Origin of the sequence: Collinsella sp. SGI.178, assembly GCF_050313495.1 — a bacterium.
Taxonomy (GTDB): domain Bacteria; phylum Actinomycetota; class Coriobacteriia; order Coriobacteriales; family Coriobacteriaceae; genus Collinsella.
Genome location: NZ_JBNPLM010000016.1, coordinates 1 through 47,776, shown reverse-complemented (window position 1 = coordinate 47,776; position 47,776 = coordinate 1). Strand labels below are relative to the sequence as shown.

Sequence of the window (47,776 nt, the reverse complement as noted above, 5' to 3'; positions counted from 1 at the left end):
CCGCCGAACAAAAAACGGGCGAGGATCATGGGACCCTCGCCCGTTTTTGTTTTGGGCAATGTTTCGGCTGCGCCGTTACTTGCTGGCGGCCGCCTTCTTTGTGGTCGTCTTTTTCGCGGCAGCCTTCTTGGCAGTCGTCTTTTTCGCCGTGGTCTTCTTCGCCGTACTCGCCTTGGTCGTCGTCTTGCGGCCGCGGGCGGGCTTCTTCTCCTTGGTCGGGCAGTCCATGTTGACGCAGATGCGCCACGGACCGCGCGCCGTGCTGACCACCACGATGGGAGCGCCGCACTCGGGACAGGTCTCGCCCGTCGCCTCGAGTTTGCCACGCGCCGGCAGCGGATAGCTCACGCCGCAATCGTCATAGTTGGTGCAGCGGATAAAGCGCTTGCCGCTCTTCTCGCTCTTGTGCGCAATCAGATCGCCATGGCGTCCGGCCTCGGCGCACACCTTGCACTCGCCCACCTTAAGGTCGGGCTCGTAATTGGTGGGACACGTGGGGTTCACGCAGATCTCGAAAGCCTTCTGGCGGAACGGCTGGCACTTAATGCGCGGTGCGCCGCATTCGGGACACACGGCCGCCTCGCCCTCGAGCGGGCTCACCTTGACGCCGCTCGGCACCGGATAGGTCACGTCGCAGTCGGGCCAGCCCATGCAGCCGATAAAGCTGCCGCGGGTCTTGGCGCTCGTCTTCATGACCAGATCCTTGCCGCACTTGGGGCAGGCGCCCACGCGCGCATCGGCCGTGACGGCATCGCTGATGGCGTCGCCCAGCTCCTGCGTATGCTTGAGCAGCTCATCGAGCACGCCGGCCAGCAGCGCGCGCGAGTGCGTCACGACATGCTCTTCGGTATCTTCGCCGCGCTCCACGCGGGTCATGTCGCCGTCGAGCTCGCTGGTCATATCGGGGCTCGTGATGCGCGGGGCAAACTGCGACAGTGCATCGATGATGGCGATACCCAGCTGACTCGGCTCCACGGGATCGTTTTTGAGATAGCGCACGGCGTACAGGCGCTCGATGATGCTCGCGCGCGTGGACTTGGTGCCCAGGCCGCGCTTTTCCATCTCCTGCACGAGCTTGCCCTGGCTGTAGCGTGCGGGCGGCTCGGTCTGCTTGGCCTCGAGCTTAATGTCGAATACGTCGACCGTGTCGCCCTGCTCCAGCGGCGGCATCTGCTCGTCGCGCTTGAGTCCGTACGGGTATGCCTCGCGGAAACCCGGGGTCACGAGCACATCGCCCGAAGCCACGAACGGCTCGCCGTTCACGTCGAGCTCGAGCTTGGTGTTCTCGATGGTGGCGGGGCCCATAAGCGTCGCCAGGAAGCGGCGAGCGATGAGGTCGTAGAGCTTGCGCTGGCCACCGTCGAGCGTGGACGGATCGCCCTCGCCCGTGGGATAGATAGGCGGGTGGTCGGTGGTCTCGACCTTGCCGCGCGTGGGCTTCATAGGACCGGCAAGCACCTTTTTGCACACGGGCGCCAGCGCCGGGTTGATCTTTGCCAGGTCGCTCACCACGGCGCCCAGATCAAGCGTCGCAGGGTACACGGTATTGTCGACACGCGGGTAGCTGATGAGACCGGCCATGTAGAGGGACTCGGCGAGGCGCATCGTACGCGCAGGCGAGATGCCCTCGGCCGCAGCGGCAGCCTGCAGCGAGGTCGTCGCAAACGGCGTGGGCGGTTGCTGCTTACGCGAGCGCTTGGTCACCGCGGCAACGGTCGCCGTCGCAACGCCGTCGACATGGCCGTACGCCATCTCGGCAGCATCCTTGTCGGTAAAGCGCGCCGTCTTGTGCGCGATCTTAAAGCGGTCGTCCTCGGCAGCAGCCTGCGCGGCAGCCATGCCGCGAATCTGCCAATAGTCCTCGGGCACAAACGCCATGCGCTCGCGCTCGCGCTCGACCACCAAGGCGAGCGTCGGGGTCTGCACGCGGCCGGCAGAACGCACGTTGCCAAAGCCGCCAAACTTGGCGAGCGTCAGGTAGCGCGTGAGCACCGCACCCCAAATGAGGTCGATGTGCTGACGACTCTCGCCGGCATCGGCCAGGTTCTGGTCGAGCGAGACGAGGTTATCAAAGGCCTGCGTGATCTCGGCCTTGGTAAACGAAGAATACTGGGCGCGGGCAACCGGCAAGTCGGGCGCAACCTCGCGCACCTTGTTGAGGGCGTCCGAACCAATCAGCTCGCCCTCGCGATCGAAGTCCGTGGCGATGATGACGCTGTCGGACTTCTTGGCAAGGTTCTTGAGCGAGCGAATGAGTTCTTTCTCGGCCGGCAGTTTGATAACGGGCGCCCAGGTAAGGTAGGGCAGGCTCTCGAGCTTCCAGCCTTTGATGGAGATACCGTCGGCAAGGAACGGTTTGCGCTTGGTGTCATAGGGCGGACGCGCCAGGCCATCGGGTATGTCGGCCGGCAGCATCTCGCCGTCCTCGGTGACCGAATACCAACCCAGCTTTTTATCGAACAGCACGCTGTCGCAAAAATCGGGCGCAAGGATGTGACCGGCAAGGCCGATTGTCACGCACTCCTCGCCCTTCCACTCAAAACGGTAGATGGCGGTGTTATACACCTTGTCCTTTTTGGGCTTGCCCGTGGAAAGACGCTCGGCAATCTGACGCGCGGCGTCGTTTTTCTCGGCGATGATGAGCTTCAAAAGAGGCTCCTATCTCGTGTGTCTGCGGCTGCGCCCGCACGTACGACGGCCGACTTACGCCCTTGTTTGTTCGATCTGCCCGATGAGCCAATCGCACCAGGCATCCATGCCCTCGCCCTTGCGTGCGCTCACGGCAAACCGCGGCGCCTGCGGATTGAGGTCATCGAGTGTCTTAGTATACCTATCCATGTCAAAATCGAAAGCCGGGGCCACATCGACCTTGTTGAGCAGCTGTGCGCCAGCGTGCTGGAAGATGCCCGGGTACTTAATGGGCTTGTCGTCGCCCTCGGGCACCGAGAGAATCATGATGGACAGGTTCTCGCCCAGGTCAAAGTCGACCGGACAGACCAGATTGCCCACGTTTTCGATAAAGATAACATCGATGTTTTGAAGGCCCACTGCCTGGTCGAACGCGTCAACGGCCTTCATGATCATGTTGCCCTCGAGGTGGCACAGACCGCCCGTGTTGATCTGAATGGCGGGCATGCCGGCTTCCTTCATGGTGATGGCGTCGACATCCGAGGAGATATCGCCCTCGATGACGGCACAGCGCAGGCCGGCTTTGTCGCGCAGGCGCTCGTTGGTGCCCAGAATCGTGGTGGTCTTACCAGAGCCGGGACTCGACAGCACATTGATCACATAGGTGCCTGTCTCTTTGAATCGCTGACGCAGCTGATCTGCCAGGCGCTCATTGCGCGACAGAATCGGCGATGCGATATCAATAGTTTTCTCGGCCATACTCGGCACTCCTTACTTCTACCATTTATACCCCGTCCCCAAATGGCAGGCTGGTTAATTGTCGGGGGTTTCGATCTCGATGCTGGCGATGTCGAGCTCGCGGCCGTGCAGCAGGCGCACGTTGGTGCCGCCACACTGAGGACAGCGGCAATGGAAGCGGTCGTGCTCAAAGACCTCGCGGCAGTCCAGGCACTCGCTTTGTGGATGGACTTCCTCCACGGCAAGCTCGCAGCCGCGCGTGAGCATGTCCTCGTCGCGAAACGTCTCCCACGCAAAGTCGAGCGCCTCACGCACAACTTCGGTCATATCCCCAATGCGCAGCGTTACCAAAACAGCGCGCGAGGCCCCCGCCCCACGCGCCGCGCGAATCACTGTATCGAGTATGCCGTTGACAATGCCAACCTCGTGCATACGGATTTACTCCTCGTCGTCCTCGTCGTCGTTCGAGAACAGATCCAGACGGCTCACAAACAAGCCTTCCTTGCCATCGCGCGCGGTAATGACCACGCGGGCGATGGCGAGCGAAATCTCGTAGAGCGAGAGCAGGGCGCCATACATGAGACCCAGTGTAACGGGCGAGCCGTCGGGCGTAATCACAGCCGAGCCCGCAAGCAGGCCAACGTATACGTAACGCCAGGCACCGCGGAAGGCCGCATAGGACACGATATGGAAGACAGACAGGTAGAAGATGATGAGCGGCAGCTCAAACGCCACGCCAAAGCCGATCATAAAGAGCAGCTCCATGTTGACGTAGTTCTCCAGATCGGGCAGCGCCGTAGCGACGGCCGAGGTTTCGCCGATGAGCCACTCAAAGCCCGCAGGGATGATGATGAAGTAGCAAAAGATTGCGCCCAGGAAGAACAGCACCGTCGAGGCGAGCACCGTGGGCACAACCCACTTGCGCTCGTTGGGGCGAAGCGCCGGCAGGAAAAACGCCAGAATCTGCCAAATGATCATAGGCGTGCACATGACAACGGCCATCTTGAGGGCCAGCGAAAAGCGCAGACCAAAGCCGCCGAGCGTGGTGGTGATGTAGAACTTGCCGTCCGGCACAAAGGAGCGGATGGGGTCTTCCAGGATGTCGAGCACCACGGGCGTGGCGAAATACAGCACGATGGCGGCGGCAAAAACTGACACGACCACGATGGTCAGGCGGCGACGGAGCTCACCCAGATGATCGAAGAGCGGCATGCGCGCAGGTCCGATAGGCATTACTCATCGCCTCCCTTCGGGGCATGGGCGGCAGCGGCGTCGTCCTCGGCCTCGAGCTCGCGAGCGAGCTGGTCGACGACGGCCTTGCGCTTGCGGGGACGACGGGCGTAGAGGTCAGCCGTCGTGGGCTCTGCCGGCTCGGGCTCGGGCTCCGGCTCTGCAGCAGGCTCGGGCTCGACGGCGGCAGCGGCAGACTCGGCGCCCTCAGCCTCACCAGCAGCACCTTCGTCCTCGGCAGCACCCTCACTCGCGGCCTTCTCGGCGGCAAGGCGGGCACGGCGCTCGGCAAAGGTCTCCTTCTTTGCGGGCGCGGCCGTATCGACGGCATCCTCGTCCGCATCGGAATCGTCATCGACGGCAGCCTTCTTGGGCTTGACCGGAGCCGAAGCGGCCTCGCTTACCGGATCGATAATCTCGGACTGAACAACAGCCGTCATCTTTTCCTGCGTCTCGCGGAACTGACGGATGGCACGGCCGATCGTGCGGCCCATCTGCGGGAGCTTATCCGGGCCAAACAGCAAAAAGCCGAAGACCACGATGATCGCGAGCTCACCCTCTCCAATACCAAACACACATACCTCCAAGGCTCGATGTGAGTCGAGCCCGCACCGCGCCATTCGGCCGGAACTCGTCTATTCATTCGGTCAAGTATAGCGCCCGGACGTCAAAACATCCGAGCGCATCACAAACATATACCAAACGGCACGCCCTTTTTGGGGCAGGGCTTATGCCGCCGTAATTGAAATCTCCTGGTCGACACCCAGCAACTGAACCACGCGCATCACCGGGGGCTGCACGTTGACGCAGCCAAACCGCTTGTCGTGATCGGCTGCGTGGTGCGCGGCGCCCACAAGTACGCCAATACCTGTCGAGTCGATATAGCTCACCTGGGCAAAGTCGAGCTCAACGGCCTCGGTGGGCTGCTCGAGCGCCAAGTCGATGGCGTTACGCAAGCTGTCGGCGTTAGAGATATCAATCTCACCGGTCACCCTGATGGTGTAGAGCTCCGGCGTGGGGTTGGTGGAAATACCCAAATCCATGTATACGCTCCTTTGCGTATCGAGAGTGTGGATGGTACTGGACGCGGATTTGCGGGGCCCTACGCGTTAGGCGCGCTCGGCACGAGCAAGCTCGGCAGCGACGAGCTTGACGGCCAGCACCAGCACGTCGAGTGCGGCCTCCAGGTCCTCGACCGTGGGATAACTCGGCGCGATGCGGATGTTGGTGTCGCGCGGATCCTTGCCATAAGGCCAGGTGGCACCTGCCGGCGTGAGCTTGACACCCAGGTCGGCGCAAAGCGCGGCGACCTTTTGGGCCGAGCCCTCGGGGCCATCAAAGCTCACAAAGTAGCCGCCGCGGGGATGCGTCCAAGTAGCGCAACCCGTATCGCCCAGGCCCTCAGTGAGCTTGCGCTCGACGGCCTCAAAGCGCGGACGCAAGAACTCGGCATGCTTTTTCATGTGCTCCTTGACCGCCTCGATGGTGGGAAGGAAGCGCACGTGGCGTAGCTGGTTGAGCTTGTCGGCGCTGATAAGACCGGCCTTCAGGCGCTTGGAGAACTCCGCGATGACCGCGGGACTCGCACCGATAAAGCCGATGCCCGCGCCCGGGAAGGTGATCTTGGACGTCGAGGCGAATGCCACCACGCGGTCCTCGGTACCCGCCGCGCGGGCAAGATCGAAGATGTTGGCGAGCTCGTCGGTCTCGTCGTACAGGTCGTGCACGCAGTAGGCGTTGTCCCAAAAGATGCGAAAATCGGGCGCGGCCGTGGGCATCTCGACCAAGCGGCGCACGGTGTCCTCGCTAAAGGTGATGCCCGTGGGGTTGGAATACTTGGGCACGCACCAGATGCCCTTGATGGAGTCGTCGGTGGCAACCAGGCGCTCTACCTCGTCCATGTCGGGGCCGTTGCCGGTCATCGCGACGGGGACGTTCTCGATACCCAGGTCGGCGGTGATGCCAAAATGACGGTCGTAGCCGGGAACCGGGCACAGGAACTTGACCTTCTTACCGTCGTGCGCGGCCTCATAAGCCTCCCAAGACTCGCTGCCGCACGAGCCGCAGCGCCAGAACATACCGGCGATATCGTGCTCGATCAAAAGGCTCGACGAACCCAGTACGAGCGTCTGATCGGCGGGGCAACCCAGGAACTCCCCCGCCAGCTTGCGTGCCGAGGGAATGCCCTCAAAGCAGCCGTAGTTGGAGCAGTCGACGTTACCGTCGTGCAGATCGGCGTCGGCATTGAGGATATCGAGCATGGGGCGCGAGATGTCCACCTGGGAGGGCGACGGCTTGCCGCGCGCCATGTCGAGCGCCAGGCCCTTGGCCTTGACCTCGGCAACCTCGGCTTTGAGCGCCTCGATGGCGGCATCGAGTTCGGTGGTTTCCATCTTCTGGTAGATCGTCTGCATGGGTGCGACCTTTCGCAAAGCGGGACGTTGCAGTTTGTCTAAGTATAGACCGCTACCGCCGCAACGGTATGAAGCCGTGATAGATTAAGTCCATCGCAATGAATTACGATATCCACCGTATGACCCGTATAGCCGCATGGCACATCCAAGGAGGCAGTATGGAATACGGCTCTTTTCAAGCCGAGGAGTTCGGAGACCTGCAGCGTCTGGTCGACGGCTTGTTTTATGACCGTAAGGCCATTGACCGCCTGGATCTAATCGTTCAGGCGGAGATCTTGGACCTGGCGCCCGATCTCATGGAAATCGTGAATCTTTTGCCGCCCGGCCACTACGACCGCCAATCGCTTTGCGACCAGCTTAACTCGGCCCTTGCCGCCCACGGCTGGGGCGCCGTCTACGGCACCGTGGAATAAAAATGGCAAATAAATGAAATGCCGTTTGTGACAGTGCTCACAAACGGCATTTTTTCACACGAGGGCATCCGGGGCATGTCCGGCCCCGGTTTTCGCGCTCCTACTCGTCCTTGGGCGAAGGGTGCTTGCAGACCACGCTCATGTAGATCATGCCCAGCACGGCCGCGGTAACAGAACCGGCAAGAATGGCGGCCTTGGCGGCCAGAACCTCGAACTGGGCCGTCGGGAAGGCGAGGCCGCTGATGAGGATCGACATGGTAAAGCCGATGCCACCCAAAATGCCCACGCCGGCGATCATATGCCAGTTAACGTTATGAGGCAGCTCGCAAGCCTTAAGCTTGACCAGGGCAAACGTCACGCCAAAGATACCGATCGGCTTACCCAGCAGCATGCCAAAGTACACGCCGAGGGTCACCGGGTCGGTAAGCAGCACGCTCATGTCCACGCCCACAAGGCGAACCTGCGCGTTGACAAACGCAAAGATCGGCAGGATCACAAAGTTGACCGGCGTGGAGATCAGGCGCTCCATGCGGATGAGCGGCGGGGTCACACGGTGCATGACACGCTCGACCTTGGTGGTCGAAAGGGTAAAGTCGTGCTGGCCCAGGATGTGCGCCTCGTCGTCGTAACGGTCGTCGAGCAACGGCAGGTACTCGCCTAGCCAATCGGTAAGGCTATCGAGCTTAACACCGCACTTGGCCGGGATGGTGAAGGCCAGGATGACACCGGCAAGCGTGGCGTGCACGCCGCTCTTAAACATGCAAAACCACAGCAGCAGACCAAGCACCGAGTACGGGGCAAGGCGATAATGCTGAGTTTTGTTGAGCCACACAAGTGCGCAGGTCACAACTGCAGCGGCACCCAGCCAAAACGGACTGGGGCTCTGGCCGTAGAAAATGGCGATGGCGGCGATGGAGATGAGGTCGTCGGCGATGGCAAGCGTCGAGAAGAACACGCGCACGCCGTTGGGCACGCGATTGCCCAAAAGCGACAGCACGCCCAGCGCAAAGGCAATATCGGTTGCCATGGGGATGGCCCAACCGTTGCGGGCGCCGGCATGGTTAAAGATCAGGTAGATGCAGGCGGGAACGACGACGCCGCCCACGGCTGCCAGCATGGGAAGCATGGCCTGACGCGGATTCTTGAGCTCGCCGACCGTCATCTCGTACTTAAGCTCAATGCCCACCAACAAAAAGAAGATCGCCATGAGAAAGTCGTTGACGAAAAGCTCGACGGTGAGGCCAGCCGTAAGGTTGCCCAGACCCACATACAGCGGGGTCTCCAAAAAGTGATGGATAGCCTCGTAGACATCGGTGTTGGCGCAGATAACGGCGGCGATGGCGGCGATGACCATGACGGCGGCGGAAATCGTGCCGTTCTCGGCGATGCGCTCCCAGATGTCATGACGTTCAAAGCGTTTGCGCTCACGAACGTTGAACAGCTGCTCAGTTGCTGCCATGGGCGGCTCCTTTCACGGGAAAGCTCCCGTCTTAAAAAAGCACGGCCCGCCCAAGTGGCGGCACCGCGCTCCAACGTATTACGCTTGCATCTAGCCTACCCTGCACGACAAGCACGCAGGCGTGGCCGAAAAGCGGAACCACAGGTTGAACATTATTTGCCCAACGGTACGGGCGCCCCTGTCCAATAGGGGACGCGGTCCCGCGCACAAAAAACGACCGGAGCGCGGGGCGTCCGCGGTCCGGTCGTAGCAGGTTACAAAACCTAGCAGGCAGCCATGATGGGGGCAGCGACCTGCTTCTTACGGGAGAGGACGCCCGGCATCCAGACGCCGTCGTGCTCGTCGGCAATGCCCAGGCCCTTCTGAGCGGCCTCGGTCTCGCCCTCGAGCAGGACCTGCGAGCCCTCCTCCATGATGTCGGTGATGCACAGGACGATGCCGTCGGCACCCTTCTCGGCGGCGTAGGCGCGCATGGCCTCGCGGATCTCGTCGATCATGCCGAGAGCACGGCTCTTGTCGACGGTCTCGTACTGGCCGATGAGCAGCTTCTTGCCGGCGGGCTCGAACATCTTGATGTCGTTGCCGACCATCTCGGCTGCGGTGAAGGAGCCGGACGGACGGGTGAGGAAGACCTCCATGCCAAACTTGACCGGGTCGACACCCACCTGCTCGCCGAGCTTGGCGGCGACGGCGCGGTCGACATCGGTGGTGGTGGGGCTCTTGAGCATGAGCGTGTCGGTCATCATGGCCGAGAGCAGTAGCTTGGCCTGAACGTCGGAAAGCTCAACGCCGAGCACGCCGGCGAGCTTAGTGACGATGGTGCAGCTGGAACCCCAGGGCAGGCAGATGTAGTGCAGCGGGCCGGCGGTCTCAAAGTCGCCGATGCGGTGATGGTCAACGACGCCAAAGACCGTGGCGTCCTTAAGGCCGGCGACGGACTGGGCGGACTCGTTATGGTCGGTGAGAACGACAAGCTGGCCGGCCTCGACGGACTCAATCATGCGGGGCTCGGCAATGCCGGCGTCTGCGAGCAGCTTGGCGGACTCTGCCGGAAGCTGACCAAGAGCGCAGACCTCATAGGTGTTGCCGGCATACTCAACCTGGTTGAGCAGCTGAGACAGAACGACGGCGCTCATGATGGCGTCGTTATCGGGGTTCTGGTGACCAAAGACAAGAACGTTTGCCATGGGTATCCTCCACTTGGTATGTGTAATTAGACGTAGCTATGGTAGCACGCTGGCAGCTGGCCTTTGGGGACGGAAGGGCCACGGCATATTTTGTGGCAGGTATGGGGGCCAAGGCTGTCCCTTTTGCACCATGTTGGTGCAAAGTAACCTGGCCCCCTTGCACCAGCTATTTACCGGCAGCGCGCAGGGCTACGTAGGCAGAACCGATGATGCCGGCGTCGTTTCCGAGCGAGGCAACCTTAATGGGCGTCTCACGCGAGGCGGAAAGCGCGTAGCGCTGGAAGTACTCGCGAACCTTATCGAGGTAGACATCGGCCGAGGCGGAGGCGCCGCCGCCGATCAGGAACATCTCGGGATCGACCACGTTGGCAATAAGCGCCAGGGCGCGGCCGAGATAGTCGGCCATGGTATCGGCCGCGGCCAGCGCGAGCTTATCACCCTCGCGGCAGGCTTGGAACACGTCCTTGGAATCGGAAGGGCCGGTGAGCTCGATGGGCTCGACGCCCGCCTTCTTGCACTCGGCAAGGTAGTTGCTCACCACGCCGGTGGCGCTGGAATACTGCTCCAGGTGGCCATGGCCGCCGCAGCCGCAAGTGCGCTCCTCAGCCGGATTCAGGCACATATGGCCAATCTCGCCGCCGGCGCCCACAACACCCGACACCACATCGCCGTTGACGATAACGCCGCCGCCCACGCCGGTACCGATGGTGACCATCACCACATTCTGCACGTCCTTGGCAGAACCGAGCCAAGCCTCGCCCATGGCAGCGGCGTTGGCATCGTTCTCGTACTTAACGACCGCATCGGGGCAGTGCTCCTGAATGGCGATCTTCAACTCGGGCAGGTTAATGGCAATGTTGGCCTTGACCTTGGCATCGCCCGCTGCCGGAATGGGGCACGGAACAGCAAGGCCAATGCCCGCCACAAAGGCACGCGGAATCTGTGCCTTGGCTACCACCTGGTCGATAGCCTCGGTCACCGCGGCAAAGCCCGCAGCGTCAACGATGGGAGGCGTGGGCACGCTGACCTTCGCAAGCAGGTTGCCATCCCCGTCGAACAGGCCCTCCTTAACCGAAGTGCCGCCGACGTCGATGCCGATGTAGTACTGCTTAGGTTCCATAGGGGCCCGCCTTTCTCGTTTAAACATTGTCTGTATGGTACCGCTCCCAAGGCAAAAACCTACCAAAAAGGGACAGGTTTGTTTTGGTAGGTTTTATCTGAGGAAATGCAGAATACAGGATTCGGTTCGCTGGGTGCTAAATCGGTTCGGCCCCGTCCTCGGACCGATTAGATTTCTCAACACGACATTATTCGAATGTATATTTATTTAGAGCGCTTTTATTTTTAGCGCAAAGCGACTTTTAGTAATATATCTATCGAACTTTTCAATGACTCAATAGGGATACTTAGGTGTTGAGTATACTTTCTTTTATACTCAATCAAGTTGGAAAGGAGGTTCCATGATTCCCAAATACGAGGCGATAGCTGCAGATATTCGTCGAAGTATTGAGGATGGCGCTCTTAAACCAGGCGACAAGCTTCCCACCGTCGTTGAGTTCTGCGAGCTCTATAGCGTTTCCAAAATCACCGTCAAACGAGCTATCGAGCAAATCACCGAGGAAGGTCTTGTTACCAGCCGTCGTGGATCGGGTACCTACGTTAAGGACACGGCGGGACTTCCCGGCCAAGCGTTTTTCCAGGGCAAAAACGACCGTGCCCAGGGCTTTTCGTATGAGCACCGCGGGGAGAAGGTGACCTCGGTGGTCTATGATTTCTCGATTGTTAATCCACCAGCGGACATCGCAGCCCAGCTGGGAATTGCCGAGGATGACTTTGCCTATCACATCGTGCGCGTGCGTCAGGCCGATGAGAAGCCCATCGTTATCGAGTACACCTACATGCCCCTCGAGCTGATTCCGGGCCTTAAAAAGAAGGACCTGTACGGATCGGTCTACCGCTTTGTCCGCGAGCAATGTGGGCTGAAGATCTCGAGCTTCCACCGTACCATTCGCGCCGTGGCAGCAACCGAGGAAGAAGCCGAGCGCCTGGACACCAAACCTGGCTCTCCCCTGCTCGAGCTCAACCAGATTGGCTTTTTGGACAGCGGCGCGGCCTTTGAGTATTCGGTCTCGCGCAACGTTGGCGACCGCTTTGAGTTGCACAACGTAACGTTGGCATAGGTTTTTGTAGTCATGCGGGCGCTCGTTTTGAGCTGTTTGTGCAACGCCCGCGCAACACAATGGGGTATGAATATGTCCGATTTGATTAAACTGACGCCGATCTTCCACGAGAAGATCTGGGGCGGCCGCCAACTCGAAACCGTATTTGGCTACGACATTCCCGATGGACCCATCGGTGAGTGTTGGGCCATCTCGGCCCACCCCAACGGCGACTGCCAGATTGCGGAGGGCCCGTATGCCGGCCACACGCTGTCGTGGCTGTGGGCCGAGCACCGCGAGCTCTTTGGCAGGTGCGAGGGCAAGGAGTTCCCGCTGCTCGTTAAGATTCTGGACGCCAAGGACGACCTTTCGATCCAGATTCATCCCAACGACGAGTACGCCGCCAAGCACGAGAACGGCAGCTTGGGCAAAACCGAGTGCTGGTATGTGCTGGACTGCGAGCCCGGCGCCACGATCATCGTCGGCCAGCGCGCGCATGACCGCGCCGAGGCCGCACAGATGATCGAGGGGGGCCGTTGGGACGACATGCTCAACGTGCTGCCGATCCACAAGGGCGACTTTTTCCAGATTGATTCCGGTACCGTGCACGCCATCAAGACCGGTACGCTCATTTTGGAGACGCAGCAGTCAAGCGACGTGACATATCGCCTGTACGACTACGACCGTCCCGGCACCGACGGCAAACTGCGTCCGCTGCACATTGAGCAGAGCCTCGACTGCATCGACTTTGATGCTCAGGCTCCGACCGACGGCACGGTGGCCGCACCCGAGGTGAACGGCGTGACCGAGCTCGAGTCTAACTCCTGCTACACCGTCGATCGCGTGCGCGTCGACGGCAGCAAGACCTTGGAGCAGCGCTGGCCCTTCATGTGCCTGTCGGTCATCGACGGCGAAGGCACCGTCTGCGGCGACCCCGTCCACAAGGGAAGCCATCTGCTGGCACCCAGCACCGTCAGCTCCATTGACCTCGAAGGCCAGATGGAACTGATTATCAGCCACCTCTAGGTCGCACCAACAACCAAAACGCAACAAGGGGCTCCCCCGTTCATCAACGGAGGAGCCCCTACTCACATCTATTTATCAGCCCACCCGGTTCTCCAGATCAAAAAGCGAACGAGCAGAGCGACGTTCGCAAGCTGCAGGCCAAAACGCCACAAGGAAGAGGGCGCGCCGGGGGCTTTGGTCGATCGCGAGTTCCGCACGAGCCGGAGAGCACTTAATGTGCTCTCCGTGCGAGCAGGACTGTCCGAGCAGGCGACCAAAGCCCCCGGCGCGCCCGGCCAACCTCGCAGTTAGGCATTCAGCTTAACAATCGGAGCGAAGCCTTTCATTAGCTTTTTGGTCTGGCCGGTCTTTTCGAATTGGACCTCGATCATGTCTCCAGCGACCGAGATCACGGTACCCGTGCCAAAGGTCTTATGACTCACGGTATCGCCCGCGGCAAAGTCCTGCGACGCGCTGGCGCGATCGACCTTGCGCTCCACTGTTGGGGACACCTTGGACGACGGCTTTTTGGCTCGCGGTGCGCCCGAGCCAAAGGTCGAGGCAACGCGACCGGCGTCGGGCGAGACCCCACGATGGCGCTCGGTCCCGTAGCTGCTGCCGCCAAAGAAATCGTCGAAGCTCGATCCGCCGCGCGAACCGGAACCGCCGGTCGAGCGCGTATGCGAACCAAACACCTTGCCGCCATACATATCCGAACCCATGCCCGAGCCAAAGGTGCCGCGACGGTCGCCGCGCTTCTCCCAGCCCGTGCCCTCAAAGCCGGCAGAACCGATACCGCTAAACTCGATATCCTCAAACGGAATCTCGTTGAGAAAGCGCGAACGCGGGTTGGCGGAGGTCGAACCGTAGGTGCGACGCGTGGCCGCATAGGTCAAGAACAGGCGCTTGCGGGCACGCGTGATGGCGACGTAGGCCAGGCGACGCTCCTCCTCGAGCTTGCCCGGATCATCGCTGCCGCCAAAGTCGTGCACGTGCGGAAAGATACCCTCCTCCATGCCGGCCACGAACACCGCCGGAAACTCCAGGCCCTTGGCGGAGTGGATGGTCATCATGGTAATGGCATGCGTCTCGCCGGCCAGGGAATCCAAGTCGGAGCGCAAGGCCAGCCACTCCATGAGTGCCGGCAGCGCCTTACAGGTGAGCGGACCGTAGGTACGCTCGATCTCGTCGGCATGCACGGCAGCCGCCGGCAGCTCCGTCGGCGCGGCATACGCGTTGCCTGCGATGGCGGCGGCCAGGGCATCCTGCGGAGACAGCGCCGGAGCGGCCAAGCCATCGAGCGGATTGGAGCCCGCGACGTCACGGGCGCCGACGAGCGCCTCAAACGAGGATGCCGGGACAGATGGCCCCGGTTCGGGCGCAGGCGCGCTCACCACGACGGGCTCGGGCTCGGCGCCGGCAGGCACGTCGGCAACACCGGCTGCGCGCAGCTCTTCCAGGCTCTCGAGCGTACCCTCGATATCCTCGTGCGTCTCCTCAAATTCGGCGGCAACGCCCAGAAATTCCTGGATGTTCTCGGCGCGGCTCTCAGATTCCATGGTGCCCTCGGCACGAAACGCCTGCAGCAGGCCCGTCTTATCGACGATCATCTCGACAACGTCCTTGAGCTCGCCGTCCATGCGGCGGCCCTCGCGCACCAGTGAGACAAAGCTCGACAGGCCGTTGCGCACCTTGGCGCTAAACATGCCGGTTTCGGCGCACGCGATCTCGCAAGCCTGGAAGAACGAGCAACGGTTGTCGCGTGCCAGCTGCTCGATCTTTTGGATTGAGGTGGAGCCAATGCCGCGGCGCGGTGTGTTGATGACGCGCTTGACGCTCATCTCGTCGGCCGGGTTCACGATCATCTTGAGGTAGGCCATGACGTCGCGAATTTCGGCACGGTCGAAGAATCGAGTGCCGCCCACGATCTTGTAGGGCACGCCCGCGCGCAGGAACATATCTTCGAGAATACGCGACTGGGCGTTGGTGCGATAAAACACGGCGATGTCGTCGTAACTCGTGCCTTTGGCATGCAGTTTCTCGATCTCACCGGCAATCCAGCGGCCCTCGTCGCGCTCGTCGCTCGCCTGGAAGGCCTGGATCTTCTCGCCATCGCCCTCGGCCGTAAACAGGCGCTTGTCCTTGCGCTGCGAGTTGTGGCGCACCACGGCGTTGGCGGCGTTTAGGATATGGCCCGTAGAGCGGTAGTTCTGCTCGAGCTTAACGGTCTTGCAGTTTTTAAAGTCCTGCTCAAAGTCCAAGATGTTGGTGACGTCGGCGCCACGCCAGCTGTAAATGGACTGGTCATCGTCGCCCACAACCATGAGGTTTTGGTACTTGGCGGCCAGAAGGTTGGCGATTTCGTACTGGACGTGGTTGGTGTCCTGATACTCGTCGACGCTAATGTAGCGGAAGCGCTCCTGGTACTTGTCGAGCACCTCGGGGCGGGTGCGCAGCAGTTCGAGTGTGCGCACGAGCAAATCGTCGAAGTCCATCGCGTTGGCGGCGCGCAGGCGGCGCTCCAGCTCCAGGTAGACCTGCGCGGCCTTTTTGTCGTTGGGGCTATCGGCAGATTTGAGCATGTCCTCGGGGCCGATCATGGCGTTTTTGGCCGAACTGATCTTGCTGCGAATCATGTTGATGGGGAACTGCTTTTGCTCGATGCCGAGCGCCTGCATAATGTCACGCACCATGCGCTTTGAGTCATCGTCATCGTAGATGGTGAACTGACCGGTGTAACCCAGCAGGTCGGCGTCCTCGCGCAGCATGCGCACGCACATGGCGTGGAAGGTGCACACCCACATGCCGCGGGTACCGCTGGGAATGAGCGCCGTCAGACGCTCGCGCATCTCGGCCGCGGCTTTGTTGGTAAACGTGATGGCAAGAACCTGCCAAGGCTTAACACCCAGGTCGCCGAGCATATGCGCGATGCGGAAGGTCAGGACGCGAGTCTTGCCCGAGCCTGCGCCGGCGAGGACCAGCAACGGGCCCTCGGTGGTCAGGACGGCCTCGCGCTGGGCGGGATTAAGGCTGTCGATGTCGACGAGCGGCTTGACGGGCTTGGGTGCCGGCGCGGGAGCGTCGTAGATGTCGAGCGGAACGAGCTCGGGCTCCGGCGCAGCGGGGGCGGTGTATGCATCGAGCGGCACGGATTCCCGCGCGGGCGGCACGGGTACCGCGGCGTTCTTTTCCCAGGGCAAGGGCTGGGTCATGGGCGACTCCTCATCTGACGGACGGCGCGCCTGCGGGCGGCGCCATAGTTTGAGCCGTACCAGTATACCGAGCCGCGCGGACACCGACGCAAATCACACCACGACTCCGTGCGCCGCGCTCTGGCCGCCGCGCAGCGTCAACCAAGTTACAGGCCGAGCATAGGCTCCAGAACAAAGAAGTACGCGAGCACCACGATGCCCAGAATAATGCGGTAGACGCCAAAGCACTTAAAGTCGTGACGGCGAACGAAGCCCATGAGCCACTTGATGGCAATAAGCGAAACCACAAAGGCCACGACGCAGCCCACGCCCAGAATGGCAATCTCGTTGGTGCCAAACGTACCGCCCTTAACGAAGTACTTGACCAGCTTGAGCGCGCTCGCGCCAAACATAACGGGAATGGCCAGGAAAAACGTGAACTTGGACGCCACCGAGCGCGTGCAGCCCAGCAGCAGGCCGCCGATGATGGTAGAGCCAGAACGTGATGTGCCCGGAATCAGCGAAAGCACCTGGAAGCAACCGATACCCAATGCGGTCTTCCAGCTCAGGTCCTCGAGCGTGGCGATGGATCCAAAGTCCAAATCCTCGTCATCGTCAATGTCTTCGGCAATATCCGCCGCAGGCGCCGCGAAGTGTGCACCGGCGGGACGCCCGCCCGCCACCACAGCACGCGAACCAAACGAATCGACAAGAGCGGCGTTCTCGCGCTTACTTGCACGCCAGTTCTCAATCACGATAAACAACACGCCGTACACGATGAGCGCCAGCGCCACGACGGGAGCGTTATAGAAATGCTCCTCCATCCAGTCGTTGAGCGGCAGACCGATCGCCGCGGCGGGAATACAGCCAAGCACAATCTTGCCCCACAGCACCCAGGTGTCGCGACGACCCTCCTTGCCCTTGCTGGGCGAGAACGGATTTAAGTCGTAGAAGAACAGAACGCAAACGGCCAAAATGGCGCCAAGCTGAATCACGACCAGGAACATATTCCAGAATGTCTCGCTCACATTCATCTTGACGAACTCGTCCACCAAGATCATGTGGCCCGTCGACGAAACGGGCAGCCATTCGGTGATGCCCTCGACCAGGCCCATGAAGGCAGATTTTAGAAGCTCGATGATATCCAAAGGGACCCCCTCGTTTGTCACCCGCCGATAGTTGTTCTGCGGACGGTTGCGGGCGATGTCCCATTATCAACCGTTCGGCCGCGGCCGCGCCCACCCTTACCAAAAATCTCGCCCGTTCACAGAATTGCGAGCGGTCAAACCGAAATCCTTGGGTATAACTGCAACAAGCTAAAGTGTCCGGCGGCCAACACGTCGTCCGATGCACGAGCCCCGCGCCCGTGCGATAGACCAAGGAGGAAACCATGAACGAGGGCTATACCAAGGTATTTGTTTCACTCGACGGTACTGAGCAGCAGGATTTTGTGCTCACACGCGCTATCAAGGTCGCCGCAAACAATGGCGCCAAGCTGATCATCGGTCACGTCATCGATTCCACGGCGCTCGAGAGCGCCGGTTCCTATCCGGTCGATCTGGTCAACGGCCTGGAGGAGGCCTTTAAGAACTCCATCGCCAAGCAGCTCGAAGAGGCCAAGGCTAATCCCAACATTCCCGAGGTCGAAGTCATGATTCGCGCCGGCCGTATTCGCGAGACGCTCAAGGACGAGATGCTCGACGTGGTCAAGCCCGATCTGGTGCTCTGCGGCGCTCGTGGCCTTTCCTCGATCAAGTATGCGCTCCTGGGTTCGATTTCGACATTCCTGCTGCGCAACACCGACTGCGACATTCTGGTCGTGAAGTAGGTTCCTTCCCGCCGGCGCAAGGCCTGCGGGGTTATCACGCCGACGTCCTCGCCGCTTCGCGGCTGCGGGATGTCGGCTTAGATAACCCCTCCCGGCCTTGCGCCTTCGTCACCGTACTTCAGCGAGTTAGCTGAATAGAGAGATGGCGTGCCGCCCTGGTCGGGTGGCACGTTTTGTTTGGGTGATTTTTTAGAGCCTCATAGCTATGTTCACGCTCGGGAACATGGCCATTCGCACCACAAGACGGCCCGACTACTCGAAGTATTGGAACTTGTTGGTCGAGAAAGCGAATGTTACGACAAAGCCTTCGCCCGGCTCCGATGCCGCGGTGACGTCGATGCCCATCTTGGAACACAGGCGCGCCACCAGGTAGAGGCCGATGCCCGTTGCGCGCTTGGTGGTGCGGCCGTTATCGCCGGTAAAGCCCTTCTCGAACACGCGCGGCAGGTCAGCCGCGCTCACGCCGCAGCCGTTGTCCGCGACGGTAAGCTCGATGCGCTCGCTTGCCAGGCCCTCGTCCAGCAACGCACCCGAAAACACAATCTTCGCGCCGTCCTCACGCGCATATTTAATGCTGTTCTGAATGAGCTGGCCCAGAATAAACTCGAGCCATTTCTCGTCGGTGAACACCTCAAAGTCGAGGTTCTCGCACACCGGAGCCACGTGCGCCGCAATGAGCTCGCGCGCGTTGGCTTTAATCGCGCCCGTCACCAAGCTCTTGAGACCCCAGCGGCGAATTAGGTAGTCGCGCTCTACGACTTCCGAGCGCGCATAGTACAGCGCCTGATCGATATAGCGCTCCACGCGAGCCAGCTCGCGACCCAGGTCATCCACGCGCGACAGGTCGTCTTCGCTGCCGTCCAGGTTTTCCAAAATCAGATGAGCCGCCGCCAGGGGCAGCTTGGCCTCGTGGACCCAGCTCTCGATATAGTCGCGGTAATCATCGGTCTGGCGCCGGCCTTCCGCCACCTCGTCGCAAGCGGCTTTGCCCACCCGGCGCAAGACCTCATATTCGAGCTCGCCCTCGGCATAGGTCGGGCATTGCACCATCTCCTGCACCCATGCGGGGCTCCCCAGCTCCTCTGCCGCGCGCTCCAGCTGGCACAGAAAACGACGACGGCGCACGTACTCGATCACGATGCCCAGCATGCCAAAGATAAAGGACACACCGACCGCCACGACCACGATGGATGCCGGGGCGCCGGCGACCGTCAGTACAAAACAGCTCAGCAGCACGCCGCAGATCCACACGGCAACGGGAAGCAGTGCATCTTTAAAGAACTTGGCAAACGACATAACCGGCCCCTAGACCGAATAGCCTTGGCCGCGATGCGTCGTCAAATACCCCTTGATGCCGATTTTTTCGAGCGTGGTGCGCAGGCGGTTGATATTGACGGTGAGCGTATTGTCGTCCACGAAGGCGTCGGAGTCCCACAGGTCCTGCATGATAGCCGAGCGCGAGACGATCTTGCCCGCGCGGCCCAAGAGCAGCGAGAGGATACGCAGCTCGTTTTTGGTGAGCTCGGTACTGTCGCCGGTTGCCGTATTGGTGACCATGGAGCGGGCGAGGTCGAGCTCCAGCCCCTTGTGGACGAGCGTGCTGCGATCGCCCGCCGCCGCGGTGCGGCGCAGCAACGCATTGATGTGCGCCACGAGCACACGGGCGCTGTAAGGCTTGGGAACAAAGTCGTCCGCGCCAAGCGTCATGGCCATGACCTCGTCGATCTCGGTCGTGCGCGACGTGAGGACGATGATAGGAACCTCGGATTCGCGGCGAACCTCGTGGCAGATATGTTGGCCGTCCTTGACGGGAAGCGTGAGGTCGAGCAACACCAAGTCGGGCGCGGCGGCAAGGATATCGCGCGAGACATGCTCAAACGATTCGCAGGCCTCGATTTCAAACCCGGCGCGGGCAAGGATGTCGACAAGCTCACGACGAATGCGCTCGTCGTCCTCAACGACATAGATCAGCGCCATGGATTCCGCTCCCCTCTTGGTTGTCTTGCCCCATTATGACCGCGGAGCCGCAGGTGCGTGCCTCGCGAGGCACCAAGGTGACAGAACTGTTCGCGAACGAAAGCGTTTGGCTCGCCCCTCGCTCGCAACGGGAGCGAGGATCAAATGATTATTAAATCCCCGTCCCAGGAAAATCATTTAGCGGCGGGCACGGAGCTTTTCGTAGCCTTCGGCAAAGAAGGCAACCGTAGCGGCGTCGGACTCGGCGGCGTCCGTCTCGGCGGCAGGGACCACGCCGTGCTCGTCACTCACCAGGAACAGCGCGCCCTTGAGCTGCGCGGGAATGTCCACGCGCGTGACCGGGATGCCCTTGGTCTGGGCCAGCTGCTCGATAAGCGTCGCCGTGCCACACAGGCACTCGTCCGCCGGTGCCACAAAGACCAGCTCGCCGTTGTTGACGGCGGCGAGCAGCTCGGGCGCCACGCCGGTTTCGTCGGCCTCGGAGCGGGCCTCGGCGGAGCGGGCACGCAGCGCCTTGGCCGAAGTATCGGCCAGCGGCTCGTACTCCCCCACCGTCATGGCGGCATTGCCGTTAACGTCGATCACCAGCATGAGCACGCCGTCGCGCGCGGTGTAATCGCCCTCGGCAAGCGACCACTCAACGTGCTGCTTGGCCCAGCTGAGCATGTTATGGGTGAGCGGCTCGCCCTGCACCAGGCGCTCGGACAGCGCACGAATGTGGCGGTTGAGCATGGGCACCTTTTTGTTGGACATGCGCCAACGGCAGACAAGCGCGGGCTTGTCGAGCGTAAACTTCTCGACCGCCTCCTGATTGGCGCAAAAGTCCTCGTACGCACGCTGGTCCTCGGCATTGCCAAACAGCTCGGCATCATCCACAACGGCCATATCCAACCTTTCTCAAAAACATACACCGCACCGTTATACCCAAAAAAGCCGCCTGCACCAACCGGCACAGGCGGCAATAGATAGCTTTAGTTCGGGGCGAGCCAATACCGCTGGTGGAGCATAAGCCAGCGCGCCGGACCCAAGTGCCTCAGGTCGCCGCGAAAGAGGAGCGATGCGTACTTCTGTACGCGAGCGACGGTTTGAGCGGCGAGATGAGGTGCTTGGGGCCGGCGCAGCGTCGAGCAGTTACGCGGTTTGGTAAAACCGCGTAACGATCATTAGTGGCGGAAGTGGCGGGCGCCCGTGAAGACCATTGCGATGCCATGCTCGTTGCAGGCCTGGATGCTCTCGTCGTCGCGCTTGGAGCCGCCGGGCTGGATGATGCAGGTCACGCCGTGCTCAGCAAGCACGTCGACGTTGTCGCGGAACGGGAAGAACGCGTCGCTTGCGCAGGCAAAGCCGCCCTTCTCCACGCCCTCGCGCTCGCAGAAGTCCTCGGCGCGCTCGCAGGCAAGCAGTGCGGAGTCAACGCGGTTGGGCTGGCCCGGGCCCATGCCAATGCCGGCCTTACCCTTGGAGACCAGGATGGCGTTGGACTTGACGCCCTTGCAGACCTTCCAGGCAAACTCAAGCTCGGCCATCTCGGCATCGGTGGGCTTGCGGTCGGTGGGGAACGTAAAGGTCGCGGGATCCTCGATCACGTGGTCGACCTCCTGCACCAGCATGCCGCCGTCGATGGAGCGCAGCTCCACCTTGGCGCCGTGGTCCACGCCGCCGGTAGCCAGCACGCGCAGGTTGGGGCGCTTGGCCATGCGCTCGAGCGCCTCGGCGGTGTAGCTCGGGGCGATGATGACCTCGACGAACTGCTTGTTCTGATCGGCAAAGTGCTCAACCAGCTCAAAGGGAACCTCGCGGTTGCAGGCGATGATGCCGCCGAAAGCGCTCTTGGGATCGCAGGCAAAGGCGCGGTCGTAGGCAGCCGTGATGTCCTCGGCAACGGCGGAGCCGCAGGGGTTCTGATGCTTGAGGATCACGCAGGCAGGCTCGTCGAACTCGCGAACCAGGTTCCAAGCGGCATCGGCGTCCAAATAGTTGTTGTAGCTGAGCGGCTTGCCCTGAATCTGCTCGGAGCCCACGAGCGGGAACTGCGAGCTCGCGGAGTTCTCGCAGCCATCGGCAAAGCGGTAGACCGTAGCCTTCTGCTGAGGATTCTCGCCATAGCGCAGGTCGTCGACCTTCTCCAGCGAGACCTCGAGTTTGGCAGAGGTGTCCGCCACGTCGCTTGCCTGGGCAGCAAGCCAACGGGAGATAGCCGTGTCGTAGGCGGCGGTGGTCTGGTAGACCTTCACCTGCAGGCGACGACGGGTGGAAAGCGTGGTGCAGCCACCGGTCTCGCGCATCTCGGCCAGGACGGCATCATAGTCGGCCGGGTCGGAGATGACGGTAACGCTCGCGGCGTTCTTGGCGGCAGAGCGAAGCATGGAGGGGCCACCGATATCGATGTGCTCGATGGCATCCGCGAAGGTGACCTCGGGGTTGGCGACGGTCTTCTCGAACTCGTACAGGTTGACGACGACCAGGTCGATCAGCTTAATGCCGTGCTGAGCTGCCTCCTGCATGTGCTGCTCGGAATCGCGGCGAGCCAGCAGCGCGCCGTGAACCTTGGGGTGCAGAGTCTTGACGCGGCCGTCCATCATCTCGGGATAGCCCGTGAACTCCTCGATGGGGGTTACGGGAACGCCCGCGTCCTCGATGGCACGAGCCGTGCCGCCCGTAGAGATGATCTCGACGCCAAAGTCGTCAACCAGCGTCCGTGCGAAATCGACGACGCCCGTCTTATCGGTAACCGAGATCAACGCGCGTGCGATCTTCACATCAGATCCCATGCAGTCCTCCTGTCTGGTACGCCGCCGTGCTCTGTGAGTCGGTGATACGTCGATCTGCAGCGCTCGCGCAGCGGCATTGAAAATACTGATTCAATGTAGCGCATCGAGCGCATCGATGCACCCCGTAACGGGCGCATGTGCAGAAAAAGCTTGCGAGCGGGGGTTGCAGGAGCGCCACTGGGCACGGTGAGTTGATGGAACACAGGGACACCATAATTAGATGCCAATGGCATGGTAGAACTGTGCTCGATATGCATCCGCAATAGAAAGAGGCACTATGGTCTCGCGGGTTCTCTACCGACCGTTTGATACCGAAGACTTCGACGCCATCGCGCTGATCTTGCAGCAGCTTTGGCATAACAATTCGGATAACGAAGAGTACAACCGCCTTGAGGCCGCGTGCGATCTTGCCTATTGCCTTTCTTCCTCGACGTTTTCGCAGGTCGCCGTAATCGACGGCCAGGCGCGCGGCATTGCACTCGCACGTGCGGGGCAAAGCAGCGGCGCCACCGTTAAGGAGCATTGGATGGATACCGAACGCGCATTGCTGTCGCAGATGCGTGAGCTGGAGCCCGATGCCTGTGCCGAGTATCTCTCGTTTGTGCGCGCCACCATTCGGACCAACAACCGCCTGCTCGAGAGCAGCCCGCTGCCGCATGACAACGAGGTCACGTTGCTTGCCGTGGATCGCGATGTCCACGGCCTGGGCGTTGGCTCGGTTCTGCTCGATGCCGCGGTCTCGTACCTGTCCTCGCGCGGAGCGTCGAGAGCGCACCTGTATACCGACTCCAACTGCTCGTGGAAGTTCTACGAGCTGCACGGCTTTAAGCGCACGGCCACGCACCGCGCCAACCGCGAAGAGCGCCGCCACGACATGCCGCGCGAAAGCTTCCTCTACGAACTCGACCTGACAGCCTAAAACCGGCAGTTAGGGACGTCCCCTTTGTGCCGGCGCCCCGGGACACTCCTTGGCAGCAACCACACCTAGTCGTTGGGGACGTTCTTAAATGACTAGTCGCCGGGGACAGTCTTGAACAAAAGAGTCACCGAAACCCTCGCTGGCATCACCCTATAGAGGATTCTGCAAATAGCGGTGGGCAAAAGTAAAAGATCGGCGCATTTTGGCGCATAAAAAGGGGATGGGCTTTCCCCGACGGCTGCCGAGAAAAGCCCATCCCATAATTTAGGACCGCTAGAACGTTCCGCCGCCGCCTCCGCCGACGCCGCCGCCTCCGCCGCCCGAGAAGCCACCACCGCCGCCGCCGCTCGAGCTATCGGAACTCGAAGCCAGCTCACGGATGCTCTCGTGATACACGCCATCGAACGAATCGAGCGGAGACTGGTTTCCGTAGTGATGGTAGTACCACCAGTAGCAGGGGTAATTGTCGTAGAAGCCGTCGGCCTCGCGCACCTCGGGCGGCACGGCCTCGGCAAGCTGACGCAGAACTTCCTTGGAAACGCCCAGCGCCGCACCCATCACCAGAAGTTTATTCCACAGCACCAGATCGCCGGGGACGGCTTCCTTTAGACGCGTGAAGTCCTCGAGCCAATGCTTGAGCGCCTTGCAGCGAGCCGCCACCTCGGCGCCCTCCGGCGTAAGGCGGCGGAACGTAAAGCCCACGCCAATACCCACCAGCACAATCGGCACCGAGATAACCGCGGCGACAATGTTCGCCTGTGCGCCGTCGGTAAAGAAGATGGATCCCACGGGAACAAAGGCGATCAGAGTACCAAGAACCAGGCAAAACACCATTGCGACAATGCCGTCCGAGGCAACGTACTCGCTATCGGCCAGTTTGCCCTTAACGGTGCTCTGATAGTCCTTGAGCTTGTCGCCCACGGGCGTAGCGTGCTGCTTAACATAGTGTTGCAGCTCGTCAAACGTGCGCGAGCGATCGCCGTTCTCGTCGGGCTTAGCACCGGCAAAGAAGACCTTGAGCACCATGCGGTCAATGCCCTTGGCCGACTTCCAGCCCGCATCGCTCACCGTCACACGATACGTCTGCTCCTCTTTTTCGCGACGGAGCAGGCCCTTCTTGCCCTTGGTCGCGAATGCCTCCTCTAACTTGATCACGCGATCGTCGGTGAGCTTCATGAGCGTGGCGATATATGCCTGATCGGGCACCTCGTTCCAGCTCATGAGGGCCGAAAGCACGGCGGGATGGTCGGCCGAGGGCACGTCGCGGAAGTATTCGTCCTGGAACAGCGGTTTGGGCTTGCGGCGGCGCAACTTGAGCACGACGATCGTGCCGGTAAAGGCCACCGCCGCGACAACGCTAACCACGGCAAGTGCATTGGCGATCATGCGGGCGTGAGCGCGGCGGGCGTTGGCCTCCTCGGCCCACGCCTTCTCCTCGCTCAGAATTGTCGACATGCGTTCCTTGCCCGAGGCGGCGAGCTGCGGCACCCAATCGCCGGGGAAGGCGATGCGCGCCTCGGCGAATTCGCCCTGATGCACGCAGGGAATGGTATAGGTGACCATAGGCTCGTCCGCGTCGAGCGACACGTCGCCCGTGAGCGGACCGTGGCCCCACGCACGAAAGTTATCGCCCTTGACGGCCGCCGTTCCGGCAGCGGCATTTGCGAAGTAAACTTCCATCTCGACGTCATCGGAGTCCGCAGACCAGCCGTCGCCCACAAACTTCCAGTAGAGCTCGGCGGTATCGGACCAGTTCATAACCGCACCGGTCATGGTGTAGCTCACGTAATAGATCGCGCTGTCGCCGCTCTCGTGGGGGCTGAACACCTTGATCTTTACGCCGCCGTCGGACTGCTCAACCGTATAGACGCCGTTGTCGCCTTTGTTTGCATAGTCAACCCTGCTAAACGCGGCATCATCTTCCTCGACGCTCAGCACATCGACACCCGCCGTACCACCCTGCTGGTTGGTGCCCGTATTGATATCCCAATACACGCCGTTGATGTCGTCGTCGAAATCAAACTGGCGCCCCTCGACAACGGTCAGCGATCCATCGGCCTCAACCGTGGCACCGATATAGGTTTGGGTCATGGAATACCCGTCGGCACGTGCAACGGCGGGCAACAGCAGCAGCACGCACGCGACGAGTGCGCAAATGGAAGCAAATCGCGCAAGCAGGCAGCGCTGCCGACAAGCATTGGCAACGGGGGCGTTCATAGGCACATCCTTTGTCTGTAAAACCAACAGCGCCATTGTCCCACGTTTGCGGGTACACATGACGAACATCTAGGCGACCGGAGCGCCAAACGGGATGAAAGTCATGCCTGCCGCCAGCAGCTAATCATTGGGTAGTCATTGGGGACGTTCTTAAATGACTAGTCATGAGGGACACCCTTGGCATGGCCCGCGCCAGCAATAGATACCACTTCACAGCTCCGTCACAGGTGTAGCAGCTTTGTGTGGGCGCGGCACGCGCTGATTGAGCCGCCAGCCGAGGGGCATAAAGCAGTTGAGCGAAACCGGTTTGCCCCTTTGCCGTTCGCTCGAGGATCATGTCCCCCTTTTCCGCGGAAACCCCGGCAGTTGCGAAGAGCTGCCGGGGTTTCTGTTGTCTAAGGTACTGAGTTGATCGACAGGAATCAAAGCACCGAGCCTGCGGCCCACCATACGCAATGCGGGGCCTCGACAACTTGCGGACCACAGTGACGCCTCCCCATCGCGCCCCGCGCTATACTCGTCCGCATGGATATCAACGCACGCAACATAGCAACGCCCGCCGCGAACGCGCCAACAACGCCGCCCGCCTCCGTTCCCGTACCTGTCGTGGGTCGCTTTGCCCCGTCGCCCTCGGGCCGCATGCACCTGGGCAACGTGTTCAGCTGCCTGTGCTCGTGGCTTTCGGCCCGCAGCCAGGGCGGCAGTATCGTGTTACGCATTGAGGACCTGGACGATCGCTGCAAGCGCCCGGAACTTGCCGCTCAATTGATTGACGACCTGGCCTGGCTAGGGCTTGAGTGGGACGAAGGCCCCTACTACCAGCACGATCGCCTGGACTTGTACGAGGACGCCCTGCACCAGCTGCAAGACGCCGGCCTCACCTATCCCTGCTTTTGCACGCGCGCCGAGCTCCACACCGCGAGCGCGCCGCATGCCAGCGACGGCACGCCCATCTACCGCGGCGCCTGCCGAGGCCTTTCTGCCGAGGAGGTTGCCCGCCGCAGTGCCCTGCGCGCTCCCGCCACGCGCCTGCGCGTGCCCGCCGTCGACGACCTCGCCGGCGACGTGATCGAATTCGTTGACCGCACGTACGGAGCCCAATGCGAGGCACTCGCCACCGAGTGCGGCGACTTTTTGGTGCGCCGCAGCGACGGCGTTTTTGCCTACCAGCTAGCCGTGGTGGTCGACGACGCTGCCATGGGCGTCACCGAGGTCGTGCGCGGATGCGACCTGCTGGGCTCTACGCCCCGCCAAATCTATCTGCAACATCTGCTGGGACTTCCCACGCCGCATTACGCGCACATTCCGCTGCTCATGTCGCCGGACGGCCGCCGCCTTTCCAAGCGCGACCGCGATCTGGACCTGGGCGAGCTACGCGCACGCTTTGGCACGCCCGAGGCGCTGCTGGGCTGGCTCGCCGGGCAAACGGGCATCACACCGGACACCACGCCGCGCTCTGCCGAGCAGCTGGTCGAGCACTTTAGCTGGAATGTCATCCGCGCGCACCGCGAGAACATCGCTGTAACGGCCGAGTAGCCAAATACCTCGCCCCTACGCAACGTCCCAGGGCTGGAGTTCGTCGCCCAAGCGAACGATGCAGTCGTAGAGCACGGTATGGCGCTCGGCAGGGTTGGCATCCCGATGAAAATGCCCGTAGTACCAGAGCTTGTAGGCCAAGCGGTCTTCCAGCTCATCGAAAAATGCCGTAAGCCGATCAACGGCGGGGTAATTCCAGCCAGGCCCCGGATAGAGCGTGGGCGAAAGCATGCGCGTAGAGCAGGTGTGGGTGACCACGTAGTCAACCTTCCAGCCCACGCTGTCGAGCTTTGTCCGCGCCTCCTCAAAGTCGCGCTCGTCCGGCAGCTCCTGTGGCCACCAGCTGGAATAGGGAATGCGGTATTCCTTATCCACGCTCGTGGCGCCGCCCATGGTAAAGATCGTTGAGCCGTCGAGCTCAAAAACCTCGCCGCGCGTCAGGCGCCGTATGGGAGAGGTATCCGACAGGCGTTGCGTTAGCCCACCGTGCCACAGCTCCATGGGACGCTCCGCCCAGTGATCGAAACGCTCGTGATTGCCGTCGACGAACAGCACGGTATAGGGACGCGATTCCAGCCAAGCGATGTCGGCGCACTCCTCGGCAGAGAAATCCCACGGAAAGCCAAAGTCGCCCGCGACAATCAGATGGTCGTCGCTCGTCAGACTATCCCCAAGATCCCAGTCGCGCAGCTTTTGCATGTCGACGCCGCCGTGAATATCGCCCGTCACATAGACCGTCATCGGATTACCACTTCCCCGTAAGTAGCTAGTCCACATTCTGCACGATCACTATGCCAACCGTTCCAGCCCTTCCATCCCTTAGGGCTTACCCCTCGTTCTTCCATCCAAACGGATCAAGCACCCAAAAAATCAGATCGAGCACGCCGCCGGTCATCATAGCGCCGGCAAGGGCCATGCAAACGCGCAGAGAACCGGCACTTCGGAGCGCGTCGAACGGCCCCAGAACAGCCAGCAGCGCGACCGCTGCGCCGGCAAGGCACAGCGCGAGGCACGGCCCCACGTCCTTGACGCACTTCTTTGCGAGATGCTTGGTGTTATCACTCATTGCTATCGAGCTCCTTAGAGGGCCGTTGTTCAGATACATACCGCCGCGGCAGAGCAGAGCGGCAGGGTAAGTGTCACATGTCGTGCGGTCATCAATGGAGAAACCACCTGCTCGACCAACCCTTAACGCCGTTTTGCACCGGCACTCCATCCTCCGCTATCGAGGTCTAATACTTTTCCGCGAAGTGAACGTCTGTTTTTGGACCCCTGGAGCATCCGCATTTTTCAACGGCATAAACGCAGGATTCTGGCATCAAAGCCGCAGGAAACAGCACCCGAAAAGTGTCGATGCTTCGGGGGTCCGTTTTCACTCGTTCACTTCGCGGAAAAGTATTAGACCTCGCTGTCGCCCGCCCCAAAGACCTGTCCTCCCCTTCCCCACGCCACGCAAAACCGGCCTCCCCCTTGCCTGCGCGCCCCGCATCACGCGCTTCGTCACCCAAAAACTCATCCAACATTAATCTTGGCTCAAGAATCGCTTAATCTATAACCTGCACTATAAAGTTCGACCAAGGGCGGGGCGGCGCCGCGCAACGCAGACCGCCGAACGCAACGCTCGCGCCCGGGCAGATCGCCCGACGTCGCGCCCATCGAACGAAAGGACAGGTCATGGACGACCTCGAAAAAGTTGAAACCATCCGCACCAAGTGCAACGTGAGCTACACCGACGCCAAAGCCGCGCTCGAGGCCGCCGACGGCAACGTTCTAGACGCCATCATTTGGCTCGAGTCGCAGGGCAAGACCCAGACCACGTCGGCGCACGCCGCCACCGAGTCCGAGCCGGTCGATGAGCCCTCGGCCGAGATGGTCGCTGCGCAGGTCGCCTACGAGAAGTCGAGCGAAAAGACTGACTTTTCCAAGAAGGTGGACAGCGTGTGGGAGTACCTCAAAAAGCTCTTCCGCCTGAGCCTGGACACCAAGTTTATCGCCACGCGCCGCGACGCCATCATCCTCAACATTCCCATCCTGATCCCCATCGTCGCCCTGTTTGCCTGGGGCGCCACGATATGGCTCATGCTGATTGGCCTGTTCTTTGGCATGCGCTACCGCATCGATAGCGACGGCGACGTGCCCGGCAGCATCAACAACCTTATGAATCACGCCGCCGACGCCGCGGACGACATCAAGCAAAACCTGAACGACGACAAGTAATCGCAGACGGGGACACGCATGACACAGATCCTGATCGTAGAGGACGAGGAGAAAATCGCCCGCTTTGTGACGCTCGAGCTGGAGCACGAGGGCTACCAGGTGGAGCACGCCGCCGACGGCCGCACCGCCGTGGACCTGGCGCTGGAGCGCGACTACGATCTGATTCTGCTCGATGTGCTGTTGCCGCAGCTCAACGGCATGGAGGTCTTGCGGCGTGTCCGCAAGCACAAGGATGTGCCGGTGATTATGGTCACCGCGCGCGATGCCGTGATGGACAAGGTTGCCGGGCTCGATGCCGGCGCCGACGACTACTTGACCAAGCCGTTTGCGATTGAGGAGCTGTTCGCACGGATCCGCGTGGCGCTGAAGCGCGCGGAGGCCGTGCGGGCGGCTTCGGGCGTTGGTGGCGCCGGCGCTGGGGCGGGCATGGCGGACGGCGCGGGCGGCGACGCCGCTGCGGTGCCCCCGGTCAGCAAGTCGACCAAGGCTTCCGTCGCGCCCTCCCCCGCCGCGCTCACCGTGGGTTCGGTCGCGCTCGACCCCGACCGCCGCGAAGTCACGGTCGGCGGCTCGCCCATCGCGCTCACGGCCCGCGAGTTCGACGTTCTCGCCCTGCTTATGGCACATGCCGAAACCGTGCTCACACGCGAGCGAATCGCGCACGAGGCGCTGGGCTACGAATACGTGGGCGACACCAACAACGTCGACGTGCACATCGCGCACCTGCGTGCCAAGATCGAGGACGCCGGCGGCGCCCGCATCATCCAGACCGTGCGCGGGGTGGGCTATGTCTGCCGTGCGTAACGCCGAGGCCAAGCGTGTCACCTCCATCGCCCGCGCCATCAACTGGAGCTATATATGGCGCCGCCTGATGAGCTACGTCTGGCTCGATCTGCTGCTGATGGTGATCGCGGCGGCGATCCTCGTCTATGGATACAACCAGACGCTGCCCGACGGTGCGTTTACCGCAGGATGGATCCCCAGCGCCGCCGTTCACGGCATGTCGCTGAAGCCCGCGCGCGACTGGGACCTGACAACGCTCACCTATACCGTCGAACTTGCTACCACCAAGACTTTCCCCCTCGCGCAGGACCTCGTCGCGCTATGGCCTCTCTACCTTGTCGTTGTAGGTTGGCAGGTCATCAGCGTGCTCAACATGCTCGGCGGCGCAAGGCACGTGCGTCGCACCATGGCACCGCTCAACGACTTGGCCCTGCGCGTGGACGAACTCGGCCGCATGCAACTCTCCGGCGGCAAGATGGAAACACTGGAACAGGCCATCGAGCGTGCAAGCGTCGACTCGCCGAGCGTCACCACCGGCGACGCCGACCTGGCAAGCATCGAGGTCGCGCTCAACCGGCTGCTGCGCCAGATGCAAGAGGCCAAGCTGCAGCAGATGCGCTTTGTCAACGATGCAAGCCACGAGCTGCGCACGCCCATCGCGGTGATTCAGGGCTACGTAAACATGCTCGACCGCTGGGGCAAAGACGACCCGGACGTGCTGGCGGAATCCATCGCGTCCCTCAAGGCCGAAAGCGAGCATATGCAGGAGCTCGTGGAGCAGCTGCTGTTTTTGGCACGCGGCGATGCCGGGCGCACGGTCCTGCGGCGTGCGCATACCAACCTGGCCGCACTGGCCGGCGAGGTGTGCGAGGAATCGCAGATGATCGACGCCGCGCACACTTATCGGCTGGCTTTTGACGCTGCATTTGCCAACGATCCGCGCTGCGACGCACCTGTCGACGTGGCGCTTGTGAAGCAGGCTCTGCGCGTGATCGTGCAGAACGCCGCCAAGTATTCGAACGCGGGAACGACCGTCACGTTTGCCATAACTCCCGATACGGGCACGGGCGCGATCGACATAAGTGTTGAGGACGAGGGTATCGGTATGAACCAGGAGTCCGCAGCTCACGCGTTTGAACGGTTCTACCGCGCCGACAACGCACGCGATGCCGGCGCGCAGGGCTCGGGCCTGGGGCTTGCCATTGCTAAGTGGATTGTCGATAGCCATGGCGGCGCCATTGGCGTGACCTCGGTCGAGGGCGTCGGCAGCCGCTTTACGATTCGCCTGCCACGGTAGGAAGCCCCCTCGTGAATCGAGGTCTAATATTTTTCCGGAGAAGTGAACGAGCGTATTTGGACCCCTGAAGCATCCACATTTTTCGACGGGAAAGTCGCAGGATTCCAGCATCAAAACCGCAGGAAACGGTACCCTCAAAGTGTCGATGCTTCGGGGGTCCAATTCTGCTCGTTCACTTCTCGGGAAAAGTATTAGACCCCGATTTCATGTCCCCTCAAAAGGTCGCCCCCTCGGCAAAAAGGGATAGGGCCATGCGGCCCTATCCCTTTTTTTCGTTATAGCAGCTTGCGCGCTACTCGCGACACAGGTGCACGGCGAAGCCGGCGAACTCGCGCTTAAAGTACACAAGCTTGGTGCCGCCGTCGGGCAGCAGCACGCGCGACTCCTCGTTGACCTCGAGCCCGTGCTCGGCAAACCACTTCTCGGCAGCATCGATGTCGTTGACGGCAAAGCCTATGTGGCCCTTGGCGCCACGACCGTTCTGCTTCATGATCTCGACCAGCGAGTCGTTAAAGTACGAAATCGGGGTCTCGCTGACGGGCAGCCCCATCATCGTCGAGAACAGCTCCGCGATCTCTAGGGCGTCTGCCGGGTCGGTGGCGTTAATGCCCACATGGGCAACGCGCATGCCAAAGAGCTCGACCGGGTTGGCGTTCTGCTCGTTCATACAGGCAGCGCCTACTGAGCCATGACGTCGAGAACGGCCTTCTCGGCAGCGACGCGGTTCATGCCGGTCATAAAGGGCACGCCGCTCACGTACGGGCAGGTGAGGCCCTCGGGGGCAACGGTGGTGGCGATCAGCAGGTCGGCGCCCTCGTCGCAAGCGTCCTTGGCCTCGGAAATGGCGCACTGCACGATCTCATACTTGCCGGCGTAACCGTTGGCGTCGAGCATGGTGGCGACCTTCTGGGCAACGAGCGTGGAAGTAGCAGCGCCAGCACCGCAAGCCAAAACGATCTTCTTCATAGGTAATGTCTCCCTTCATGGTTTACTTTAGGTAAGTGTACCGCAGCGAGCGATGGCGCTCGGCCTCGATGCACTTTTGTGCCAGTTTGCTTGCACGCTGCGTATAATACATCTAGTACGTTTTGTCATACCGCTTGTTTTACGAGCGACCGAGGAGCTCAATATGCCCGATTCCCGCACACTCTGGACCGTCGTCGTTGTCATCTGTATCGCCGTGTCGCTGCTCTTTAGCATCAAAAAACGCACCACGTTTAAACGCCTGCAGCGGCTCATGGCCGCCAAACAGTGGGACGAGTTCGATCGTTTGCTCGACGGCAAACTCACCAGCATGCTGTACCCGCGCTACAACCGCGACTACCTGCGCCTGAACTCCTATCTGCTGCGCGAGGACCACGAGCGCGCCGACGAGATGTTTGACCTGCTGCTGGGGCTCAACCTGCCCAAGATGCAGCGCGTCGATCTGGTGATCAAGGCCTTTAACTACTACGTTGGCCAGGAGGACCGCAAAAAGTCCAAGGAGCTGCTGCACGAGATCAAGGGCTTTGAGGGTGGCCAAGCCGAGGCAGTCGCGCACGAATGCCAGCTGATGTACGACACGATGATCCTCAAGCGCCACAACGACATTCCCGAGCTGGAGCGCATGCTCGAGGATGTCGGCAACGACCCGGTCAAGCGCTGCCGACTGGAGTACCTGCTGGCCCTGCAGTACCAAAACAAGGGCGACGAGGCAAAGTTCCAAGAGTTCCTCGAGAAGTCGGGCCAACACTCGATGGCCGTCAACGCGTAACGGACGGCTTGTGCTAGACTTCTAGTCTTACGGGGGCGTGGCGGAATTGGCATACGCAGGAGACTTAAAATCTCTCGCCGCAAGGATTGTGGGTTCGAGTCCCACCGCCCCTACCATATGGAGCTTTCGAGCCCATGTCCCCCAGGGATGCGGGCTCGCTTCTTTTGGACACCGTCAAGCCTCTAAGAAGTTGCGGTGGAATAGTTCCTGTTTTGGCAGTTTATCAGCCCATTTAGGAACTATTTCACCGCAACTTATGAGGGGATGGTTAAAGGACGCTGAGGCTGGGGGTCCAGGCGATGGTGGGGGTCGCGCCGTCGAGAACCTCGTTGATGGCGGCGGCCATTCCGGCGAGCAGGCTGTTCTCGCTTACAGTGAGCGCGTCGTAGCCGCCGGCTCGCATGAGCTCGCGAATCACCACAGCACCAGCCAGGATCACGCCCGCACGCTTGGGTTGCACGCCTGGCAACGCGGCGATGCCCGCGACATCCAGCGAGAACATGCGCCCGATAGCGGCCGAAACCTGGTCCAGCGAAAGCTCGCGCAGGTGCACAAAACTCGAATCATACGGCTCCAGCTCGTGAACGAGCGCAACGAGCGTGGTGACGGTGCCACCCACCGCGACCAGGCGCTCGGCTCGCTCAAAGTCGACAGGCAAGCTCTTAAAGTAGCCTGCAAACTGCTCGTTTGCCCACGCGCCAGCGGCGGCAAGCTCGCTGCCCGTTGGCGGCAGCGCCGAGAAAAACCGCTCCGTCACGCGGCGACAACCGATGTCCAGCGAGCGCGTTCCCTCCAGCGCAAAGACCCCACGCTCCGGCGCATAGACGCCCGTCGCGAGCTCCGTGGATCCGCCACCCGAATCGGCAACAATGATGCGCTCGCCGGCAAAGTCGTGCGCCACGCCAAAAAACGTCAGGCGCGCCTCGACCTCGCCCGGAATCACCTGCGGCTCGAGCCCCAGCTCGCGCAGGCCGTCCAGCAGCAGCGCGGCATTGGACGCATCGCGCGCGGCGCTCGTGCACGTGGTGCAGATGCACGCGGCCCCAAAGGCACGGGCCTCGTCCACAAACATTCGGCACGCAGCGAGCACGCGCCCAACGGCCGCCTCGCAAAAGCGCCCCGTTGCGTCCACGCCCTCGCCCAAGTCGGTAATCTCGGTATGCTTGGACGATTCCACAATCGCCCCGTCCTCGACCTGGGCCAGCACCAGTCGCGACGACACCGTTCCCAGGTCAATCGCCGCCACCTTATATCGTTTGCAATTCGTCATTGCGGCCCCCCTCCGGGCGCTACTCGCCATTGGACACGACTGTCTGGCCCTCGACGCCGTTAAATCCAAACAGCATGTCGAGCGTCTGGATGTACCACGGCGCGTCCTTGCCGACCTCTTCGATTTCCTTGGCAACTTCGCTGGCCTTCTTGGCGTTCGACGACTTCTGGCTCGACGAGGCATCGGAATCGTCGTCCAGGCCCTGCACTTCAATCCTCTTCTCGCCGGGCATCACCAGACCCAGGTCCTCGGTCGCCGCGTCCTTAATGCCCTCCTCCGAGAGCAGCTTGTCGACGCTTTTTTGCAGGTCGTCATTATATTGCTCGCGAATCTCGACCTGCTTGGCCAAGATGTCGCTCGAGCGTTTTGCCACATACAGGTCGCGCACCGGGAAGTACAGGCTCACGAGCGCCAGGGCGACGACAATGCCAACAAACAGCCCTCGCTGGGGACCGTGGGTAAAATCATAGATTGCCTTGACCACCGCGTTATCGTTGGCGTAGTGCATAAAGTCCGAGCCCGAAAGACGGCTTGAGGGACGGCGCGGCTTGTCGGACGCCTGGGTCGAAGGGCGCGACGCATGCTTGGAACGCGATGGGCGCACCGGACTGTCCGAGGAACTATTTGGCTGAGCATTGGGATGCGAAGTCGCCGGCGAGCTATACCTGGAGCGATCAGCGCCAGCATAACCAGACCCGCCAAGCTGCACCGAATGCGCACGGCGAGGTGACGGTTCGCGCGAACCGGCGGAATAGTGCCTGTTGTCGTAAATCTGATCCATGTGCGCCTTGTGCGGTTGAGGTTTGTTTGCGCTAAGTCCTTTAGTTATAGCACGCGGGCGGACCAGCCGGACGAGCCGTAGGACAAATCCATTACTCGAGCGCGCGTGGTCGCCAACGGGCAAGTCGACGGGACGCCGCCCTTACGCCCCGCCGACCAACACCGTGTCCTACTCCTCTGCCTTTGCGGCATCCCACAGGTCGTTGAGCCCGTGGGTCGAAAGCTCGGCAAGATCAACATGGGCATCGGCCGCCATCTGCTCCATCGCGGCCCAACGGCGGCGGAACTTTGCCGTGCTGGCACGAAGGGCGCTCTCGGCGTCGATGCCCTCCTTGCGCGCAACGTTGACCAGGGCAAAGAGCAGGTCGCCAAACTCCATCTCGCGCTCGGGCGAGCCGGGCTCCTCGGCCTCAAACTCGGCACGTTCCTCGGCGACCTCGTCCCACACATCTTGGACGGTCTCCCACTCAAAGCCCACGGCAGCCGCCTTGCGCGACACCTTCTGAGCCTGCATCAGCGCCGGCAGATGCGTGGGCACGCCGTCGAGCAGGCCCTCGGGCGCAGCATCGACCGCCGCCACGGCCTGGTCCTTGGCGGCCTTCTCGGCAAGTTTGACCTCGTCCCAAATCTTGAGCACCTCGTCGGAGTTGTCGGCATCCACATCGCCAAACACGTGCGGATGGCGGCGAATGAGCTTGGCGTCGATATCGCGCGCCACGTCGGACAGCGTAAACTCGCCGGCGTCCGCCGCGATCTGCGCATGCAGCACGACTTGCATGAGCACATCGCCCAGCTCCTCGCGAAGATGGGCCGCGTCATCCGCCTCGATGCAGTCGAGCGCCTCATAGGCCTCCTCGATCATGTTCTTGCCAATGCTCTGGTGCGTCTGCTCGCGGTCCCACGGGCAGCCGTCGGGCTGACGCAGGCGCCAGATAGTCTGTACCAGATGTTGTAACTCGGCCGATGCATCGACCAGCGTGGAAAGGTCGCGCGAACCTTCGGCATTTTGCTGAGCCATGTGCTCGGCCATGGTTAGTCCTCCTCCATGATCACATGGCGGAACGCGCCGCCCTCGTAGATACCATAGCTGTGCGTGCCGTCCTTGGGGATGCTCACGCTGCCGGGATTGAAGAGCCACAGACCCGGGTGCGCGGTGCTTTCCTCGTTGACCTTGACGTGCGTGTGGCCGTAGACGAGCGCGGAGCCCTCGGGCAGCGCGGGCACGTGGTCGACGCTGTTGTGCATGCCGGCGCCAAAGACGTGGCCGTGCGTCAGGAACAGCTCGCGGCCGACCTCGTCGAACAGTGTGGCGTAGTCGGCCATGACGGGAAAGCCGAGAACCATCTGGTCGACCTCGGCGTCGCAGTTGCCGCGCACCGCGATAATGCGGTCGGCCAGGGCGTTGAGCAACGGAATCACGCGTTTGGGAGCATAATCGCGCGGCAGGTCGTTGCGCGGACCGTGATAAAGCAGGTCGCCCAGCAGGACGATGCGGTCGGGCTGCTCGGCTTCGATGGCGGCGCAGAGGCGCTCGGTCCAATATGCCGAGCCGTGGATGTCAGAAGCGATGAGGTATTTCATGGAGGTCCTTTCGGGGTGGGGTTGACGTGGCCGAGCGCGGAATGTCGCCACCAGCCGCGTTATTCAAATCGCAGTGCCGCGCTCTGGGCCGCCTGCATCACGCGTTGGAGCGGCACATTGTGCTCACGGGCAAGGCGGGCGCAGTCTTCGTACTCGGGCGCCGCGCGCTCACTGCCGTCCGTCAAGGTGGCCACCTTGACGGACACCTCGCCCCACGGCGTCGTTACGCGCTCAAAGTAGCGCGGCAGGCAAACGCGCTCCATAACCTGGCGGCGGATGCCATTGGTCGTGGTTTCCAAAAAGATGATCGTCTGCAGGCACTCGATATCCTCGTGGGTGCAGATTACCTGCAACTGCCAGCCAGGGCGGCCTTTCTTGCAATAGAGGGGCAGCCAGTGCACCTCGCGCGCGCCGGCCTCGCGCAGGCGGTCGGCGGCGTAGGCGAGCACCTCGGGCGACGCGTCGTCGATGTCGCACTCCAGCTTGACGATGGTTTCGGGCGCATCGGTCTCGCGGGACAGCGGAGATGTAGTTCCACGTTGCATACGGTCCGGCTCCTTTCCGCACGGGCTCGTTTTATTCACCCAAACGCTAGCACATCGCGAGCGGCGCAAGTGTGGCGGCGCGCGATGAGCGCGATTTTCCTTGTCCGTAAGAAACCGACACTCCACCGCCTCGGCCAAACATGTACATCAGCCTCCAAACATGTCATTTTTTGTCAGTTTTGGAGGCTGAGGTACATGATTCGAAGCAAGGCCGATGTCGCGAGCCCGCCCTTATGCGCTGCCCGTCCTTTCCAGTCGATTTCGGCCCACGGCGCGCACATCGCACTGGGGGCCGCGCCGTTACAATGGAGCAGATTCGCTTGACGTAAAGGAGCCGCCATGCCTGCTTGCCCGCTGGTCGATTGCCATACTCACACCTCGTTTTCGGACGGACACGCCTCGTTTGAAGACAACGTCCGCGCCGCTGCTGCGGCCGGTTGCCGCACCATGGTCTCGGCCGATCACCTTACCCTGCCTGCCAGCATGGATGCCACCTGCGAGGTGCAGGTTGTCGAGGGCGACCTGCCGGCGCATCGTCTGGCTTTTGAGGATGCCCGCAAGCTTGCCGCGCAGATTGCGCCGGAGCTTGAGCTTGTCTATGGCTTTGAGTGCGATTGGTACGAAGGCTGCGAGCCTTTGGTTGAGCGCTGGTCCCGGGGCGCCGTCGTACGCCTGGGCAGCGTGCATTGGATTGGTAACCCGGGCAATATCATGGCAGGCGCTGCGGGCACGACGGGGACAGAGGGCGTCGCACGCCCCGATACGCCCGACTCACGCTGCGGCTGGATCGACGACGACACCAACCTGCACGTTTGGGAAAACCTGGGCGTGCGCGGCGTGTGGGAGCGCTATGTCGATGACTGGTGCCGCGCCTGCGAAAGCTCGCTCAACTTTGATGTGATGGCTCACCCCGACCTGGTCATGCGCTTTTCGAAGGAAGGCTTTGCGCCCGATTTTGACCCCGCACCGTTTTGGCGGCAGATGGCCGAGTGTGCGCACGATACGGGCCGCCGCGTTGAGGTCTCGACCGCCGCACCGCGCAAGGGGCTCGACGACTACTATCCCGCGACCGGCCTTTTGCGCTGCTTTGCCCATGCTGAGGCGCCCATTACCTTTGGCTCGGATGCGCACCGCGCCTGTGATATTTGCTGGAATATCCGCGAGGCCCAAGCCCATGCCTACGACTGCGGCTACCGAACCTTCGACATCCCCCACCCCACCGGCGAATGGGAGTCCACACCCCTCGCCTAGCCATCCCTTCATAAGTTGCGGTGAAATAGCTCCTATTTATAGCCCTAAGACCGTCAAACAAGAACTATTCCACCGCAACTTCTATGGTCATCGGGGACGTTCTTTAACGACTAGTGGCGGCGGGCGTTGAGTTCGCCGGCCAGCTCGTCGAGGGTAATGCCGTAGCGCTCAAGCGTCACGAGCAGGTGGTAGACCAGGTCGCCAGCCTCGTAGCGAATGCGATCATGGTCGTTATCCTTGCAGGCCATGATCACCTCGCTCGCCTCCTCGGCAAGCTTCTTGAGCAGCTCATCCTCCACATCGGTCAGCAGTCGAGCGGTATAGCTTTCCTGCGGCGACGCATCGCGACGACCGTGAATCACCTCGGCCAGCCCCGTTAGCGTCTCGCCGATATTTCCATCCTGAACGTTTGCGGTACGCACACCCATGGTTCAATCCTTTCTGGTCGGCCAAGCGCCTGGTCGAGCGCCCGCCCTACGCGAGTTTCTTAAAGAAGCAGGTACGGTTGCCGGTATGGCAGGCCGGACCCGGCGAGTCGACCTTGACCAGCAGCGTATCGCTATCGCAGTCGGCCCAGAGTTCGCGAACCTCCTGCATGTTGCCGCTCGTCGCGCCCTTGTTCCAGAGCTCCTGGCGACTGCGGCTCCAAAACCACGTGGTGCCGGTCTTGAGCGTCAGCCCCACCGACTCCTCGTTCATCCAGGCAACCATGAGCACCTCGCCGGTGTCATACTGCTGAACCACACAAGGAATCAGCCCGCGGGCGTCGTACGCAAGCTTTGAAGGATCGGTTATCTCTTCCATTTCTCTCCCCAAATTCAAACTTCGCAGGTCGGCGAGGGTTGTCCAGGTGCCCGAGATTCCGAGCGACAAGCCCGACGACGCGTACTTAAGTACGCGAGGAGGGTTGGAGCCGGAAGGTCGGGTGCCTGGGCAAGCCGCAGCGCTAGAAGTCCAACCTGACAGGGATGCCTTGAGAGGCCATATACTCCTTCACCTGGCGAATGCTGAAGGTTCCAAAGTGAAAGACGCTCGCCGCCAGCACGGCGTCGGCCTCGCCCTCGATCACGCCCTCGGCAAAATGCTCGAGCGTGCCCACGCCGCCGCTCGCGATGACGGGGATTGGCACCGCGCGGGCTACGGCGCGGGTGAGCGCCAAATCAAAACCGGCCTTGGTGCCGTCGCGGTCCATGCTGGTGAGCAAGATCTCGCCGGCGCCGCGACGAGCCGCCTCCTCGGCCCACGCCACCGCGTCGATGCCCGTGGCGTTGCGACCTCCTGCGGTAAAGACCTCCCACTTGTCGGCACCGGATGCGCCGGGCAGGCCGACGCGCTTGGCATCGATCGCCACGACCACGGCCTGGCTGCCAAACGCCGCGGCAGCTTGGCTAATCAGCGACGGATCGCGCACGGCCGCCGAGTTGAGCGACACCTTGTCGGCACCGGCGGCAACCATGGTGCGCATGCCCGCCAGGTCGCGAAAGCCGCCGCCCACGGTATAGGGAATGGCGAGCTCCTCGGCCGCATGTGCCGCCATCTCGATGGTCGTCGCGCGGTTGTCGCTCGTGGCGGTAATGTCCAGGAAGACGACCTCGTCCGCACCCTCGCGGTCGTAGGCGCGGGCCAGTTCCACCGGATCGCCCGCATCGCGCAAGCTCACAAAGTTAACCCCCTTGACCACGCGGCCGTCCTTGACGTCCAGACAGGGAATTACGCGCTTGGTAAGCATGGGCTACTCCTCCCCTCGGGCGGCGGCCAACGCCTGGGCCAGCGCAAAGTTGCCCTCGTAGAGCGCACGGCCGGTAATGGCGCCTTCAATCGCGCCCTCACCCACCGCGGCCAGTGCGCGGATGTCGTCAAGCGTCGAGATGCCGCCCGAAGCCACGACGGGAAAGCCCGCGACCTCGGCCACATGGCGATACGCCGCCACATCGATACCCGTCTGCATGCCATCGCGCGCGATGTCGGTATACACCAGATGCTTAAAGCCCAGCTCGGAAAGCTGCGCCACGGTATCGTCGAGCGCCACACCTGCGCTGTCGCGCCAGCCGTTCACCTTGACCTGACCATCGCGCGCGGCGATGTCTGCCACCAGCAACTCGCCAAAGCCTTGGGCTGCCACTTCGGCAAAACCCGGCTCGGTCACCAGTACGGTGCCCAGCGCGATACGGCATGCGCCGTAGCCTGCCAACTCGTCGATGCGCGCAAGCGAGCGGACGCCGCCGCCCACGTCCACGGACAGACCGTCGACGCCGCAGATGGCCTTAATCGCCGCCGAGTTGGCAGCACGTGCGCCCTCGTCCTCGCCAAAGGCAGCGGACAGGTCGACGACGTGCACCCAGCTCGCGCCCTGTTCGGCAAACGTGCGGGCAACGGCCACGGGATCGTCGGAATATACCTTGCAGCGGCTGCGGTCACCGCGCTCCAGGCGCACGACCTTGCCGCCGATCAGATCGATTGCGGGAAACAGGATCATCGGCCAACCTCCTCGACGATGCTCACAAAGTTCTTAAGGATGCGCTGACCCAGCGCGGAGGATTTCTCGGGATGGAACTGGCAGCCCCACACGTTGCCATGGCGCACGATGCACGGGAAGCTCCGCGTATAGTGTGTGCACGCCAGCACATCGGCGGCATCGGCGTCGTCAGCCACCGCGTAGCTGTGGGTGAAGTACATGTTGGCACCCTCGGCAAAACCGGCAAGCAGCGGATCGGCCGCACCGGCGGGCGTCATGTGCACCTGGTCCCAGCCCACGTGCGGCACCTTCAGTCGGCTCGACTCCAAGCGCGTGCACGAACCGCGCATAATGCCCAGGCCATCGACCCAGGGACCGCCAGCCTGCTCGGGGGCGCTGCCGTCGGCGACCGCGCCCTCGTCCGCAGGCATGCCCTCGTTGCCGCGCTCAAAAAATAGCTGAAGGCCCAGGCAGATGCCGAGCAGCGGAGTTCCGGCGGCAACGGCGTCGAGCACCGCGTCCGCCTCGCCGCTCTGGCGCATAAAGGCGATCGCGTCATAGAACGCACCCACGCCCGGGATGACCAGGCCGTCGGCGCGGCGGATCTGCTCCGGATCGTCCGACGTGCAGGCGGCGGCACCGGCGCGCACAAGCCCGCGCACGACGCTCGACAAGTTGCCCTTGTGGTAGTCGACCACCACGATCTTCGGTTCACCCACGCGACCCTCCTTTTTCCCATTCAAAACCTGCCAAAAAGGGACAGGTTTATTTTGGTCGGTTAAACGTTCACCCACCGTATGAGACAGCATTTCCGCAGATAAAACCTGCCAAAATAAACCTGTCCCTTTTTGGCAGGTTACAGCGAGCCCTTGGTGCTGGGGATGCCCTGCACGCGGGGATCGAGCTCGCAGGCGTGGCGCATCGTGCGGCCCACGGCCTTAAAGGCGGCCTCGATAATGTGATGCGAGTTGCCGCCTGCGAGCTCGCGCACGTGCAGCGTGAGCTTGGCATCGCGCGCAAAGGCATAGAAGAACTCGACGGCCAGCTCGGTATCGAAGCTGCCCACACGTTCGGTCGGCACGGGCAGCTCGCAGTAGGCCTGGCCGCGACCCGAAATGTCCACGGCGGCCATCACGAGCGTCTCGTCCATGGCAATCGCCGCGTCTGCAAAGCGCGTAATACCCGCCTTGTCACCCAGCGCTTGGCAAAACGCCTCACCCAGCACAATGCCCGTGTCCTCGACGGTATGGTGCGCGTCGACCTCCACGTCGCCTACTGCATGCACCGTCAAATCAAACAGGCCATGGCGGCCAAAGGCGTTGAGCATGTGGTCGAAAAACGGCACGCCGGTCGAGATATCGCACGCACCGGTTCCGTCCAGGTCGAGCTTGACGACAATGTCGGTCTCCCCCGTCTTGCGGGTCACCTCGGCATAACGGCTCATCTACATCTCCTCCTTCACCAGCGCGGCAAACGCAGCCAGCACCTCATCGTTTTCCTGCGGGGTGCCCACGGTAATGCGCAGACAGTCCGCAAGCCCCGACGCGTAGCTAAAGTCGCGCACCAAAATCGAATACTCGTCGCGCAGGCGCTCACGCACGCGCGTAGCATGCGGCGTGCGCACGAGCACAAAGTTCGCCGCACTCGGCCATGCCTCCACGGGCAGACCCCCGGCAGCCATTGCGCGCAGGGCACACAGTTCGCGCTCGCGCTCGGATGCGACCTGTGCCACCACGGGCGCATACGCATCGCGGGCGCGCACGCAGGCAAGCGCCGCCGCCTGGCTCAGCACGTTGACCGAATAGATCTGGCGAATCGCCGCGAACACGTCGATGACCTCGGGCGCCGCAATCACATAGCCCAGACGCGTGCCGGCGGCGCCAAATGCCTTGGACAGCGTATGCAGGATCACCAGGTTGGGATGCTCGGCGATAAGTCCCTGCGCTGTGGTGGCCGCGCCAAACGAAGCGTCGGCGAACTCAACGTAGGCCTCGTCGACCATCACCATGCCGGGGCACGCATCGCACAGGGCCGCGACAAAGTCGAGCGGCGCCACGTCGCCCGTGGGGTTATTGGGCGAGGTCACTATGGCCAGGTTGCACTCGGGCGCCGCCGCGAGCACGGCAGCCTGGTCGAGCTCAAAGGTCGCCGGGTCGCGCCACACGTCGCGCACCTCGGTCTGACAGAGCGACGCAAAGAACGCATACTCGCTAAAACACGGCGGGCAGTTGAGCAGGGTCCGCCCCGTGCCGCCAAACGCCAGCAGGTAGTTATAGAGCAGCTCGTCGCCGCCGTTGCCCACACAGACATTCTCGCGCGCCACACCATGCCAAACAGCCAGCTCGTCGCGCAGGTCGTTCGACATGGGATCGGGGTAGCGGTTGAGCGGCGTGGCAGCCAGGGCGGCGTCGACCGCCTCGCGCACGCCAGCCGGCACGGGATAGGTGTTCTCGTTGGCCGAAAGGTTGATGCGCGTGGGCGTAAAGTTGGGATTGTAGGGCTCAATGCCAGCCAAGTAGGGCTGGACGAGCTCCTTCATGCGAGACGTCAGCTCGGCCATATTAGGCCTCCTCGCCGGTCGCGCCAGCGCCATCCGCGCTTGCAGCCGCTAGGTCCACACCCTCGGCGACCGTCGCCACGGCGTCGCCCGGCCAGGCGACCTTGGTCAGGTCGGCCGCGGCCAGAGACTCAGCACTCACGGCACCCTCGCCCTGCTCCAGCACACGGCGACGCAGTGCGGCGGAAAGCGCGTGTGCCCACAGGCCCTCGGCCTCGGCCAAACGCTGCGTCGCGGGAGCGTCCGAGAGCAGGCCCTCGGGCGTATAGCAAATGACGCTCGAGCGCTTGACGAATTCTTCGACCGAAAGCGGGTTGGAGAACATGGCCGTGCCGCCGGTCGGCAGCGTGTGGTTGGGGCCGGCAACATAATCGCCAAGCGGCTCGGAGCTCCAAGCGCCCACAAAGATGGCACCGGCGTTGCGAATGCCGCCGAGCAGGCCCATCGCATCCTTGCAGTGCAGCTCCAGGTGCTCGGGCGCCACGGTGTTCACCGCCTCGACGGCAGCAGCCATATCGGCGGCCACCACGATGGTGCCCTCGTTGTCGAGCGAGGCGCGCGTGATCTCGGCGCGCGGGGACTGTGCCACCAAAATGTCGATACCCGCCTCGACCTCGCGCGCAAACTGCTCGTCGCAGGTCACCAGATAGCAGGCTGCTAGCGGATCGTGCTCGGCCTGGGCCATCAGGTCGGCCGCGACCACCATTGGCTTGGCCGTGGCATCGGCCAGCACGCAGACCTCGGAGGGGCCGGCGACCATGTCGATGCCCACGTCGCCCGAGACAATCTGCTTGGCCGCGGCAACAAAGGCGTTGCCCGGACCGGTGATTTTGTCGACGCGCGGAATGGTCTCGGTACCGTACGCCAGCGCGGCCACGGCCTGAGCGCCGCCCACCATATAGATCTCGTCCACGCCGCCAAGCTTTGCCGCCGCGAGCGTGTAGGGACTGATCAGGCCGTCCTTTTGCGGCGGGGTCACCATGACCACGCGCTCAACGCCGGCCACCTTGGCGGGAATGGCATTCATGAGCACCGTGGAGGGATACTGCGCGCGACCGCCCGGCACGTAGATGCCGGCTGCCGCAAGCGGGGTCACCTTAACGCCGAGCATGGTGCCATCTGCACGCGTGGTAAACCAGCTCTGCTCGACCTCGCGCTGGTGGAACTCACGAATCTGGCGCGCAGCCTTCTCGAGCGCCGCGACAAAGGCCGGATCGAGGCCCTCGAGCGCGGCATCGATCTGCTCTTGCGGCAGACGGAAGCTCTGCAGCTCAACACCATCAAAACGCTGACAGTAGTCGCGCACCGCGGCATCGCCGTTGGCGCGCACGTTGGCCACGATATCGCGGGCGGCGTCGACGATGTTTTGCGGCAGCACGCCCTTGCGGTTGAGCTGGTTGGTAACGAGACGCTCACCGGGAGCAAGCTTGATAGTCTTCATGTCGGTATCCCCTATCGGTCGAGGTTGTGTTCGAAAAACGAGAGGCCGGGCGGCGGCGCCCATCGGCCCGCAGCCCAGACGTTGGGGCGCCCGTGCGTGCTCGCGCTATTGTGCCGAGCCCGCAACGGGCTCAAAATGCTTGTCCTTAACGGCCGCCGCCAAGCGATCTGCCAGATTACGTACGCGCGGATCTAAGCGAGCGGCGCCCGGGTTGACAAAAAAGCGCGCCGTGCAGTCCATAATGCGGCCGGTGATGACCAAATCGTTGTCGCGCAGCGTGGCACCCGTGGCGGTAATATCCACGATGCGATCGGTCATGCCGACGATGGGGCCCAGCTCGATGTTGCCGTGCAGCGAAACGATATCGGCGTTCACACCGCGCTCGGCATACCAGGCACTCGCGATGCGCGGATACTTGGTTGCCACGCGAAGCGACCCGCGGCGAGCATAGTTGCGCTCGGCCTGACCGGCGCGCCACGCGGGCTCTGCCTCGATAAAGGTGCACAAGCCATAGCCCAGATCGACCAGCTGCAGCAGGTTGAGGTCGGCCTCGATGAGCGAGTCCCAGCCGCAGATGCCGCAATCGGCGCCACCGCAGCCCACAAAGGCGGGCGCATCGCTGGGTCGCACGATAACAAACTCGACATCGCCGACCGTGCCCTCACCGGCACGCGTGTCGCGACCGCGCACAATCAGGTGACGGCCGGGGTCACGCAACTCAGAGACGTCCAGGCCCGCGGCCTCGAGCACGTCGAGCGTGTCAGCCTTAAGCGAGCCCTTGGGCACGGCAATGCGCAGCGGACCCTCGGCGCCACGGCCCGCGGCGTGATCGCCGTCGGAAGCAGCGTCCTCTGCCGAGGTACGAGCGGCCTCCAAACGCTCGAGCGAAAAGGCGAAGCCCGCCGCCGGCACCTCGATGCCGTCGCCAAATGCGCCGGTAAAGATGGAGTCGTAGCGTCCGCCCGAACCCACCGGATCGGGCAAGCCACCGGCATAGGCCTTAAAGACCAGGCCCGTGTAGTAATCGAAAGAGTTCATGATGGAGAAATCGAACGACAGCACCTGGGCGTCCTCGGGAGCCAAACCCTCGACCAGGGCACGCAGCTCGCGCGTCGGCGGCGCGGCGATACCGGCGGCCTCCAGCAGCGCGTCCACGCGGTCGAGCACCTCGGCACCACCGTGCAGGCGCGGCAGTTCGCTAATGGCGGCCTTGACGGCATCAGACTCGGTGCTGGCAGCCACGCGGGCATCGAGGCCCACAAAGTCGTTGGCATGCACGCAGCGCAGGGCCTCGGCTGCCAGCTCGCGATCCTCGCACGCCGCGAGCAGCTCCTTAAAAGGACGCACGCTACCTGCGATAATACGAGCATCGGGAAGCGCCAGCTTACGCACGGCCTCGGCCACCAGTGAAACAATCTCTACATCGCCCGCGGTATCGCCCGCACCGATAAGCTCAAAGCCCAGCTGCGTAAACTGACGCGAGCCACCGGCATTGCGCTGGCACTCGCGAACCACTGGCGCCTCGTAGCGAAGGCGCAGGGGTAGATCGGCCGCACACATGCGGGTCGAAACCAGGCGCACGATCGGCAGCGTGTTGTCGGGACGGACCACCAGCAGGCGGCCGTCGTCATCAAAGAGCTTAAACGGCGTGTCCGCAATGCGGCCGCCCTCCTCGAGCGAACCCTTGTCCTCGAGCAGCGGCGTCTCGACCGGAAGGTAATGATGCTCCCTAAAGCAGCCCTTCACCGTATACGCGATCTCCTCGCGTGCCTGAGCCTCCTCGGGCAATATGTCCCGGAATCCCCACGGTGTGGCCGTCATCTGGTGAGCCTCCTCATGCTGTGTTTCATATAGAACGAAAGACCGGCATAGCTCCGCCGATCTTCTGGGTACTTTAGCATACTAGAGTGCTTGCGGGGAGAACCGTCCCCCTCGGCTCACAGCGTATTCATTTGGAAACAATGGAGGAGGCACATCCCGCCCGCCGGCCAAAAACTGGGATGCGGTTTCCGGTTGAGACTTCTGGCGGAAACTGCGCCCCGAAATTACAGTCCAGAACGGGATGCGATTTCCGGTTGAGGTCTTCAGCGGAAAGTGCGTCCCGGAATTTGGGCTTGGAATGGGATGTACTTTCCGGATAGGACCGCATACGGAAAGTACATCCCATTCTGGAG

The 47,776-nt window shown here is 62.2% G+C and carries 46 protein-coding genes and 1 tRNA gene; 12 read left to right on the top strand and 35 right to left on the bottom strand.

Going from position 1 to position 47,776, the window contains the following annotated elements; all coding sequences use genetic code 11:
* Positions 1 to 75 precede the first annotated feature (75 nt).
* The 7 genes from ACQRAQ_RS06010 to ACQRAQ_RS05980 all read right to left on the bottom strand — a co-directional run bounded on the left by ACQRAQ_RS06010 (position 76) and on the right by ACQRAQ_RS05980 (position 7,010).
* Positions 76 to 2,649 (bottom strand): DNA topoisomerase I, encoded by a 2,574-nt coding sequence (locus ACQRAQ_RS06010; protein WP_427794242.1) that lies wholly within the window; start codon positions 2,647 to 2,649, stop codon positions 76 to 78.
* A 54-nt stretch (positions 2,650 to 2,703) separates the two neighbouring features.
* Positions 2,704 to 3,387, bottom strand: coding sequence for a hydrogenase nickel incorporation protein HypB (gene hypB, locus ACQRAQ_RS06005; RefSeq protein ID WP_427794241.1), 684 nt, complete (start codon positions 3,385 to 3,387; stop codon positions 2,704 to 2,706).
* A 54-nt stretch (positions 3,388 to 3,441) separates the two neighbouring features.
* Positions 3,442 to 3,798 (bottom strand): hydrogenase maturation nickel metallochaperone HypA, encoded by a 357-nt coding sequence (gene hypA, locus ACQRAQ_RS06000; protein ID WP_152068469.1) that lies wholly within the window; start codon positions 3,796 to 3,798, stop codon positions 3,442 to 3,444.
* Between the two features lie 6 nt (positions 3,799 to 3,804).
* On the bottom strand, positions 3,805 to 4,599 hold the full coding sequence (gene tatC, locus ACQRAQ_RS05995) for a twin-arginine translocase subunit TatC (RefSeq protein WP_193221504.1): 795 nt from the start codon (positions 4,597 to 4,599) through the stop codon (positions 3,805 to 3,807).
* Positions 4,599 to 5,171: a twin-arginine translocase TatA/TatE family subunit gene (locus ACQRAQ_RS05990; protein ID WP_427794240.1), complete on the bottom strand. Its 573-nt coding sequence runs from the start codon at positions 5,169 to 5,171 to the stop codon at positions 4,599 to 4,601. Before ACQRAQ_RS05990 ends, tatC begins: the two co-directional genes overlap by 1 nt.
* 153 nt (positions 5,172 to 5,324) lie before the next feature.
* Positions 5,325 to 5,639: an STAS domain-containing protein gene (locus ACQRAQ_RS05985; RefSeq protein WP_154515032.1), complete on the bottom strand. Its 315-nt coding sequence runs from the start codon at positions 5,637 to 5,639 to the stop codon at positions 5,325 to 5,327.
* A gap of 66 nt (positions 5,640 to 5,705) precedes the next feature.
* Positions 5,706 to 7,010: an aminotransferase class I/II-fold pyridoxal phosphate-dependent enzyme gene (locus tag ACQRAQ_RS05980; protein ID WP_427794239.1), complete on the bottom strand. Its 1,305-nt coding sequence runs from the start codon at positions 7,008 to 7,010 to the stop codon at positions 5,706 to 5,708.
* A 158-nt stretch (positions 7,011 to 7,168) separates the two neighbouring features.
* Here ACQRAQ_RS05980 and ACQRAQ_RS05975 point away from each other — a divergent pair, with 158 nt between their 5' ends.
* Positions 7,169 to 7,423 (top strand): hypothetical protein, encoded by a 255-nt coding sequence (locus ACQRAQ_RS05975; protein WP_154515036.1) that lies wholly within the window; start codon positions 7,169 to 7,171, stop codon positions 7,421 to 7,423.
* 100 nt (positions 7,424 to 7,523) lie between these two features.
* On the opposite strand, the gene nhaA is transcribed toward ACQRAQ_RS05975, so the two are convergent.
* From nhaA to ACQRAQ_RS05960, 3 genes are all read right to left on the bottom strand, one after another.
* Entirely contained in the window at positions 7,524 to 8,882 is a 1,359-nt protein-coding gene (gene nhaA / locus ACQRAQ_RS05970; protein WP_154515038.1) for a Na+/H+ antiporter NhaA, read from the bottom strand.
* A gap of 263 nt (positions 8,883 to 9,145) precedes the next feature.
* Positions 9,146 to 10,069: a manganese-dependent inorganic pyrophosphatase gene (locus tag ACQRAQ_RS05965; protein ID WP_154515040.1), complete on the bottom strand. Its 924-nt coding sequence runs from the start codon at positions 10,067 to 10,069 to the stop codon at positions 9,146 to 9,148.
* Positions 10,070 to 10,235: 166 nt separating this feature from the next.
* Positions 10,236 to 11,189, bottom strand: coding sequence for an ROK family protein (locus tag ACQRAQ_RS05960; protein WP_427728539.1), 954 nt, complete (start codon positions 11,187 to 11,189; stop codon positions 10,236 to 10,238).
* Positions 11,190 to 11,529: 340 nt separating this feature from the next.
* Between ACQRAQ_RS05960 and ACQRAQ_RS05955 the strand changes: the two genes are divergently transcribed.
* Positions 11,530 to 12,249: a GntR family transcriptional regulator gene (locus ACQRAQ_RS05955; protein ID WP_154515044.1), complete on the top strand. Its 720-nt coding sequence runs from the start codon at positions 11,530 to 11,532 to the stop codon at positions 12,247 to 12,249.
* 72 nt (positions 12,250 to 12,321) lie between these two features.
* Positions 12,322 to 13,254: a type I phosphomannose isomerase catalytic subunit gene (locus ACQRAQ_RS05950; protein ID WP_427794238.1), complete on the top strand. Its 933-nt coding sequence runs from the start codon at positions 12,322 to 12,324 to the stop codon at positions 13,252 to 13,254.
* Positions 13,255 to 13,541: 287 nt separating this feature from the next.
* On the opposite strand, the gene ACQRAQ_RS05945 is transcribed toward ACQRAQ_RS05950, so the two are convergent.
* Together ACQRAQ_RS05945 and ACQRAQ_RS05940 are read right to left on the bottom strand one after the other, a co-directional pair.
* Positions 13,542 to 16,445 carry an ATP-dependent helicase gene (locus tag ACQRAQ_RS05945; RefSeq protein ID WP_427794237.1) on the bottom strand — a complete coding sequence of 968 codons (2,904 nt, stop codon included), beginning with the start codon at positions 16,443 to 16,445 and terminating at the stop codon, positions 13,542 to 13,544.
* Positions 16,446 to 16,591: 146 nt separating this feature from the next.
* Positions 16,592 to 17,572 carry an undecaprenyl-diphosphate phosphatase gene (locus ACQRAQ_RS05940; protein ID WP_427794236.1) on the bottom strand — a complete coding sequence of 327 codons (981 nt, stop codon included), beginning with the start codon at positions 17,570 to 17,572 and terminating at the stop codon, positions 16,592 to 16,594.
* A 242-nt stretch (positions 17,573 to 17,814) separates the two neighbouring features.
* On the opposite strand from ACQRAQ_RS05940, the gene ACQRAQ_RS05935 reads away from it, so the two are divergent.
* A complete protein-coding gene (locus tag ACQRAQ_RS05935) occupies positions 17,815 to 18,252 on the top strand; it encodes a universal stress protein (protein ID WP_154515052.1) in 438 nt (145 codons plus the stop codon).
* Positions 18,253 to 18,504: 252 nt separating this feature from the next.
* On the opposite strand, the gene ACQRAQ_RS05930 is transcribed toward ACQRAQ_RS05935, so the two are convergent.
* The 4 genes from ACQRAQ_RS05930 to purH form a co-directional block, all read right to left on the bottom strand.
* A complete protein-coding gene (locus ACQRAQ_RS05930) occupies positions 18,505 to 19,548 on the bottom strand; it encodes a sensor histidine kinase (protein ID WP_427794235.1) in 1,044 nt (347 codons plus the stop codon).
* Positions 19,549 to 19,557: 9 nt separating this feature from the next.
* On the bottom strand, positions 19,558 to 20,229 hold the full coding sequence (locus ACQRAQ_RS05925) for a response regulator transcription factor (protein WP_427728526.1): 672 nt from the start codon (positions 20,227 to 20,229) through the stop codon (positions 19,558 to 19,560).
* 177 nt (positions 20,230 to 20,406) lie between these two features.
* Positions 20,407 to 21,114: a hypothetical protein gene (locus ACQRAQ_RS05920; protein ID WP_427794234.1), complete on the bottom strand. Its 708-nt coding sequence runs from the start codon at positions 21,112 to 21,114 to the stop codon at positions 20,407 to 20,409.
* 278 nt (positions 21,115 to 21,392) lie between these two features.
* Positions 21,393 to 23,000 (bottom strand): bifunctional phosphoribosylaminoimidazolecarboxamide formyltransferase/IMP cyclohydrolase, encoded by a 1,608-nt coding sequence (gene purH / locus ACQRAQ_RS05915; RefSeq protein WP_427794233.1) that lies wholly within the window; start codon positions 22,998 to 23,000, stop codon positions 21,393 to 21,395.
* Positions 23,001 to 23,277: 277 nt separating this feature from the next.
* Here purH and ACQRAQ_RS05910 point away from each other — a divergent pair, with 277 nt between their 5' ends.
* Positions 23,278 to 23,919, top strand: a complete 642-nt coding sequence (locus tag ACQRAQ_RS05910; protein ID WP_154515062.1) for a GNAT family N-acetyltransferase — start codon at positions 23,278 to 23,280, stop codon at positions 23,917 to 23,919.
* A gap of 273 nt (positions 23,920 to 24,192) precedes the next feature.
* Here ACQRAQ_RS05910 and ACQRAQ_RS05905 read toward each other — a convergent pair whose 3' ends face one another.
* Entirely contained in the window at positions 24,193 to 26,136 is a 1,944-nt protein-coding gene (locus ACQRAQ_RS05905) for a DUF2207 family protein (RefSeq protein WP_427794232.1), read from the bottom strand.
* A gap of 525 nt (positions 26,137 to 26,661) precedes the next feature.
* On the opposite strand from ACQRAQ_RS05905, the gene gluQRS reads away from it, so the two are divergent.
* Positions 26,662 to 27,672 carry a tRNA glutamyl-Q(34) synthetase GluQRS gene (gene gluQRS, locus ACQRAQ_RS05900; RefSeq protein WP_427794231.1) on the top strand — a complete coding sequence of 337 codons (1,011 nt, stop codon included), beginning with the start codon at positions 26,662 to 26,664 and terminating at the stop codon, positions 27,670 to 27,672.
* A 15-nt stretch (positions 27,673 to 27,687) separates the two neighbouring features.
* Here gluQRS and ACQRAQ_RS05895 read toward each other — a convergent pair whose 3' ends face one another.
* A complete protein-coding gene (locus ACQRAQ_RS05895) occupies positions 27,688 to 28,413 on the bottom strand; it encodes a metallophosphoesterase (RefSeq protein ID WP_427794230.1) in 726 nt (241 codons plus the stop codon).
* An 85-nt stretch (positions 28,414 to 28,498) separates the two neighbouring features.
* The gene (locus tag ACQRAQ_RS05890; protein ID WP_427794229.1) at positions 28,499 to 28,738 is read right to left on the bottom strand and encodes a hypothetical protein; all 240 of its coding nucleotides are present in this window, start codon (positions 28,736 to 28,738) and stop codon (positions 28,499 to 28,501) included.
* 608 nt (positions 28,739 to 29,346) lie between these two features.
* Between ACQRAQ_RS05890 and ACQRAQ_RS05885 the strand changes: the two genes are divergently transcribed.
* From ACQRAQ_RS05885 to ACQRAQ_RS05875, 3 genes are read left to right on the top strand one after another with little or no spacing between them, the layout of a single operon-like run.
* Complete coding sequence (locus ACQRAQ_RS05885; RefSeq protein ID WP_427794228.1) at positions 29,347 to 29,889, top strand: DUF4342 domain-containing protein; 543 nt, start codon at positions 29,347 to 29,349, stop codon at positions 29,887 to 29,889.
* Between the two features lie 18 nt (positions 29,890 to 29,907).
* Positions 29,908 to 30,693 (top strand): response regulator transcription factor, encoded by a 786-nt coding sequence (locus ACQRAQ_RS05880; RefSeq protein ID WP_427794227.1) that lies wholly within the window; start codon positions 29,908 to 29,910, stop codon positions 30,691 to 30,693.
* Entirely contained in the window at positions 30,677 to 31,969 is a 1,293-nt protein-coding gene (locus ACQRAQ_RS05875; protein ID WP_427794226.1) for a sensor histidine kinase, read from the top strand. The genes ACQRAQ_RS05880 and ACQRAQ_RS05875 overlap by 17 nt, the downstream gene beginning before the upstream one ends.
* A 292-nt stretch (positions 31,970 to 32,261) precedes the next feature.
* Here ACQRAQ_RS05875 and ACQRAQ_RS05870 read toward each other — a convergent pair whose 3' ends face one another.
* Both ACQRAQ_RS05870 and ACQRAQ_RS05865 read right to left on the bottom strand, forming a co-directional pair.
* Positions 32,262 to 32,636, bottom strand: a complete 375-nt coding sequence (locus ACQRAQ_RS05870; protein WP_427718886.1) for a VOC family protein — start codon at positions 32,634 to 32,636, stop codon at positions 32,262 to 32,264.
* A gap of 11 nt (positions 32,637 to 32,647) precedes the next feature.
* Positions 32,648 to 32,935, bottom strand: coding sequence for a PTS sugar transporter subunit IIB (locus ACQRAQ_RS05865; protein ID WP_055252380.1), 288 nt, complete (start codon positions 32,933 to 32,935; stop codon positions 32,648 to 32,650).
* Between the two features lie 163 nt (positions 32,936 to 33,098).
* On the opposite strand from ACQRAQ_RS05865, the gene ACQRAQ_RS05860 reads away from it, so the two are divergent.
* Both ACQRAQ_RS05860 and ACQRAQ_RS05855 read left to right on the top strand, forming a co-directional pair.
* Positions 33,099 to 33,722 carry a hypothetical protein gene (locus ACQRAQ_RS05860; RefSeq protein ID WP_427718884.1) on the top strand — a complete coding sequence of 208 codons (624 nt, stop codon included), beginning with the start codon at positions 33,099 to 33,101 and terminating at the stop codon, positions 33,720 to 33,722.
* A gap of 31 nt (positions 33,723 to 33,753) precedes the next feature.
* Positions 33,754 to 33,838, top strand: a tRNA-Leu gene (locus ACQRAQ_RS05855).
* Positions 33,839 to 33,990: 152 nt separating this feature from the next.
* Here the strand turns inward: ACQRAQ_RS05855 and ACQRAQ_RS05850 are convergent.
* From ACQRAQ_RS05850 to larC, 5 genes are all read right to left on the bottom strand, one after another.
* Positions 33,991 to 34,992, bottom strand: a complete 1,002-nt coding sequence (locus ACQRAQ_RS05850; RefSeq protein WP_427794225.1) for a hypothetical protein — start codon at positions 34,990 to 34,992, stop codon at positions 33,991 to 33,993.
* 19 nt (positions 34,993 to 35,011) lie between these two features.
* The gene (locus tag ACQRAQ_RS05845) at positions 35,012 to 35,773 is read right to left on the bottom strand and encodes a hypothetical protein (protein ID WP_427794224.1); all 762 of its coding nucleotides are present in this window, start codon (positions 35,771 to 35,773) and stop codon (positions 35,012 to 35,014) included.
* Between the two features lie 168 nt (positions 35,774 to 35,941).
* Positions 35,942 to 36,802 carry a nucleoside triphosphate pyrophosphohydrolase gene (gene mazG / locus ACQRAQ_RS05840; RefSeq protein ID WP_427794223.1) on the bottom strand — a complete coding sequence of 287 codons (861 nt, stop codon included), beginning with the start codon at positions 36,800 to 36,802 and terminating at the stop codon, positions 35,942 to 35,944.
* Between the two features lie 2 nt (positions 36,803 to 36,804).
* On the bottom strand, positions 36,805 to 37,353 hold the full coding sequence (yfcE, locus tag ACQRAQ_RS05835; RefSeq protein ID WP_427794222.1) for a phosphodiesterase: 549 nt from the start codon (positions 37,351 to 37,353) through the stop codon (positions 36,805 to 36,807).
* 59 nt (positions 37,354 to 37,412) lie between these two features.
* Positions 37,413 to 37,898 carry a nickel insertion protein gene (gene larC, locus ACQRAQ_RS05830; RefSeq protein ID WP_427794221.1) on the bottom strand — a complete coding sequence of 162 codons (486 nt, stop codon included), beginning with the start codon at positions 37,896 to 37,898 and terminating at the stop codon, positions 37,413 to 37,415.
* Positions 37,899 to 38,237: 339 nt separating this feature from the next.
* Between larC and ACQRAQ_RS05825 the strand changes: the two genes are divergently transcribed.
* Positions 38,238 to 39,149 (top strand): PHP domain-containing protein, encoded by a 912-nt coding sequence (locus ACQRAQ_RS05825; protein ID WP_427794220.1) that lies wholly within the window; start codon positions 38,238 to 38,240, stop codon positions 39,147 to 39,149.
* Positions 39,150 to 39,259: 110 nt separating this feature from the next.
* Here the strand turns inward: ACQRAQ_RS05825 and hisE are convergent, their stop codons facing one another.
* The 9 genes from hisE to hisG form a co-directional block, all read right to left on the bottom strand.
* Positions 39,260 to 39,577 carry a phosphoribosyl-ATP diphosphatase gene (gene hisE, locus ACQRAQ_RS05820; protein ID WP_427794219.1) on the bottom strand — a complete coding sequence of 106 codons (318 nt, stop codon included), beginning with the start codon at positions 39,575 to 39,577 and terminating at the stop codon, positions 39,260 to 39,262.
* 46 nt (positions 39,578 to 39,623) lie between these two features.
* Positions 39,624 to 39,953: a phosphoribosyl-AMP cyclohydrolase gene (gene hisI / locus ACQRAQ_RS05815; protein ID WP_154515095.1), complete on the bottom strand. Its 330-nt coding sequence runs from the start codon at positions 39,951 to 39,953 to the stop codon at positions 39,624 to 39,626.
* Positions 39,954 to 40,095: 142 nt separating this feature from the next.
* Positions 40,096 to 40,878, bottom strand: coding sequence for an imidazole glycerol phosphate synthase subunit HisF (gene hisF / locus ACQRAQ_RS05810; protein ID WP_117769949.1), 783 nt, complete (start codon positions 40,876 to 40,878; stop codon positions 40,096 to 40,098).
* Between the two features lie 3 nt (positions 40,879 to 40,881).
* On the bottom strand, positions 40,882 to 41,625 hold the full coding sequence (locus ACQRAQ_RS05805; RefSeq protein ID WP_427794218.1) for a HisA/HisF-related TIM barrel protein: 744 nt from the start codon (positions 41,623 to 41,625) through the stop codon (positions 40,882 to 40,884).
* A complete protein-coding gene (gene hisH / locus ACQRAQ_RS05800) occupies positions 41,622 to 42,323 on the bottom strand; it encodes an imidazole glycerol phosphate synthase subunit HisH (protein WP_427794217.1) in 702 nt (233 codons plus the stop codon). Before hisH ends, ACQRAQ_RS05805 begins: the two co-directional genes overlap by 4 nt.
* Positions 42,324 to 42,460: 137 nt before the next feature.
* Positions 42,461 to 43,048: an imidazoleglycerol-phosphate dehydratase HisB gene (gene hisB, locus ACQRAQ_RS05795; protein WP_427794216.1), complete on the bottom strand. Its 588-nt coding sequence runs from the start codon at positions 43,046 to 43,048 to the stop codon at positions 42,461 to 42,463.
* On the bottom strand, positions 43,049 to 44,164 hold the full coding sequence (hisC, locus tag ACQRAQ_RS05790; protein ID WP_427794215.1) for a histidinol-phosphate transaminase: 1,116 nt from the start codon (positions 44,162 to 44,164) through the stop codon (positions 43,049 to 43,051).
* A 1-nt stretch (position 44,165) separates the two neighbouring features.
* Positions 44,166 to 45,602: a histidinol dehydrogenase gene (gene hisD, locus ACQRAQ_RS05785; RefSeq protein WP_152067999.1), complete on the bottom strand. Its 1,437-nt coding sequence runs from the start codon at positions 45,600 to 45,602 to the stop codon at positions 44,166 to 44,168.
* A gap of 105 nt (positions 45,603 to 45,707) precedes the next feature.
* Positions 45,708 to 47,423 carry an ATP phosphoribosyltransferase gene (hisG, locus tag ACQRAQ_RS05780; protein ID WP_427794214.1) on the bottom strand — a complete coding sequence of 572 codons (1,716 nt, stop codon included), beginning with the start codon at positions 47,421 to 47,423 and terminating at the stop codon, positions 45,708 to 45,710.
* Between the last annotated feature and the right edge of the window lie 353 nt (positions 47,424 to 47,776).

Coding starts and splice junctions, on each gene's coding strand:
- ACQRAQ_RS05955 (WP_154515044.1), top strand. CDS start 11,530: ATGATTCCCAAATACGAGGCGATAGCTGCAGATATTCGTCGAAGTATT.
- ACQRAQ_RS05865 (WP_055252380.1), bottom strand. CDS start 32,935: ATGAAGAAGATCGTTTTGGCTTGCGGTGCTGGCGCTGCTACTTCCACG.
- ACQRAQ_RS05860 (WP_427718884.1), top strand. CDS start 33,099: ATGCCCGATTCCCGCACACTCTGGACCGTCGTCGTTGTCATCTGTATC.
- yfcE (WP_427794222.1), bottom strand. CDS start 37,353: ATGAAATACCTCATCGCTTCTGACATCCACGGCTCGGCATATTGGACC.
- hisD (WP_152067999.1), bottom strand. CDS start 45,602: ATGAAGACTATCAAGCTTGCTCCCGGTGAGCGTCTCGTTACCAACCAG.
- ACQRAQ_RS05985 (WP_154515032.1), bottom strand. CDS start 5,639: ATGGATTTGGGTATTTCCACCAACCCCACGCCGGAGCTCTACACCATC.
- ACQRAQ_RS05960 (WP_427728539.1), bottom strand. CDS start 11,189: ATGGAACCTAAGCAGTACTACATCGGCATCGACGTCGGCGGCACTTCG.
- hypA (WP_152068469.1), bottom strand. CDS start 3,798: ATGCACGAGGTTGGCATTGTCAACGGCATACTCGATACAGTGATTCGC.
- ACQRAQ_RS05930 (WP_427794235.1), bottom strand. CDS start 19,548: ATGTCGTTTGCCAAGTTCTTTAAAGATGCACTGCTTCCCGTTGCCGTG.
- ACQRAQ_RS05920 (WP_427794234.1), bottom strand. CDS start 21,114: ATGGCCGTTGTGGATGATGCCGAGCTGTTTGGCAATGCCGAGGACCAG.
- hisC (WP_427794215.1), bottom strand. CDS start 44,164: ATGGCCGAGCTGACGTCTCGCATGAAGGAGCTCGTCCAGCCCTACTTG.
- hisB (WP_427794216.1), bottom strand. CDS start 43,048: ATGAGCCGTTATGCCGAGGTGACCCGCAAGACGGGGGAGACCGACATT.
- ACQRAQ_RS05875 (WP_427794226.1), top strand. CDS start 30,677: ATGTCTGCCGTGCGTAACGCCGAGGCCAAGCGTGTCACCTCCATCGCC.
- larC (WP_427794221.1), bottom strand. CDS start 37,898: ATGCAACGTGGAACTACATCTCCGCTGTCCCGCGAGACCGATGCGCCC.
- ACQRAQ_RS05870 (WP_427718886.1), bottom strand. CDS start 32,636: ATGAACGAGCAGAACGCCAACCCGGTCGAGCTCTTTGGCATGCGCGTT.
- hisG (WP_427794214.1), bottom strand. CDS start 47,423: ATGACGGCCACACCGTGGGGATTCCGGGACATATTGCCCGAGGAGGCT.
- ACQRAQ_RS05975 (WP_154515036.1), top strand. CDS start 7,169: ATGGAATACGGCTCTTTTCAAGCCGAGGAGTTCGGAGACCTGCAGCGT.
- ACQRAQ_RS05905 (WP_427794232.1), bottom strand. CDS start 26,136: ATGAACGCCCCCGTTGCCAATGCTTGTCGGCAGCGCTGCCTGCTTGCG.
- ACQRAQ_RS05885 (WP_427794228.1), top strand. CDS start 29,347: ATGGACGACCTCGAAAAAGTTGAAACCATCCGCACCAAGTGCAACGTG.
- ACQRAQ_RS05895 (WP_427794230.1), bottom strand. CDS start 28,413: ATGACGGTCTATGTGACGGGCGATATTCACGGCGGCGTCGACATGCAA.
- ACQRAQ_RS05925 (WP_427728526.1), bottom strand. CDS start 20,229: ATGGCGCTGATCTATGTCGTTGAGGACGACGAGCGCATTCGTCGTGAG.
- ACQRAQ_RS05945 (WP_427794237.1), bottom strand. CDS start 16,445: ATGACCCAGCCCTTGCCCTGGGAAAAGAACGCCGCGGTACCCGTGCCG.
- ACQRAQ_RS05890 (WP_427794229.1), bottom strand. CDS start 28,738: ATGAGTGATAACACCAAGCATCTCGCAAAGAAGTGCGTCAAGGACGTG.
- nhaA (WP_154515038.1), bottom strand. CDS start 8,882: ATGGCAGCAACTGAGCAGCTGTTCAACGTTCGTGAGCGCAAACGCTTT.
- ACQRAQ_RS05965 (WP_154515040.1), bottom strand. CDS start 10,069: ATGGCAAACGTTCTTGTCTTTGGTCACCAGAACCCCGATAACGACGCC.
- tatC (WP_193221504.1), bottom strand. CDS start 4,599: ATGCCTATCGGACCTGCGCGCATGCCGCTCTTCGATCATCTGGGTGAG.
- ACQRAQ_RS05825 (WP_427794220.1), top strand. CDS start 38,238: ATGCCTGCTTGCCCGCTGGTCGATTGCCATACTCACACCTCGTTTTCG.
- purH (WP_427794233.1), bottom strand. CDS start 23,000: ATGGGATCTGATGTGAAGATCGCACGCGCGTTGATCTCGGTTACCGAT.
- ACQRAQ_RS05935 (WP_154515052.1), top strand. CDS start 17,815: ATGAACGAGGGCTATACCAAGGTATTTGTTTCACTCGACGGTACTGAG.
- hisF (WP_117769949.1), bottom strand. CDS start 40,878: ATGCTTACCAAGCGCGTAATTCCCTGTCTGGACGTCAAGGACGGCCGC.
- ACQRAQ_RS05880 (WP_427794227.1), top strand. CDS start 29,908: ATGACACAGATCCTGATCGTAGAGGACGAGGAGAAAATCGCCCGCTTT.
- hisI (WP_154515095.1), bottom strand. CDS start 39,953: ATGGAAGAGATAACCGATCCTTCAAAGCTTGCGTACGACGCCCGCGGG.
- gluQRS (WP_427794231.1), top strand. CDS start 26,662: ATGGATATCAACGCACGCAACATAGCAACGCCCGCCGCGAACGCGCCA.
- hisE (WP_427794219.1), bottom strand. CDS start 39,577: ATGGGTGTGCGTACCGCAAACGTTCAGGATGGAAATATCGGCGAGACG.
- ACQRAQ_RS05850 (WP_427794225.1), bottom strand. CDS start 34,992: ATGACGAATTGCAAACGATATAAGGTGGCGGCGATTGACCTGGGAACG.
- ACQRAQ_RS05910 (WP_154515062.1), top strand. CDS start 23,278: ATGGTCTCGCGGGTTCTCTACCGACCGTTTGATACCGAAGACTTCGAC.
- ACQRAQ_RS05845 (WP_427794224.1), bottom strand. CDS start 35,773: ATGGATCAGATTTACGACAACAGGCACTATTCCGCCGGTTCGCGCGAA.
- hypB (WP_427794241.1), bottom strand. CDS start 3,387: ATGGCCGAGAAAACTATTGATATCGCATCGCCGATTCTGTCGCGCAAT.
- ACQRAQ_RS05980 (WP_427794239.1), bottom strand. CDS start 7,010: ATGCAGACGATCTACCAGAAGATGGAAACCACCGAACTCGATGCCGCC.
- mazG (WP_427794223.1), bottom strand. CDS start 36,802: ATGGCCGAGCACATGGCTCAGCAAAATGCCGAAGGTTCGCGCGACCTT.
- ACQRAQ_RS05805 (WP_427794218.1), bottom strand. CDS start 41,625: ATGATCCTGTTTCCCGCAATCGATCTGATCGGCGGCAAGGTCGTGCGC.
- ACQRAQ_RS05950 (WP_427794238.1), top strand. CDS start 12,322: ATGTCCGATTTGATTAAACTGACGCCGATCTTCCACGAGAAGATCTGG.